This is a genomic window from Clostridium sp. 1001271B_151109_B4 (assembly GCF_015670405.1).
GTDB lineage: Bacteria > Bacillota > Clostridia > Clostridiales > Clostridiaceae > Clostridium.
In genome coordinates this window covers 175848-221593 of record NZ_JADPBQ010000001.1, presented here as the reverse complement: position 1 = coordinate 221593, position 45746 = coordinate 175848, and the positions used below count along the sequence as shown (strand labels likewise).

Below are 45746 nucleotides of genomic sequence, written 5' to 3'. Positions count from 1 at the left end.
TCTAGAAATTTAACATATTAATTATAGTCTAGTAATAATAGATGGTTATAATAAAAATATAATAATTAAGAAGGTGATTTTTTTGGATAGTATTGCAAAGAAAAATTATTTAGAAATTTTAAAAACATTTTTTATTGCTTTAGTTTTCTTAGCATTTGGGTCCTTTATTGGAGTAAATTTTATACCTTATAGTATTAGATATATGTTAAATATAGCATTTTTCATTTTAATATTGGTATCAGCCTTTACAAGAAAAGGAGGATTTGTTCATAATAAAGTTAGTATGAACATTTATGCTTTTATTTTAGGAATATTAACCGGATCGACATATGTATATTATTTTTATAATTTAGGAGCAGGTACATTTATTTCAGTAGTTATAGGTGTAGTTCTTATTTTTGGTATTTCTTATTTAGTAGCATTAAATCAAAGTGAAGAAACTATTTTTCGATTAGGACCAATGATAACAATTGGAATACTCGTGCTACTAATATTAGAATTTATAAATATATTTTTCTTTAAGTTTGGAACATTTGATTTAATTATTTCTGCAATAGGAATAGTAATTTATTCAGTTTATGCATTAGTAATTATGAAATCAATACAAAGTAGATGCAAGTATAATATTTTATCTGAAAGTGAAGTTGTTAATTTTTCTTTCTCAATTTTTATAAGCTTTTTAAATCTTTTAGTTGATTTATTAAGATTTGTATCCATATTTAAAAATGATAATTAAAATTTATGTAAATATTCTTAGATAAAACTATTATTATGATTTTATATTAAAAGCATAATAATAGTTTTTAGTTTTATAAATTATAATATTTTCTTTTAAAATATAATATATTATTTAAAAACATATTAATTTATAATTAAACTATCTAATAGTGCACTTAATAAGCAATATCCTATAGAATCATAATTTTTATTGAATATATTAATTAGTTATAAAATATAAATAAACATAAGCAATTAAAGTCATATATTTATAAAAAGCAACATTAAAGATATAATTATCTTTTTTTATATTTATGTTTAAACAATTTATACATTAAGTATATTTAATTAGTAATTTTTTAGGAGGAAAAATGAAAACTAGGCAAGTTGAAGTTTTACCTTATGATAAAAAATGGAGAATAGAATTTGAAAAAATAAAGAATATTATAGTTTTATCTTTAGCTGATATAATTATAGATGTGGAACATGTTGGTAGTACATCTGTTGAAGGATTAGCTGCGAATCCTGTTATAGATATCGATATTGTAATTCCAACTTACGATTGTTTTAATATATTATTGAAAAAATTAAAAAAGCTTGGTTATACTTATGAAGAAAATAAAAGTAATAAAGATATGAAGATGTTCAAATATGTTGGTAATACTAATTTAATGGCTCATAATTTATTTATCTGTTCAAGAAAGTCTAAAGAGCTAAAAAGACATTTAGCCTTTAAAACCTATTTAAAAGAAAATAAAGACTGTCTTAATAAATATAACAATATTAAACTTGAGGCAGCTAATTTATATCCTAATAATGTTGAAACATATATTAAGTTAAAATCAGCATATGTAAGAGAAATCTATAAAAAATTGAATTTGCTATAAGAAAAGTTATCTTTATTTATAATTATTCATAATGATATAATATTAGCATAAATCAAATTTATTTTTATAGGAGATTGTACCAATGGAAAAAATTTTTATAACTAATACTGATGGCACACCTCAATTTGGATGTAGCTTATGCTATAAATGTAATAGCATTTTTGGGAAAAGCTTATGTAAAGTTAAAAATAGAGGGTGTTGTTGGTATTTTCCCAAGTTTACTTTATATGATATACAGAAGATGGTAAAAAGTGAAGAAGGAATTTCTACTTTAAATAGGATTTTAAAACTGCCTAATATTAAAATATATAATTACTATATTCATGCAGTTGGATATTTTGATTATGACAGTCATGATAAATATATAAAAAATAATGGGACATGTAAATTGCCATATGCAACAGATGAGCAAATTAAAGAAGTGAGAAATGAAATTATTTCTGAAAATGATGAATATTATATATATGAAGAATATAATGAATATGATTCAGCTAAAAATAATAATATAAAAAAACCTAGAGTTATAAATGATGTTTCTATGTTCTTTCGAGCTTGTCCCTTCGTAATAGATGGTCAGGGTTGTACATTAAATAAAAAATATAGAACTTATATTTGTAACTTTTTTTTATGTGATGAAATAACTGATAACCTTATAGAAGAGTCTACTTTTAAAAAGTATAAAGAAGAAAGGGATAATTATATCAGATGGATAGAGTGGGAAAATTCTTCTTTAGAGTCATTCTTAAGACATAAAAATATAAATTTAGTTAGAAATTTTAATGATGTAATTAATCTTCTTAAAGAAATTGAAATTAATGAATATGAATTTCCAATTTTAGACGAAATAAATATAAACTTAAAATAAAAATGGTAGCAATTATTTAAATAGAGTAAGATAGATATAGAATAGTTAGTATAATAACTATTCTATATCTTTTTTTATATATTATAAAATTTCAAGTATTTCCACCTTATAATTTTCACCAGGTGCCATTACTTCAGCTATATCCCCAGCCTTTTTTCCAACTAGAGCTTTTCCTAAGTCGGATTCAATACTAATTAACATATCTTCTGGCTTTGCATCTAACGTAGTAACTAGGGTAATTGTATCTTCGAAATCATCATCTAAAAATTTAATTTTAGCTTTTGTATTTATTCCAATAATAGATTTATCCATTCGTTCATCATCAATAATAGTTGATGTTGTAATTAAGGTTAATAAGTGTTGTATCCTATTATCATTTTCTCTATATTCTTCACATGCAGCTTTATATTCTGCATTTTCTGATCTATCACCATGAGCTGCTGCAATTAATTTTTCTTTAGCAATTTCTGCTCTACGAACAGTCATTCTATATTCTAATTCTTCTTGTAATTTTTTAATATTTGATTCAGTTAATATTTTTTTCATAAAAAACGTATCTCTCCTAAAAATTATTATGATAATATTATAAAGATTTATTAAATAAAAATAAAGATATCATTATAAGAAACAAAAAAATTCAAATGATATTTTTATTTAAACTTACATCTTTAAAAAATTAATTTTTTAAAGATGTATAATTATACTATAATATAAAATTAAATATCACAATAAATTTAAAATACAACGTGTAGTTTGTCGATGTTCAACGTAAGTCCAGTTGCCGATAAATTACACTTTTTTTATTAGGAGGAAAAGTTTATGTTTTCAAAAAATGAATATATTATTTATGGATCAACTGGTGTTTGCAAAATAATCGATATTGTTAAAAAGAAATTTGGATTTAATAAAGAAAGAGAATATTACATTTTAAAACCAGCATATGATACTAATTCAACTATATATGCACCAATTGATAACGAAAAAATTAGTATTCGAAAAATTATGACTAAAGAAGAAGTATACGATTTAATCAAAACAATGCCTGATAACGAAACTATCTGGATTGATGATATGAATTTAAGAAAAGAAACGTATAATGAAATATTGAAAAAGGGTAATAAGAAGGATATAGTTAAGCTTATTAAGACACTGTATATGGAAAAGCTAAGAAAAAAAGAAGAGGGTAAAAAACTTAATGCTGGAGATGAAAAAATTATGAACGAAGCTGAAAAGCTTTTGCATGAAGAGTTTGCATTAATATTAAATATAAAAGTTGATGAAGTTTTACCTTTCATTTTGGGGAAATTATCTCCAGAAGAAAAAGAAAATTTTAATTTTTGATTATTTAGTCTAAAAATATAGGGTAAGGTATTTTACTAAAACACCTTACCTCTAATATAAAATAATATATATTTTTCTATGAAATTAGTTCATCTATTAGTTGAGATACTGGAACTATTTTATCTATTCTATATGCATTAGATCCACAAAAAATCAAACCATTATCAATATCGCCATAAGCTGCATTTATAAGAGCTTTGCTAATACAATATGGTGTAGTTGATGGATTACATGGAACAAGGCAATTGTAACATTTTGTTATTTTTTCACCTTCACTTGCTATCTTTTCTAAAAATTTATTTTTAATAGCTCTTCCAGGCATACCAACAGGACTTTTTACAATTTGTATATCTTTTTTAGTACAGTTAACATATGAATTTTTATATCTTATATCTGCATCACATTCATTAGTAGCTACAAATCTTGTACCAATTTGCACACCGCTAGCACCTAAATTCATATATTTCTTTATATCATTATTATCAAAAACACCACCACCAACAATTACAGGAATATCTTGATTATTTTCTTCTTCAAATTCTTTAACAGTCTTTAAAATATCAATTACATTATCATCAAATCTTTCAATTTCACTTTCAATTTTATCACCTTTAAATCCTAGATGCCCACCTGCTTTTGGCCCTTCTACGATAATCCCATCTGCAATTTTATTATAATGTTTCTTCCAATATGTTAATATTAATTTTGCTGCTTTTGTTGACGATACTACTGGCAATATTTTTATAGAACTATCCTTTGTATATTCCGGTAATTTTAATGGCAATCCAGCTCCTGAAATAATTAAATCGGCACCACCTTCAATAGTGGCTTCAACTAATTCTTTATAATTATTCATAGCAACCATTAAGTTAACTCCAATGATTCCATTATTGCTAATTTCTTTTGCTTTAATTATGTGCTTTTTTAAAGCTCTTATATTAGCTTCTAATGTATTAGTTTCAAAATCCTTTTCTCGATATCCAGGATGTGCAGCTGAAATAATGCCAATAGCACCATTTTTAGCAACATTTCCTGCCAAGTTAGAAAGTGAGATACCAACTCCCATTCCCCCTTGTATAATAGGTAATTTCGACATTATATTCCCGATTTTTAATTCTCTTAATTTCATTTTATTACTCCCTTTACTAAAATACTTTGATAATCAAAATATATTTCAAAGTATAATATATTTTATCTAAAAAGGCAACAATCAAAAAAAATATTGACAAAATTTAAAAGTAGAATTATCATAAAGATGTTTGATGGTCAAAATATTTGGGGGAGGAGTGAAAAATTTAACATTTTTTTATTTTAATTTTTTTATTTCGTGCAATTATTAATTAGAAATTATTTTTATTTATTAATTATATAACACAAGAGAAAAACTCTATAAAACATACAAAAGAAAATTGTAACTTATTATTTATTATGAGTTACTTAAGATAAAAAATATTAAATTACTTAATATTTTATATTTTTAACATTTTGATTTGATTGTCAAATAATTATATTTTAAAAACAAAGGTGTTAAGATGAGTTTAGTGAAGTTTATAGGAATTGGGCATTATTGTCCTAAGAAGATCGTAACAAACAATGAATTATCAGAAATTGTTGACACGTCACATGAATGGATCGTTAAAAGGACTGGTATATCTAAAAGAAGAATTTCAAGTGGTGAAGGAACCGTTGATTTAGCAGTTAATGCAGCTAGAAGTGCAATGGAAATGGCCAATTGTACACCTGAGAGCATTGACTTAATAATTGTAGCCACAACATCACCAGATAGGCTTATGCCATCAACAGCATGTAGCGTACAAAAAAGTTTAAGATGTATTAATGCCGCAGCTTTCGATGTAAGTGCAGCTTGCTCAGGTTTTTTATATTCATCAGTAATAGCTAATTCATTATTAAAATGTGAAGAAGGTAAAAGAGCTTTAGTAATTGGAAGTGAAGTTCTTTCAAGGATAGTAGATTGGACGGATCGTAATACATGTGTATTATTTGGAGATGGTGCAGGGGCTGCTATATTAGAAATTTCTAATGATAGTTCTGGAATAATAAGTACCTGTATAGGTTCTGATGGAACTAACGGATTAAAAGCACTATCTGCTAATCAATTCTCAATCAATACGCCATTTTCTGATTCTACTTTAGAAAGAAAAGATTTTATAGAAATGGATGGTCGAGAAGTATTTAAGTTTGCAATATCTATAATCCCAAAGGTAGTAAATGATTTATTACAAAAAGCTAATGAAGATATTGAGAATATAAAATATATAATACCACACCAAGCTAACTCTAGAATTATAGATGATGCTGCTAAAAAATTAAATTTAAGTAGGGACAAGTTCTTAATGAACCTTGAACAATACGGTAACACCTCTGCAGCAAGTGTTCCTATAGCATTAAGCGAATCTGTAGATAAAGGCCTTATTAATAAAGGTGATAAAATAATTTTAGTAGCTTTTGGTGGTGGCCTTACATGGAGTGGAATATTATTAGAATGGTAATTTTTAAAAATAGGTAGATATGATTAATTAAAATCAATTAAAAATATTAATAATAATGTATATTATAAAAATAATGGAAATTTTGGAGGAATTAATATGATATTCGATAAAATAAAGGAAATAGTAGTAGAACAATTAGGAGTGAATGAAGAGGATATAAAATTAGAAACTAGATTTATAGAAGATTTGGATGCTGATTCTTTAGATTTATTCCAAGTTATCATGGAACTAGAAGATACTTTTGATGTAAAAGTAGAAGATGTTGAAAATATAAAAACTGTTTCAGATGCTGTATCATTTATTGAAAAAGCAACAGCTAATTAATATTGGAGGTAAAACTATGAAAAAGGATATATGTAATCTCATAGGTATTAAGTATCCTATTTTTCAAGGGGGCATGGCCTGGGTTTCTGATAGTAACTTAGCGGCTGCTGTGTCAAATGCAGGAGGATTAGGAATTATAGCAGGAGCTAATGCTCCTGCTAGCCATATACGAGAAGAAATCAGAAAAACAAAAAAGCTAACAAATAAACCTTTTGGATTAAATATTATGCTTTTATCCGATAATGCTGATGAGTTGGCAGATATAGCAGTTGAGGAAGGTGTAAAAGTTATAACAACTGGCGCTGGTAATCCTGGTAAGTATATTGAAAAATGGAAGAATGCAGGCATCATAGTTATTCCAGTAGTAGCTTCTGTAGCATTAGCCAAAAGAATGGAAAGAAGTGGAGTAGATGCTGTAATTGCAGAGGGATGTGAATCAGGTGGTCACGTTGGTAAGTTAACAACAATGGTTTTACTTCCACAAGTATGTGATGCTGTTAACATTCCAGTTATTGGAGCTGGCGGTATTGCAGATGGTAGAGGTATTGCTGCTGCTTTTATTCTTGGAGCAAGTGCTGTTCAAATTGGAACAAGATTTTTAGCTTCAGAGGAATGTCAAATACATCAAAATTATAAGAATGCAGTAGTTAAAGCTAAAGATATTGATACTGTGGTAACTGGAAGATCTACTGGTCATCCTGTTCAAGTTTTAAAAAATAAATTAGCTAAAGAGTATTTGAAGCTTGAAAGCAATAATATAAATGTGGAAGAACTTGAGGAATTAGGAAAAGGTGCCTTGAAAAAAGCTGTCGTAGATGGAGATATTGATAACGGGTCGTTAATGGCAGGTCAAATATCTGGAATGGTAAACAAAATACAAAGTGTAAAAGAAATAATTGAAGAAATGTTTAATGAATATGAAAATATTAAGTGTAATTTAAATTCATAAACAAATGGAGGAATTATGAGAATAGCTTTTATTTTTTCTGGCCAAGGTTCACAATATGTTGGCATGGGCAAGGAATTATATGATAATTATCCTGTTTGTAGGGATGTTTTTGATAGAGCAAATGAAATCTTACAATTCGATATTAAAAATATGATTTTTAATGGTAATAGAGGGGATTTAGATATTACAGAAAATACTCAACCAGCAATTCTAACAACGTCTATTGCAATTCTAAGAATACTAAGTGAGAAAGGAATCCACCCTGAAATGGTTGCAGGTTTGAGTTTAGGAGAATACTCTGCTTTAGTTGCAAGTGATTCAATTGACTTTGAAAGTGCACTAAAACTTGTTAGGAAAAGAGGTCAATTAATGCAGGAAGCTGTACCTTCTGGACTTGGTGCGATGGCAGCAGTTATAGGGTTAAATGAAGATATAATTAAATCTAATTTAGATAGTATATCTAATAAAGGTATTGTTGAAATAGCTAATTATAATACACCTAATCAAATTGTAATTGGAGGAGAGAAGGAAGCTGTAGAATTAGCAGAAATTTCTTTAAAAGAAGCTGGTGCAAGAAGGGTGATCCCATTAAAAGTTTCTGGTCCTTTCCATACATCTATGTTAGATGAAGCTTCAAAAAAATTAGCTTTACATTTAAATGGTACTATATTTAACGAACCAAAAGTAAAAGTTATTACAAACGTAACTGGTGACTTCATTAAGAATAAAGATGAAATCAAAAGTTTATTAGAAAAACAAGTTAAATCATCTGTTAAATGGAGTAATACAATTGAAAAGATGATTGATGAAGGCATTGATACTTTCATAGAAATCGGTCCTTCTAAAACATTAAGTAGTTTCGTTAAAGAAATAAGTAGAGGAAAAAAAGCTAAAGTAAATATTTTTAATGTAGAAGACTTAAGCTCACTTAATAAGACATTAGAAGGAGTTGAAACTAAATGTTAAAAGATAAAAACATTGTAGTAACAGGTGCTACTAGAGGAATCGGTAAAGAAATAGCACTAACATTAGCACAAAATGGTGCTAATATTGCTATAAATTATAGAAATTATAATGATGAAATAGAAGCATTAATTAATTCTATCAAAGAATTAGGGGTAGATGCTATTGCTATAAAATGTGATGTTAGTAAATCAGAAGAAGTAGATAACTTTATATCTGAGGTTAAAAATCATTTCAGCTCAATTGATGTTTTAGTAAATAATGCTGGAATAACTAAGGATGGCTTATTATTAAGAATGAAAGATGAAGATTTTAATAGTGTTTTAGATGTAAATTTAAAAGGAACATTTAATACTACAAAATCAATATCCCCTATAATGATCAAGCAAAAGCATGGAAAGATTATCAATATATCTTCTGTTGTTGGTATTGTAGGAAATGCAGGTCAATGCAATTATGCTGCATCTAAAGCAGGCGTAATAGGTTTTTCTAAATCAGTTGCTAGGGAACTGGCTTCAAGAAATATAAATGTTAATGTTGTTGCTCCGGGATACATTGATACTGATATGACAAAAAATTTATCAGATAAAGTAAAAGATGAAATATTGAAAACTATACCTATGAAAAAAATGGGTAATCCTAAAGAAGTTGCTAATTTAGTATTATTTTTATCATCAAATTTATCTGACTATATTACTGGTCAAGTAATAAATGTTGATGGTGGAATGGTAATGGCTTAAAGGGAGGTTTTACTTTGAAAAGAAGAGTAGTAGTAACAGGGCTTGGTGCAGTAACACCAATTGGAAATGATGTAGAGAGTTTTTGGGCTGGAATAAAATCAGCTAAAAACGGTATAGATGAAATTACTTTATTTAATGATGAAAATTTAAAAGTTAAAATGGCAGGAGAAGTTAAAAACTTTGATCCTACATTATATATGGATAAAAAAGAATCAAAGAGAATGGATAGATATACTCAGTTTTCAATAGCTGCAGCTAGTGAAGCTTTAAAGGATAGTAAAATTAATCTTGATGAAGCTAATAGAGAAAAAATAGGTGTATTCTTTGGTTCTGGAATTGGAGGACTATCAACACTTGAATCTCAAATAAGAACTTTAGTAACAAAAGGACCTAATCGAGTTTCTCCATTAACTATACCTATGTCTATATTAAATATAGCATCTGGAACAATAGCCATTAAATTTGGCTTACTTGGTAGTAGCTTTAGTATTACGTCTGCGTGTGCATCTGCAACTCATTGTATAGGTGAAGCTTATAGAAATATAAAGGATGGCTATTGCGATGTTATATTTGCTGGTGGAGCAGAAGCTTCAATTTGTGAATTTGGTATTTCTTCATTCCAATCATTAACTGCATTAAGTAAAAGTGAAGATAGAAATAGAGCTTCTATTCCTTTTGATTCAGAACGAAGTGGATTTGTAATGGGAGAAGGTGCAGGAGTATTAATATTAGAAGATCTTGAAAGTGCTTTAAAAAGAGGCGCACATATTTATTGTGAAATTGTTGGCTATGGTTCTACTTGTGATGCATATCATATAACTTCACCTTGTACTGATGGTGATGGGGCTTATAGGGCTATGAGAGATGCAATGTTAGATGCAGATGTTGAACCTAGTAAAATCTCTTATATTAATGCACATGGAACTGCAACTGAAATCAATGATAAAGTAGAAACATTAGCAATAAAGAAAGCTTTTGGAGATAACTATATGAAGCCATATGTTAGCTCTACAAAATCAATGACTGGTCATTTATTAGGTGCAGCAGGTGCAATAGAAGCTATTGCTTCTATTAAAGCAGTAGAAGATAACTTTGTGCCACCGACTATAAATTATGTTCATCCTGATCCTGATTGTGATATAAACCTAATAGTGAATGAAGGTAAAGAAAGTGAGCTTGAATATTCTATGTCAAATTCATTAGGATTTGGTGGGCATAATGCAACTCTTATATTTAAAAAATGGAGGTAGCTTAAATTGTTAGACTATAACCAAATTAAAGATTTGATAAAGGAAATAGATTCTTCATCATTAAGAGTTTTCGAATTAGAAGATAGTGACATTAAATTAAAACTAAGTAAGAATAACACTACTAACTGTATCAACGAATCTCTAAATGATTCCCAACAAGATGAATTAAGTAAAAATATAAATAATACTGATAATAACACAATCATAACAGATAGAAGTGATAATATACCAATTATTGATGAAAATATAACAATTGTAAAATCACCTTTAGTAGGCACATATTATTCATCTTCAACTCCAGGCGGAACACCATATGTTGAAGTAGGTACAACAGTAAAAAAGGGAGATGTGTTGTGCATTATTGAGGCAATGAAGATAATGAATGAAATAACTGCTGAAGTAGATGGAAAAATAATTGAAGTTTTAAGAGAAGATGAAGATATTGTAGAGTTTGGAATGGAGCTATTTAAAATAGTTTAACAATACTTCATTAATAAGTAAGGAGAATTTTTTTATGGATATTAATGAAATAAAAGAAATATTACCCCATAGATATCCTTTTCTATTAATAGACAGGGTTATAAATATAGATGGAAATAAAATAGTTGCAATCAAAAATGTTACAGCTAACGAAAATTATTTTCAAGGACATTTTCCTATAGAACCTGTAATGCCAGGAGTGTTAATAATAGAGGCTTTAGCCCAAACAGGAGCAGTAGCAATATTAAGCAAAGATGAATTTAAAGGTAAAATTGCTTATTTTGCTGGTATAGATAAAGCTAAATTTAGAAGAAAAGTTGTACCAGGTGATACATTAAGATTAGAAGTTGAACTTACAAAACTGCGCGGTAGAGCTGGAGTTGGCTATGGTATAGCTTATGTAGATGATAAAAAGGTATGTGAAGGAGAATTAACCTTTATGGTAGGTTAATGGAGGTATTTTTATGATTAGAAAAGTTTTAATAGCTAATAGAGGCGAAATCGCTGTAAGAATTATTCGGGCTTGTAGAGAAGTGGGAATAAAAACTGTTGCTATTTACTCTGAAATTGATAAAAATGCCATGCATACAGAACTTGCAGATGAAGCTATTTGCGTTGGAACTTCAAAATCTAAAGATTCTTATCTTAATGAAAGTAATATATTGAGTGCTGCCGTAGTTACTGGTTGTAATGCCATTCATCCTGGATTTGGTTTTTTATCAGAAAAGGCAAGTTTTGCAAGTATGTGTGAAGAATGTAATATAAAATTCATAGGCCCTAGCAGTGAAACAATTAACATAATGGGTAACAAATCAATGGCACGTGAAATAATGAAAAAAGCAAATGTTCCAGTTATTCCTGGAAGTAATGGACTTATAAATAATATTGAAGAAGCTAAAATAGAAGCTAAAAAAATAGGATATCCTATAATGATAAAGGCCTCATCAGGTGGTGGAGGTAAAGGAATAAGAATAGTACCTAATGAATCTGAATTGGAAAATGCATATTTTACAGCTAAAACAGAAGCTAAAAATAATTTTGGTGATGATTCTGTTTATATGGAAAAATTTATTGAAAATCCAAGGCATATTGAATTTCAAATTTTAGCTGACTCTTTCGGAAATGTAATTCATTTAGGTGAAAGAGATTGTACAATTCAAAGAAGAAATCAAAAGGTTCTTGAAGAAGCACCATCTATAATTTTAAATGATGAATTAAGAAAGAAAATGGGAACTGCTGCAATTAATGCAGCAAAAGCAGTTAATTATATAAATGCAGGGACTATAGAATTTTTGCTTGATAAGCATGGTAACTTTTATTTTATGGAAATGAACACAAGAATACAAGTTGAACATCCAGTTACAGAAATGATAACTTCTGTAGATATTGTAAAGGAACAATTAAATATAGCAAATGGTAAGGAATTAGAATTATCCCAAGAGGATATTATGATTGAGGGTCATGCAATTGAATGCAGAATTAATGCTGAAAACCCTAATAAAGGTTTTGCTCCATGTCCAGGTAAAATAAATTTTTTAAATATTCCTGGTGGAAATGGCATAAGAGTAGATACTGCTGTTTACAATGGTTATAGTATTCCACCTACTTATGATTCAATGATCGCTAAGCTTATAGCTCATGGAAAAACTAGAGAAGAAGCTATAAGAAAAATGCTAAGAGCATTAGATGAATTTGTCATAGATGGTGTTGATAATAATATAGATTTTCAAATTAGTATATTAAATAATGAATTATTTCGCTTAGGAAATTATGATACTAGTTTTATAAGCAAGGAATTTAAACTATAAGTTGGTGATATTATGAGAATTTTTAAAAAGAAAAAGTATGGAGTTATAAATGTTCCTTTCATTGATAACAAAGATATCCCAATAGTACCTGATGGAGCATGGGTTAAATGTGACCATTGTGGCAAAATTTTATATAAGAAAAATTTAGAAGAAAATTATTGTATCTGTAACAACTGCAATCATTATTTTAGATTATCAGCTTACGATAGAATTAACTTGATATGTGATCAAGATTCATTTATAGAATTTAATAGAAATATGGAAACAAATAATCCTATGAAATTCCCTGGATATGAGAAGAAAATAACTAAATATAAAGAAGAGTCTGGAATTACGGAAGCTGTTATTACAGGTACAGGTTTAATTAATGGTAACAAATCGGTACTATGCGTAATGGATTCTCATTTTATGATGGGAAGCATGGGAACTGTTGTTGGTGAAAAAATTACATTAGCCGTAGAGAAAGCTACTGAAGAACATTTACCAATAATAATTTTTACTGCCTCAGGTGGAGCTAGAATGCAAGAAGGTATTTTATCATTAATGCAAATGGCAAAAGTAAGCGCAGCTCTTGCTAGACATAATAAGGCAGGGCTACTTTATATAACCGTATTAACAGATCCAACTACTGGTGGTGTAACAGCAAGCTTTGCAATGTTAGGAGATATAATTTTAGCTGAACCACATGCATTAGTAGGCTTTGCAGGAAGAAGAGTAATTGAAGGAACAATTAAAGAGCAATTACCAGAAGACTTTCAAAGTGCTGAGTTTTTATTAGAAAAGGGATTTGTTGATAATATTGTAAAAAGAGATGAAATGAAAAATGTTTTATCACTTTTATTAGAGTTGCATAATCAAGCAGGAGGTGATTCTATTGACAAAAACAATTAAAGCTTGGGATAGATTATCTATAGCCAGAATGATTGATAGACCAAATGCAGAGGACTATATAAAATTAATATTTGACAATTTTTTCGAATTACATGGTGATAGATATTATGGAGATGACAAAGCTATAATTGGTGGCATAGGAAAGCTTGAAAATACTCCTGTTACTATAATAGGAATTCAAAAGGGTAAAAACTTAAAGGAAAATATGGAAAGAAATTTTGGATCACCTTATCCAGAAGGTTATAGAAAAGCACTTAGATTAATAAAGGAAGCAGAAAAATTCAATAGACCAGTAATTTGTTTTATTAATACTTCTGGGGCTTACTGTGGAGTTGAAGCTGAAGAGAGAGGTCAAGGAGAAGCTATTGCGAGAAATCTTTTCGAAATTTCACAAATCAAGACCCCTATTATTTCAATTATTATTGGTGAAGGTGGAAGTGGTGGTGCAATTGCATTAGCTTGTGGTGATAGAGTATGGGCTTTAGAAAATTCAGTTTATTCTATCTTATCACCTGAAGGGTTTGCCTCAATTTTATTAAAAGACTCATCAAAAGCAAAAGAAGTTGCAGATGTAATGGGTATAACTGCTTATGATCTGCTATCTAAAGGTATAATTGAAAAAATAATAAATGAACCTACTGGAGGAGCTCAAACTGATATTAAATCTGTAGCTAGTGATTTAAAGAAATGTTTAATATCTGAAATTCATGATTTAAAATCTATAGATATAAATCAGCTTATTACTCAAAGATATGAGCGTTATAGAAAGTTTTATTAAAATAAAGGAACAAGTTATTGATTTAACCTGTTCCTTTATTTTTTAAGGTAATTATACAGAGGTATGTGTAGCTCAATACACAAAATGTATCTTACATTAATAATTATTGCCATTTTTTTCATTTTATACACTTAAAATAAAATTTTTTTATACTTATAAAATTAAGCCTTTCAGACTAATATAATAATAACTGAAAGGCTATATATAGGAGAATATTATGAGTTTTTTGATATTATATATTATATGGTATAAATTTTAAATTATGATTGATCATATTTTTATTTAGGAGGAGATAACATGAATAATTCAATAAAAAATGCAGTGTTTTATCACATATATCCATTAGGCTTTTGTGGAGTGATAAATAGTAAAGTAAATACTGAAAAAAAAGCTGGATTATCTAAGATCGATGATAAATGGATAAATCATTTCATTCAACTAGGAATAAATGCTATTTACTTTGGACCATTATTTCAATCTACCTACCACGGATATGATACTATTGATTATTCAAAAATAGATGATCGATTAGGAACAAATAAGGATTTTCAACAATTAGTAAAAAAATTACATGATAATAATATTAGTGTAATTGTAGATGGAGTCTTTAATCACGTTGGACGTGAATTTTGGGCATTTAAAGATGTTATAGCTAAAAAAGCCCAATCGCCATATGCATCATGGTTTAATATTAATTTTAATGGAAATAGTAATTACAATGATGGCTTCTATTATGAAGGATGGGAGGGACATTATGATTTAGTTAAACTTAACTTAAATAACAAAGACGTTAAAAATTATCTTTTCAGTGTAATTGATAAATGGATAGATGAATTTGAAATAGATGGTATACGATTAGATGTTGCATATTTATTACCTAAAGAATTTTTAAAAGAGCTTAGAGAAAAAACAACTTTATTTAAAAATGATTTTTGGTTAATGGGAGAAATGATTCATGGTGATTATAATAGCATAGCTTCACCAGAGATGTTGCACTCAGCAACTAATTATGAGCTATATAAAGGCTTATATTCAGGCCACAATGAAAAGAATTATTTTGAAATTGCGTATTCTCTAAATAGAGAATTTGGTGATTATGGTATTTATAAAAATATAGATTTATATAATTTTGTTGATAATCATGATGTAAATAGAATTGCTTCAATGGTTAATACAAAAGATTATTTAAGAAATATATACACAATTCTATTTACCATTCCAGGAATACCATCAATTTACTATGGAAGTGAATGGGCAATAGAAGGTGATAGAAAAGTAACTGATTTAAACCTAAGGCCAGAATTATTTTTAGAGGATTTTGAAAACAATAATACTGCAAAAAGCATTGAAAAATTTATTTCTAATTTAATATCTATTAGAGTAGACAATATAGAGTTAACACAAGGATGTTATAAAGAACTCTTAGTTAAAAATAAACAATTTGTTTTTGGCCGAGGATATAATAATAAATGGATTTTAGTTGCCTTAAATCTTGATGATAAGGAAGAAAGATTAGACTTAAATCTTCCATTCAATAATGTAACTTTAACTAATTTATTAGATAAAAGTGAAAAATTAAATGTTGATAATCATAAATTAAGCATTTCTATACCAGCATTTAGTAGTAAAATATTAAAGGAAGAATAACAAGTTATAGCTACACAAAGTATAAATAGATTATAGATAATTTATACTTTATGTAGCTTTTATTTTTAATTAATGCTCATCAGCACATGCATTAATTACATATGAAAATGATAAAATTACAAATATTGCTGTATTAATAAATACAATTGGTGGCATAAATGTACTAATTAATTTTAGTGTATAAATAGGATATGGAATTCTTAAAGCATAATTAGTTAAATGTTTTATTAATACTATAGAAAAAATACTGAGTATAAAATAAATGAATTGCAATATAAATGCTTTTTTACAGTAATACTCAATATATTTCTTATTATAATTTAAATAATAAATAATTATTGGATAGAGCCAGTTAATATAACATAACTTAGAGTGAAAAAGTAAAAGTATTGGTATTAAATACACAGAAACTATAATCCATTTTTTCTCTAATACACATGTAATACTATTTGTTTTTAAATAGCTTTTATCCGTAATAATTCCTCCAAATATAAATAATATATTAAAGTATATTATTTATATTAATAAACTATTATCAATGTATTTACTTTTTTGTAAATAGTTTATTAATAATATTGACAATAAAAATTAAAGTAGTAAAATAAATATTATAGTATTAGCACTCAACGTTATAGAGTGCTAACAATAACTTATGAGATTAAAAAGGAGAGAGTTTTATGGAAACAAAACAATTTAAAGCAGAGTCTAAAAGATTATTAGATTTGATGATTAATTCAATTTACACTCATAGAGAGATCTTCTTAAGGGAGCTAATATCAAATGCAAGTGATGCAATTGACAAAATATATTACAAAGCGCTAGTAGATGAAAATATAAGCTTTGACAAAGATAATTATTTCATCAAAGTAACTCTTGATAAGGATTCAAGAACAATAAAAATTAGTGATACTGGTATAGGTATGACTAAGGAAGATCTTGATGATAACTTAGGGGTTATAGCTAAAAGTGGTTCCTTAAAATTTAAAAAAGAAAATGAAATTAAAGATGGTTATGATATCATAGGACAATTTGGTGTAGGATTCTATTCATCTTTCTTAATTGCAGATAAGGTTACTGTTATAAGTAAAGCATATGGAAGCAATGAAGCGTATAAATGGGAATCATGTGGTGTTGATGGATATACAATAGAACCATGTTCTAAAGATTCTATTGGTACAGATATAATTTTACATGTAAAAGAAAATAGTGAAGATGAAAATTTTGATGAATATTTAGAAGAATATAAGATTAGATCATTAATTAAGAAATACTCTGACTTTATTCGTTATCCAATTAAAATGGATATAACTGAAAGAAAACTTAAAGAAGGTTCAGAAAACGAATATGAAGATATTATAGAAGAAAAAGTAGTAAATAGCATGGTTCCTATTTGGAGAAAAAACAAAAATGAACTTACTACAGAAGACTATGATAACTTCTATAAAGAAAAACACTATGGCTTCGATAAACCTTTAAAACATATTCATTTAAGTGTTGATGGAACAGTTAGCTATAATGCAATTTTATATATTCCTGAAAATATGCCTTATGATTTTTATACAAAGGACTATGAAAAGGGGTTAGAGCTTTATTCTAATGGAGTAATGATCATGAATAAATGTTCTGATTTATTACCTGACTACTTTGGATTTGTAAAAGGTATAGTTGACTCTGAAGATTTATCATTAAATATTTCAAGAGAAATATTACAACATGATAGACAATTAAGATTTATTGCAAAAAATATAAAAAATAAAATAAAAAGCGAACTTGAAAAAATGCTTAGAAATGATAGAGAAAGCTATGAAAAGTTCTATAATGCTTTTGGAAGAACACTTAAGTTTGGTGTGTATGATAACTTTGGTGCAGAAAAAGATGTTCTTCAAGACTTACTAATGTTCTATTCATCAAAAGAAAAGAAGATGACTACTTTAGATGAATATGTAACAAGAATGTCTGATGACCAAAAGTATATTTATTATGCTGCTGGAGAATCTATTGATAGAATAGAAAAACTTCCTCAAACAGAATTATTACTTGATAAAGGATATGAAATATTATACTTTACTGATGATATTGATGAATTTGCTATTAAAATGCTTATGAAGTATAAAGATAAAGAATTTAAATCAGTATCAAGCAGTGATTTAGGTATTGAAAATAATGATGCAGAAATAAAAGAAGAGGAAAATGATGCAGAAAACAAAGCATTATTTGATTCAATGAAAGATATTTTAAATGGAAAGATTAGTGCTGTTAAAATTTCTAAGAGATTAAAGAATCATCCTGTTTGCTTATCAAATGAAGGAGATTTATCAATTGAAATGGAAAAGGTATTAAATCAAATGCCTAATGCACAAGGTGTAAAAGCAGATAAGGTACTTGAAGTAAATGCTAATCATGAAGTTTTTAAAGCATTAAAGGATGCCTATGAAAATGATAAAGATAAATTGAATTTATATACTAATATTTTATATAATCAAGCATTATTAATTGAAGGATTAAGCATATCAGATCCAGTTGAATTTACTAACGACATCTGTAAATTAATGAAATAGTTCTTGAAAAATTTCCTGGGCAATATTGGTAATATCTCTTGAACAACGAAAAAGAATGTTATTAGAAATAAATCTAATAACATTCTTTTTATTATTCATATTTAAATTTAACACTAATTTCCTTGACTTCACCTTTAGAATTTTTTCTAATTGTAAAATTCTTTATGTCTTTAAATTCATTATCTAATTGATAGGCTAATTCATTAATAGTTGCCTTACATTTCTTAGATAAGTCATTGTCTTCAACAATTGTAAATCTAGATTTTTTACAAGTAGTTTCATTTTGAGAATCATCGATTACTACATAATAATCAGAAGTCTCCTCAATAACATAATATTCTTTGTTTAAAGTTAAACTATCGCATAAATTATTATTTATACATCTTAAAATCATATTTAATTCCTCCCTAACCCTTTTGCCTATATTATAGGACAAAATCCATAAAAATAAAATTGGAATTTCATCTGAATTTAATAATACTTTTTAGTAGGAAATTATATTATTTACATAAATATATTTTACAACTCCTATTATTATCTTGTATAATCAACTTTGCATACATTTACGTGCATAACTTAAGAAGAAAATAGTAATATAATGTGGAGGGATATCATGAGTATAAATGATAATTTATTAAATGAGAAAATTAATCAATTGAAAAAAGGTCTTGAAATTGTTGGTGCAAATGAAAGTTTATATAAAAAAACTAATGATGAAATTATAAACAATATTTTGGATATGGCTTTTACAGGAGAAATCTTAAAGTTCACTATTAATAATTCAGAATATACAATTAATGAATTAATTCAATTTAAACAAGCTTATGAAAAACATTTCTTAAAAAATAAACTAACAACATTAAATGCAATTGTTTATAAAATAAAGAAATATGATACATCATTAGATTCATTAATTAGAAAGTACAAAAAGACAAGGGGAATAGAAGAATATAATAAAATTTATGAAAGCATAACTAAAACTTATAGACTTGATATAAATAAATTAGTATTATCTAGTATAAATAATATAGAAAATATTACTGATTTAAATGAGCAAGAACATTTTTACGGAGATTATTTAAATCAAAAAAGAAAACAAATAATAGATGGTGTAGTTAGTAAAGTAGGGATAGTTTAATACTATCCCTTAAACACCTTTATTGTTAAAGTCAGGTACAAAATCTTCTGTATCAGTTCCAGCATCTTGAATAAACCCATTTTTAACACCAATAGATAGTGCATAATTTATTAAAGAATCATAAACCTTAGGATTTATTGATTTGTTAATTTCAGGATAATCCTTTGCATTATATAGAGGAGTATATTGATTCATCAAGGAAATATACACTTTATCTTCAAATGTATTATAAATTAAATCTAAAATCTTTTTTGAATCAAAAAGTAATCCTGGCAACATTAAATGCCTTACAATTACCCCCTTTTTCATTATTCCATTATCATCAAATACTGGAGTACCTACTTGCCTAACCATTTCTAATATTATTTCAATAGCATTTTTTGAATAATTATTTACTTTTGAATATTTCAAGGAGTATTTATCATTAAAATATTTAAAATCAGGTAAATAAATATCAATATATCCCTCTAGCAATTTAATAGTATCTATATTATCAATAGAATTAGTATTATAAACTATTGGCAAAATTAAACCATTTGCTTTTGCAATTTTTATAGCTTCAATAATCATAGGAACATAATGGGTTGGGGTAACTAAATTAATATTATTTGCCCCTTTGTGTTGTAATTCTAAAAATATTTCTGAAAGTCTCTCTATTGTTATTTCCTTTCCATATCCATTTTGCGATATTTTAGAGTTTTGACAAAATACACATTTCAAATTGCAATTTGAAAAAAATACTGCTCCAGATCCATTTTCCCCTGAAATACAAGGTTCTTCCCAAAAATGCAAATCTGCTCGTGCAATCTTAATTTTATTATATGTTTTGCATACTCCCATAACATTTTGATTTCTATTTACTTTGCAATTTCTAATACATAAATTACAACTATTTAATAAATTTATATCATTCATATTTAACACCTCATAAGTGAAATTCATGTTTTTAATTCAGTTAATGAACTCTTTCGACCATAAAATGAAAAGATAGTTATTAAAAGTATAGCAATTTATAATGAATTAATCAATTTAAGGTATTATATAGTTATTTCCTGCTATTTGTGGTATAATTGACTCATAATCAAAATGTTGAGAGGTGTAAGATGAATACGGTAACGGTTATAATAAATGGTGTCGAATACAACTTAAGAGGAAAAGAAGACGAAAAATATTTGTTAGACGTTGCAGCTTACGTTGATACTAAAATTAGAGAAATTTCTGGAAGTAATAAAAAACTTAGTACAAGTTCTGCAGCTGTTTTAACTGCTGTTAATATAGCAGATGAACTTTTTAAATGTGATTTAGAAATTGGAAATATAACTAAGAAAAAAAATTCTCTTGAAGAACGTCATTTAACACTTAAAGAACGTTTAAGAGAATTAAAAGTTGAGATAGATGAGACTGCAAAAGCTAGAGCTGCCGAGGTAGATTCCTTAAATTCAATGATATTCCAAATGGAAGAAAAGTTAAAAGAACACGAAGATATAAAGACACTTAATTCAGAATTAATGAAAAAAATCGAAGAATTAACTAAATTAAATAATGATTTAACATTTGAAAATAATACCTTAAATGAAGAAGTTCAAAAATTAAGTTCTGATAACATAAAATTAGAAACAACCATTAAAAATTGTACAGAAGAAATAAATAGTAGAGTTGCTATAGAAGAGTATGATGAACTTTCAAATAAGTTACAAAAAACTCAAAAAATAAATGTTATGCTTAGCGATGAAATTGATGATTTAAAAGAAAAAATAGAAAGTTTCAATTTAAAAATTAAAGATTATACTAATCAAAATGCAGAACTACAGGAAAATATATCAACTTTAAATGAGTGTATTAAATTTAAAGAGGCTGAACTTAAAGAGTTTAAAGAACTTAATATCAAACAAAACTTAGAAGAAAAAAATATTTTAGAAAATAAAATTTCTATTTTAGAAAATGACTTGCAAGATGCATTAAATAAAAAAGAGCTATTCAAATCTCGCAATAAGGAAATTAATTTCCAATTACAAAACTTCAAATACAAAGTATTAGATTTAGAAAAGAAGTTAATGGATAGTCAATTCAATTTAGCGGTTGAAAAAAGAGAGAAAAATCCACTATTAAGATAAGTCTGTTCAATCATGAGCAGGCTTATCTTAATTAATGTAGAAAAACATATTTAATTATGTTATAACAGTAAGTAGTTTATTTTATAAGTATGAGAATAGTAAATACTTAGTGAGCGAATAGTAAAATAAAACTTATAAATTTATTTTGCTAATTCATTTTTACGAATGATAACATTATTATTGAAACTTAGGAGAGATTTTTATGAATAAAATTGAAGTTTTAGCACCTGCTGGAAGTATGGAAAGCTTATATGCAGCAATTAATAAAGGTGCAGATGCAGTGTATCTAGGAGGAAATAAATTTTCAGCTAGAGCGTATGCTTCAAATTTTGATAACGAAAATATGAAAAAGGCAATTGATTATGCTCATAGTTATGGAGTAAAAATATATGTTACATTAAACACTATATTAAAAGAAAATGAAATTGATGAAGCCGTTAGATATGTAGGTTATCTTTATGAAATAGGTGCAGATGCATTAATAATTCAAGACTTAGGTCTATTTAAAAGAATAAAAGAAGAATATGATGATTTAGAAATTCATGCTTCAACTCAAATGACTATACATAATGGTGAAGCGGCTATTTACTTTAAGGAAAAGGGATTTCACAGAGTAGTTTTATCAAGAGAAATGTCTCTAGATGAAATTAAGTATATTTCTAAGGAATTAATGATTGAAACTGAAATGTTTGTACATGGTGCAATTTGTATAAGTTATTCAGGGCAATGCTTAATGAGCTCTATAATTGGTGGAAGAAGTGGAAATAGAGGTAGATGTGCTCAACCTTGTAGAATGGAATATACACTTCAAGGTGAAAAGTCAGGTGAACAAAGAGGATATTTACTTAGTCCAAAAGATATGTGCACAATTGAAGATGTTAAGGATATCGTTGATACTGGTACTTTCTCATTAAAGATAGAAGGAAGAATGAAAAGACCAGAATATGTAGCTGGTGTAGTTGATAATTACAGAAAAGCTGTAGATAAAGTTATATTAAAGAAAAAATATAATGAACAAGAAGGTAAAGGACAGTTATTACAATTATTTAATAGAAGTGGCTTTACTAATGCTTACTTAAAAAGCAATACTGGCAAAGATATGATGAGTTTTAATTCTCCAAAAAATACAGGTGTACCTCTAGGGCAAGTAGAAAAAAATGGGGAAATTAAACTTAAAGCAGATATTGCTTTAGGGGATGGTATACGTCATGCAGATAAAGGCTTCACTGTAAGTAAAATATTAATTAATGGCAAAGAGCAAAGTAATGCTAAACGAGGAGACATAGTTAAACTTTTCCCTATTAATTATAAAAATGGTGAGCAGTTGTATAAAAGTTTGAATAAAGAGCTTTTTGATGAGTTAGAAAATTATATTAAACCATATGCTAAAAAAATATCTTTAAATGCGACTGTTAAATTTGTTGTAGGTTCTCCTATAGAATTAAATATAATATATAAAGGAAAAGATTACTGCTTTACTGGTGGAGTTGTACAAAAAGCTGAAAAGCGTCCTTTAGATAAAGAGAGAATAAAAGAAGCATTAATTAAATCAGGTGATGTACCATTTAAATTAAATATTGTTGAATTTACAGATTTCGAAGATGGATTTATGAGAGTTTCTGATTTAAATAATTTAAGAAGAGATTCTATAGAAAGCCTTATAAAAAGCATTTGTAAAGAATCAAGAAGAAAACGTCCCATAAAAAAGGAAGCTTCATCTGAAAAAACTAAAGCTACAGTAGATGGTCCAAAAGAACTTTATAGCTGTATTACAAAGAATCAATTAAATGCCTTACTAGATTGTAATATAAATAATATTGCCTTTGATATTTTTAGTAGAGAAGAAAATGCATTAAGATTTTCAGATATAATTGATACATTTGAAAAGTACAATGGAAATATTAACTTATATATAAAGACTTCATCTATAATTAAAGGTGAGTTTAATAAAGTTTGTAGTGTTATAGAAAAAGTTAAACCTTATATAAAAGGAATAATAACTTCTAACGTTGGATTAATAAATTTATATAGAAATTCTCTTCAAATTATAGGTGATTATAAACTTAACATAATGAATACACAAAGCTTAGAATTTTATCAATCAGAGATTTCTATTCCAACTTTAAGTATGGAACTTAATAGAGGAGAAATTAAAGAAATACTACGTAAAAACAAAGGTAATAATGCTTATGTAATTTATGGTAAACCTGAATTGATGATAAGTGAATATTGTCCAATAGGAAGTACATTTGGTGGGAGAAAAACAAATGTTGATTGCAATGCTATTTGTACTAGGGATAAATTCACTTTAATAGACCGTGTAAATGAAAGATTAAGAGTAATGACAGATTTATTCTGTAGAAGCTACATTTTAAATCCTGTACCTTTAAACTTATTTGATGAAGCTAATTACTTAAAAGATATAGGAATAAAAACTTTTAGATTTGATTTTAGGGATGAAACTTATAATGAAGTAAAAGATGTTTTAAATATGTATTTAGGTAAAACTGAATATGATAAAGCTAATTATACAAAAGGTCAATTTAGAAGGGGTATAGAATAAATTTAGGAGGGTTATTATGAAAATAGTGAACATAGTATTTCTAATTATTATATTTATTTTTGGTGTTTTCCAAATGCGAAGCTCTTCTTCTGTTCTAAAAACAGATTGGTTTAAAAGTTTAACTTATAATGAAAAAATAAATACTACTGCAAAAGTTAAGGCAAATTGGAAAAGAAGTATAATATTATTAGCTATTACTGTATGTGAAATGCTAATTTTAATTTCATCATTTATTGGTAAAAATCATAATCATGAAAATATAATTAATATTGCATTATTAATTATAAGTGCAATAGTTACAATATCATTAATTATTAATAATCAAAAGCTAAATAAAGAATTAAAAAAATAGCATTTGTATAGGAGAAATTTATGAAGGAAAGAACTTTAAGAATTTTAGAATTTAATAAAATTAAAAATAAATTAAGAGGATATGCAGTAACTAGTGGTGGTAAGGAACTTATTGATTTCCTTACACCATATGATTCTGTTTTTGAAGTAGAAAAGAAACTTGAAGAAACTAATGAAGCTCTAGATATATTAATTCGCAAAGGAACACCTCCATTTGAAGGATTACATGAAACTAAAGAGGAACTAGAGAGAGCTGGCAAAGGTGGAACTCTTAATCCTGGGCAATTAATGAAAATAGGGAATATGCTTAGATGCTCAAGAAGATTTAAAGAATATGTTGCTAGAAAAGAGGATGAGATTGGGTATAAAAATCTTGAAGACTTAGCTTATATTTTAGTTCCATTAAAAAACTTAGAATCAGAAATAGATACTGCTATTATTTCTGAAGAAGAAATTAGTGACAAAGCAAGTGGTACGTTATATAACATTAGAAGAAGTTTGAAGGAAAAAAATTCTTCTGTTAGAGAAAAGATTAATTCTATTGTTAGAAGTAATTCAAAGTATTTACAGGATTCTCTTTACACTATGAGAGGAGATAGATATGTAATACCTGTTAAAGCTGAATATAAGGGAGCTGTTCCTGGCTTAGTTCATGACCAAAGTTCAACAGGTGCTACTTTATTTATCGAACCAATTAGCTTGGTAAACTTAAACAATGAAATAAAAGAATTAATGCTAAAAGAAAAAGCTGAAATCGAAAGAATACTTAGTGAACTTTCTGCCAAAGTATACGATAATATCGATATTTTAAGAAGTAATGCAGATATATTAAGAGAACTTGATTTTATATTTGCAAAGGGTAAATATGCATCATCTTTAAATGCTACTAAGCCAACTGTAAGAACAGATAGAAGTTTTGATATAATTGGTGGAAAACATCCTTTAATAGATCCAAAGGTTGTAGTTCCGTCTGATATTTATTTAGGTGATGAATTTACAACTTTAATGATAACAGGACCAAATACAGGTGGTAAAACTGTTACATTAAAGACAGTTGGTTTATTACATTTAATGGCATTAAGTGGACTTTTAATACCAGCTAAAGATGGTTCTGCAATTGGATTTTTTAAAGATATATTTGCTGATATAGGTGATGAACAAAGTATAGAACAATCATTATCTACCTTTTCATCTCATATGACAAATATTGTGTCAATTTTAGATTATGCTAATTCTGATTCTTTAGTATTATTCGATGAGTTAGGTTCTGGTACAGATCCAACTGAAGGAGCTGCTTTAGCCGTAGCAATTATTGAAACTTTAACTAAAAGAGGTTCTCGTATAATAGCTACAACTCACTATAGTGAATTAAAAGGATATGCACTTCGTACAGTTGGTGTTGAAAATGCTTCAGTTGAATTTGATGTAGAAACATTAAGACCTACTTATAGATTGTTAATAGGTGTTCCAGGTAAGTCTAATGCATTTGAAATTTCAAAAAGATTAGGATTAAATGACGATGTAATAGCTAATGCTAAAAACTTTATGTCTGAAGAAAACTTACAATTTGAAGACTTAATTAGAGATCTACAAGAAAAAAGTATTATCGCTAATAGAGATGCTAGAGAAGCAAAACATATAAAAGAAGAAGCTGAAAAATTAAAATCAAAATATGAAGAAAAATTAAAAAAATTAGATACTGTTAGAGACAAGGTTTATGATGAAGCAAGACAAGAAGCCAAAGATATTGTTTCTAGAGCAAAAGATGAAGCTGATGAAATAGTTAAAGCTATGAGAGAACTTGAAAAAATGGGAATTGCAGAAGGCGGAAGAAATAGATTAGAAGAAGAAAGAAGAAAATTAAAAACTAGTCTTGAAGAAAAAGAAGCTGCAATGTTTAAATCAAGAGAAAATACTGGTGAAGTTATTAGTAAGGTTAATTTAGGTATGGAAGCATTTTTACCTTCATTAAATCAAAGAGTTATTATAGTATCCACCCCTGATAATAAAGGTGAAGTACAAGTAGAAGCTGGTATAATGAAAATCAATGTAAAATTAAAAGATTTACGTAAAGTACCAGAAGAACCTAAGAAAAAGGAAAAGAAAAAAAGAGAGGTTAAGTTAAACTTGAAATCAGTTGATAGTAGAATCGATTTAAGAGGAATGGATTCTGAAGAAGCTTGTTATAGAACTGATAAATATTTAGATGAAGCTTATCTTGGTAACTTAGGTGAAGTAACAATAGTTCATGGTAAAGGAACTGGTATCTTAAGAAAGGCTATTAATGATATGTTAAAGAGACATCCACATGTTAAATCTTATAGACTTGGTGTATATGGTGAAGGTGGAGATGGTGTTACTATTGTTGAATTAAAATAGAGATAAAATATTAATGTAAATTCAGTTGAAACCCCTCCTCATTATGCTATAATTAAAGCAGACTAAGGAGGGATTTTATGTATCTAATAAGCGCATGTTTATGTGGTGTTAATTGTAAATATAATGGTGCTAATAATTATAATGAAATATGCGATAAGTTATTTGCTTCAGGAAAAGCAATATTAGTCTGTCCTGAACAGTTAGGGGGATTACCTACACCTCGTATTCCAAGTGAGATAATAAATTATTCTAAAGAAAACTCACAGAAAGACATTACTATTATAAATAAAAATGGAGATAATGTTAGTAAAGAATTTATTAAAGGTGCACAAGAAGTATTAAATATTGCTAAGAAATTAAATATAAAAAGAGCAATATTAAAAGAAGGAAGCCCTTCTTGTGGCGTTAATTACATATATGACGGAAACTTTAATGGCACTAAAATATCTGGAATGGGGATTACAGCAAAAATTTTGAAAGAAGCATCTATAGAAGTAATTAGTGAAAAGGATTTAGGAGGTAATATAAATGGGTATATTTGATTTTTTTAAAAGAAAAAAAGAAGAAAATGATGAAATAGCTTTAGATGAAGCTTTAAATATAAAAGAAATTAATGAAGATGAATTTAATGATCAAATGAATTCAGAAATAGTTACTGAAAGTGGTTTTAATTATAATTTTGTTATTGATCATGTTGAAGAATATCACAATAAAAAACATCTTTCTCCTGAAGAATTAAAAGCACTTATAACTGGTGAAATATTAAAGGTAGTTGATAAGTCTCAAAACTTTGATTCAATGGAACTTTATTCTAAAGAAGCTGCAAAGGAAATAGGAATTGAAAATATATCAGCATTAACAGAATTTTTATACGGTGGGATTTCAAAACCATCATATTTAAAAGGTAGATATAATGGCTTAGGTGAATGGCCTACAGCTGTAAAGAATGCAGTATTAACTATACTATATTCTTTTAATGAATATAGTGTTGATGAATTATTAAAAATAGCAAATGATAAATCTGCAAATAGTATTAAAGCTGTTAACTTACTTTGTAAAATGGCCGCAAAAGGAATAGAAGAAGATAAAATTATAGATTCTATAATTTATATTATGGATAGTTTTAGTGATGAAAATATAATATCAACTTTAGGATTTTTATCACAGGTAAAAAATAATAATAAAGTTTTAAAAACCTTAGAAGTATACTTTAAAAAATACATTTATGATAATAATATTGAATCAGCGTATGATATAACTTTAAGTATAATAAATAATGTCGGTACATTCACAAGAGAACAATTAATATTCTTAAAAGCAGTAGCATTAAGTGATGAAGTTTTAGAATTATCATTAATATTAAAGGATGAAGATGGTGAGTTTGATTTATCTTCAGTAACAGAGGATTTAAGACTAAAAGCAGCATTAAGTTTTTATTCTTTACATGATAAAGATGAAGAAATTAATAGCAAATTACTTTATTTAAGAGATAATTCATTAGATATTGAACTAAGAAAGTATCTAACTGATATATTAGGTTAATAAATTTATAGAAAAAGAAGAATAAGATATCTTATTCTTCTTTTTTTACAAAAAAATAGAAAAGTATTGCTTTTAACACTTTAATGTGATAAAGTATTAAATAGAGAAAGCGATAAATGGGGGTAAATATTATGAAAATAAAAAATTTAATAAAGAATATAATTTTAGGGGGAAGTATATTATCTTTAAGTATATCATTATTTGGATGTTCAAAATCAACCGAAATAGAAAGTGCTTTAAGTAAAGATACTTTAATAGTTGGAATGGATGATGCATTTGCTCCAATGGGGTTTAAAGATGAAAATGGTGAAATTACAGGTTTTGATGTTGATTTAGCAAAAGCTTTAGCTACTAAGTTAAATAAAGAAGTTAAATTTCAACCAATAGATTGGACAATGAAAGAAACAGAGCTTAATTCAGGTAATATAGATTTAATATGGAACGGTTATACAATTAACGATGATAGAAAAAAGAAGGTTGATTTTTCAGTACCATATCTAAAGAATCAACAAGTTATTGTTACATTAAGCAATAGTGATATAAAAACTAAAGATGATTTAAAAGGAAAAAAAGTTGGTGCACAAAATGAATCTTCAGCTATAAGTGCAATGGAAAAAGAAGAAGATTTATATCGTAACTTTAATGGTGGAAGTGCAATTACATTCGAAGATAATAACCAAGCATTAATGGATTTAGAAGCTGGTAGAATAGATGCTGTTGTAGCAGATGAAATTTTAGTAAGATACTATATAAGCTTAAAGGGTGAAGATAAGTTTAATATATTAGATGAAAATTTTGGTGAAGAAGAATATGGAGTTGGTATTAGAAAAGGAGATACTGAAATGGTAGAAGCATTTAATAAAGCTTATAAAGAGCTACAAGATGAAGGAATATTGGCAGAAATATCTAAAAAATGGTTTGGTGAAGATATAACTATCAAGGAAAATTAATTTTAAAGAGAGGAGAATATTAATTGGAAAATATAATAACTTTTTTTAAAGAGATACTTAATTATACAACTACATTGATGCCTCAAGTTATAGTAGGCCTAAAGGCAACTTTAGAAATATTTGCGTTAACATTAGTCTTATCTATTCCCTTAGGTGTTCTTGTAGCATTAGGGAGATTATCGAAAGTAAAAGTTATAAATAAAATAACAAGTTGTTATGTTTTAATAATGCGTGGAACTCCTCTTCTTTTACAAATTGTCTTTATCTTTTTTGGACTGCCAAACTTAAATATTGTTATAGATAGATTTCCTGCTGCAATTATTGCCTTTACGTTGAATTATGCTGCATATTTTGGAGAAATTTTCAGAGCTGGTATTTCTTCTGTTGATGTAGGACAAAATGAAGCTTCAAAAGTATTGGGGTTATCAAAAACTGATACATTTTTTAGAATAATTCTACCACAAGCTTTTAAAACAGTTTTACCTCCAGTGGCTAATGAAATTGTAACTTTGGTTAAAGATACTGCTTTGGTCTATGTAATTGGTTTAGATGAACTATTAAGAGTTGGTAAAATAGCATGTAATAGAGATTCATCCTTATTACCACTTTTGATTATAGGCCTTGTTTATCTAATTCTAATTGGAATATTCACTAAGTTATTGGACAAGCTTGAAAAAAAATATCAGTATTATAGTTAAGAGGTGCTTATATGTTAAAAATAAGAGGATTAAAAAAAACATTTGGAGATACTTTGGTTCTTAAAGGTGTTGATTTAGATATTTTAGAAGGTGAGATCGTCGTTATTGTAGGTCCATCTGGTGGTGGAAAAACAACTTTACTAAGAATAATAACCGGACTTGAAAAATGTGATGATGGAAGTATTGATATTTCAAATAACACTTTATGTAAGGATGGTAAGTATTGTGATAAAAAGACTGCTAATCTTATAAGAAAAGATGTTGGTTTAGTTTTTCAAAATTTTAATTTATTTCCTCACAAATCAGTCTTAGAAAATATAATTGAAGCTCCAATACGAGTTTTAGGAGAAAAAAAAGAAAATGCAATAAATAAGGCTTTAGAAATTCTTAACTTCTTAGGCTTAAGTGATAAGGCTAACAATTATCCATGTGAATTATCTGGTGGTCAAAAACAAAGAGTTGCAATTGGTAGAGCATTAGCTCTTAATCCAAAGTTAATGTGTTTCGATGAACCTACATCAGCACTTGACCCTTCTCTTACTTTAGATGTTGCAAAGTTAATAAGAAACTTAAGTAAAAAAGGAATGTCAATGCTTATAATTACACATGATATGGAGTTTGCTAAACTTGTCTCAGATAAAATTGTCTCTATGGATTGCGGAAAAATTATTGAAAAGCATATATATAATAATTAATTTATAATTTTATATAATATTATTGCAAAACACATTAATAATTTTCTTCTTTTTATATAATACTAATACTATGTTGAAAAAAGGAGCGATTTAATAATGAATGAAAAAACAATGAAATTTACAGATGATCAAGGTAATAAGGTAGAATATGCTATATTAGAGCAAAAGCTAATAAATAAGACTGAGTATGTTGCAATGGCACCAGTTACTAACAAAAGCGATGTAGAAATATTTAAAATTAAATTTGATAAAGATTGGAACGAAACCTTAGTTCAAGTTGAATCTGAAAATGAACTAAATATGGTAAGACAAGTATCAAGTATAAAGTTCTAATGCTTTAATAAACAAGATTTTTAATCTTGTTTATTTTTTTAGTTTAAATTATTACTAGAGGATTATTATTATTTATGATAATCTATATATTGAATAAAAATTCAAGGAGGTACTATGAAAAACTTAATATTAAGTAATAGAACTAAAGGTGTTTTATTTATAATAATGTCTGCTTTTGGTTTTGCAATGATGTCTGCCTTTGTTAAATTATCAGGGGATTTACCATCATTTCAAAAAACTTTTTTTAGAAATATAACATCTTGTATAATTGCTTTTGGAATCATTTTAGTAAAAAAAGAAAGTTTCTTTGGGAAATTAGAAAATCAGAAAACATTAATTTTACGTTCGTTGTTTGGTACATTAGGAATAGTATTTAATTTTTACGCAATTGACAAATTAGTATTATCTGATGCTAATATGCTTAATAAGCTTAGCCCTTTCTTTGTAATTATTTTTAGTGCCTTATTCTTAAAGGAAAAAATAAATTTCAAACAAGGACTAGCTATTATCGTGGCTTTTATTGGTGCTCTGTTTATAATAAAACCACAATTTAACTTCGATATTATTCCATCATTAATTGGTGTTTGCGGTGCAATTTGTGCAGCAGCAGCTTATACATGCTTACGTGCACTTGGTGGAAAAGAAAAATATTATACAATTGTATTTTACTTTTCTTTCTTCTCAACTATAGTAATATTACCTTTTATGTTAATGGTTTATGAAAAGATGACACTAGTACAATTTTTATATTTAATACTAGCTGGAGTTTTTGCAAGTGTAGGCCAATTTGGAATTACTATTGCATATAAATATGCTAAAGCTAAGGAGATTTCAATTTTTGATTATAGTAATATTATATTCTCTGCAATAATTAGCTTCGTTTTATTTGGAGTTTTACCTGATTATTTAAGTGTTATAGGATATTTAGTGATCTTCAGTGTATCATTATATATGTTTTTATATAATAAAAAATTAGATAAAATTGAAAGCAAATAAACTTCTTGAGGGGTTGTATCATAAAATTTGATACAACCTCCTTCATTTATAGTATTAATATAATTATTTTATATGCTATAATTAATTTTTGAAAAGGAGTAGAATAATGTACAATAATGAAAAAATGAATATATTGGATATTCTTCTTAATAATGAAGATAAAGATGAATTAAAAATTGAAGTATATTTAAATAAGATAGATTATAATAGTAAAATTTCTGTAGAATTTAAAATCGGATTAAAGAAAACATCATCTAATAGACTAAATATAATAAAAGATATACGCCAATTTCTTGTTTATTATGAAAATCATATTCCTTTAAAATATAGTAATGATTTTACATTTGATATTAATAAACAGTTTTTTTCTAGTAAAGACTTAGCATTAATTAACTATATATATGAACTTATTGAAATAGACGGAACGAAATTTAAGCATATTAAACCAAAGGACAGAACTATTGATGGAAAATATATATACCCACCAAAATATTTAATGAAAGAATTTTTTAATACCATAAAAGACCATAGGGTATATTTTAATGATAATTTTTTTAGCCGTCCAGTTGATTGTGAAATACTGATTGGTAATCCTTATTTAGAAATGAATTTAGAATATAAAAATAATGAATATATACTAAGGTTACTTTCTGATTTACCATTAATGTTAAATGATAACTTTAATATTATGATTAATGGTACAACTATACTTTTACCAACTAAAGATTTTATAAATAAAATTAAACCTTACTATGAAATATTTTCAAGTAATACTAAAGTTATTTTTTCAAAAGAAGAAGAGAATAGAATTTTAAAACAACTTATTCCTACCTTAAATAATATAAGTGATAATTTAATATTATCTTCAAATATACAAGAAAAAGTAGTTTTAGCAAAACCATTATTTAACTTTTATTTTGATAAAGAAGATAATTTCATATTAATGACATTAAAAGTGCAATATGATAAATATGAATTTAATATATTTAATGAATATGATCAAAAAGTAATATATCGAGATTATAATAAAGAGAGTCAAGTAATTTCACTTTTAAAATCTTTGGGCTTTGATCATGTTAATGGTAAATTCTATTTAACCTTTGGTGATGACTATATTTTTAATTTTTTCAAAAATAAAATTTATGAACTTCAAAATATAGGTACAGTATATTATTCTGAAAATTTTAAAGGTCTTAGAACTATTAATAATAAGAGTATTATAGGGCATATTTCTGTTGGAAAATATGATTATTTTGAATTAAAGTTTGAAATAAAGGATATTCCTAAATTTGAAATAAATAATATTTTAAGAGCATTTAGGGATAACTTAAAATATTATAAACTTGAAAACGGAGAATACTTAGATTTAGAAGAATTAGAGTTAAATAACTTTTTAAAATTAATAGACAACTTAAATTCTGATAATATAATAGAAGATAATACTATTGAATTCCATAAAAGTAAGGGACTTTATACAAATGACTTTATAAAAGAAAATAAAATTAAATTTTTAAAAGGTCTAAATAGTTTAAAGAGCTTAAAAACTCAATTTAATAATATAGATAAATTACAATTTGAAGTACCAAAGGAATTTATTGGGAAACTTAGAAGCTATCAATATAAAGGTTATTGCTATTTAAAAACCTTATCACAACTTGGTTTTGGAGGAATACTTGCTGATGAAATGGGTCTTGGTAAGACAATACAAACCATAGCTTTTTTATCATCATATAAGCACAAAACATCACTTATAATAGCTCCCTCTTCTTTAGTATTTAATTGGAAACAAGAGTTTTCTAAATTTGCCCCTTCATTAAATGTAGCTTTAGTAAATAGTACAAAAGAATATCGAAGTAAAATTATAAGTAATGCAAATAATTACGACGTATTAATCACTACATATTCACTATTAAGAAATGATATTAATGAATATACTAATATTGAATTTGAAACTATCATATTAGATGAAGCACAAAATATAAAAAATTATAATTCACAAAACGCAATAAGTGTTAAAAAGCTTAATGCTAAAAATAGATTTGCTTTAACAGGAACACCAATTGAAAATTCATTACTTGAGTTATGGTCTATTTTTGACTTTATATTACCAGGATATTTATTTGATAGAGATACTTTTATTGTTAAGTATTATAGAAGATATTTAGACTGTAAAGAACTTTCAGATGAATTTAAAAAATTAATAAAACCTTTTATTCTTAGAAGAATAAAAAGTGATGTATTGAAAGAACTTCCATCAAAAATTGAAAAGATAATAGAAATTGAACTTCCAAAAGAACAGCAAGATGTATATGGTGTGTATACTAATACTGTTATAGACTTAATTGAAAAGAAAATAGTAAATGATGAATTTTCATCTAGGAAAATCGAAATATTGTCTTATATAACGAAACTAAGACAAATAGTTTTAGATCCAAGTGTAGTTTTAGATAATTATCATGGTGGAAGTGGTAAAATAGATACATTAATAGATATACTAAATGTAGCTGTAGAAGAAAATCATAAAATTCTTGTATTTTCTCAATTCACTTCAGTTTTAAGTAGTATAAAGAAACGACTTGAAGTAGAAAATTTAACTTATTGCTACTTAGATGGATCTCTATCCCAGAAAAAAAGAGATGAAGAAGTATTTAAATTTAATAATAGTGATTCATCTATATTTTTAATAAGTTTAAAGGCTGGGGGAGTTGGTTTGAATCTTCAAAGTGCAGATATTGTTATTCACTTTGATCCATGGTGGAATCCAGCAATAGAAGCCCAAGCAAGTGATAGAGCACATCGGATTGGACAGAAAAAAATAGTTGAAGTAATTAAACTTATTGCTAAAGATACAATAGAGGAAAAAGTGATCAAATTACAAAATGAAAAAAAAGAATTAATTAATAATATATTAGATGATAAATCACTTAAAAATAATCATATATTTGATTTGTCAGAAGATGAAATACTAAATTTATTTAAATAAATTAATGTTATTTAAATAAATAACTATAAGGAGAACAAATGGACTTAAATAAAGAATTTTTAGAAAAATACAATGATTTAATGAATGAAGATGTTGAAAAGGCATTAAACTTTTCTATTAACTGCTTAAAAGAAAGCAATAATCCAGATTTTTATGCATACATAGCAGATTGCTATATGTCATTAGAAGATTATGATAATTCAATACAAACCTTAAAATTAGCATTAAATGAAAACTGCAATAATATAAGCTTTGTAAAAAGTCTTTTAGGTGAATCTTATTTCTATTTAGGAGATTTTAAAGAAAGTAATAATATTTTCTTAGAACTAAAAAAAGAAAACCCTAATAGTTTTTTTGTAATAGCTTATTTAATGGATATAAATATTTATTTAGAAAAATATGATTATGCCATAGAATTAGGGGAAGAAATTTTAAAATCTAAAACATTAAACAACAATGATACTGCATATATTTTAGTAAATATAGGTTGGATATATTTAAAATATAAAAATAACTTAGAAAAATCATTTGCTTATTTTAAAGATGCACTTAATATAGATGAAAATTTAGGTAGAGCATATATAGGATTAGGAGAATATTATTATAATATTCATCAATATACTGATGCTTTAATAAGTTATGAAAAAGCTATAGATTTACAAGAAGGTACTATTGATGTTTATTTTGGAATAGCAATGTGTTATAAAGCCTTAAAACAATATGAAGATGCATTAGGTTATCTTCAAATAGTTCATCAAGCAGATAGTACTAACGAATTATATATAAAAGAAATTGCAGAGATAGAAAAATTATAAATTTGAATTAACTTATTAAAAAGTGCTTATACTAAGGTTGAGGTGATACTTATGTACCAAAGTATAGGAATAAACTTAAGTAAAAGTTTGGATACAGCAACAAAAAGAATCAAAATCCCTGCTATTACTCAAAGAGATTATTACAAATCATGCAATAACTGTGAAGATGAAATATTAAATTTTTATAAATCTGATTGTGATGAAAGTGATTTAAATTATGATAAGAGCTTTGATTATCTAGATGAGGATGAAACTGATATAGATAATGAATGTAATTGTGGCTGTGATGATAATTGCATGATAGAAAAATTTAAAAACTTAGATTCAAAAGTTATAGTAGGTGCCAGTATAGGAGCATTACTTGGTTGTGTTGGATTATACCTTTTACTTAGGAGAAAATAAAACATTTATATGTTTTAAATAAGCGCCGTTAATAATATCGGCGCTTATGCTTTATTTTAATATTTAAATATAAAAAAACTTTAGGAGAGTATAAATGAAAGAAATTATTATTTGTGTAGATAAAAATGATAAGGAAATTGGATTCATAGAAAAAATGGATGCTCATATTAAGGGAATTCTTCATAGGGCAATTTCTGTTTTTATATTTAATGATAACAAAGAATTGCTCCTTCAAAAAAGATTTAGTGGAAAATATCATTCACCTAGTCTTTGGACAAACACATGCTGTACTCATCCTAACAAAGATGAAAAAACTAAAGATGCAGCTAATAGAAGACTGAAAGAGGAAATGGGCTTTTCTACAGATATTGATGAAGTATTTTCATTTATTTATTATGTTAAGTTTGATAATGAATTAATCGAACATGAATTTGATCATGTTTTCTTTGGAAAATATAATGGCCCTGTAAATTTTAATACAACTGAAGTTGAAGATTATAAATGGATTTCACTACAAGAATTAAAAAAAGATATAAAACTAAATCCACAAAGATATACTTTTTGGTTTATATATATAATGAATAATCATATTAATGAAATAGAAGAGGCTCTAAATAGAATATAATAAGTCACCTAGCTTTATTTATTAATTGCTATTGTAAGATATATAATAGTAATATAAAATATTTTATATTGATTAATATATTTATTTTAAGATACATTAGAAAGGATAAAAAAATATGAATACAAAGAAACCACAAGAATACATAGCTAATATTTCTAAAGCTTCTGCTTATTTTGCATTAAATAACGGTCCAATTAAGGAATTGGTTAAAAATGGTAAGATTACTGAAGAAGAAGCAACAAATCTACAAAAGTACATGCAAAATCATTTATCATATCTTTACACTGTTTTACTTGAAGAAAATAACTTAAAGAAATTTGATTTAATTATTAGTACAATGAATAAGTTTTATGTCAATGATAAAGAAGAGGTTCTTATAGAAGATGATGGTTTTGATAAATTTTATAATAATTTATTCCCAACAGCATCAAATATAACTATAAAATAGTTTTTTATAATCATTGACCTTTTACCAAATTATGAATATAATGGTATTAAATTAAAACTTTTAAATTCATAGATAAGGGATAGTAATATATCTTAGCTTCATTAAAGAGAGTTAAGGATGGTGAGATCTTAACAAGAAGGAGTTATATGAATGGGCCTTTGAGAAGTAAAGGGAAAGCATTGCTTAGTACCGGAAACCGTAACCTACACGTTATAGTAGGACAAGTATGATAGTACTTGGATTAAGTGATGAAATTTTTATACTTAAATTTCATAAATTAGGTGGTACCGCGGATTATATACTCCGTCCTATTTTTAGGACGGAGTTTTTTTATTGTTTATTAGGAGGTGATTAATATGGTATGAAGTTTTGTTAAATTCATAATAGTAAAAAATCTTAATAAAAGTTATTTATATTTAGGGGGAATTCAAAATGAAAAGAAATTTAAATACAAAAAAAATGATCATAAATGCACTACTATTAGCAATAGGTGCCATATTACATCAAATTACTCCAGCTCTAGGATTACCAATGCAACCTGATTTTGCATTAGCAATGTTATTTATTATTATGATTATAAACAACAATGATTATAAAACATCTCTTATTTGCGCTATAATAACAGGAGTATTTACAGCGTTAACAACTAAATTTCCTGGAGGTCAAGTACCAAATATTATAGATAAATTAGTAACTGTAAATATAATGTTTTTATTTATTATGATAATAAATAAAGTATCACAATTAACTAAACTAAATACTAAACTTGAAAAAAATATCGTAGTTTTATTAGGTTTTCCAATCGGAACATTAGTTAGCGGTACTACATTTTTATTATCAGCAAAACTTATAGTAGGATTACCTGCAAGCTTTACAATTCTTTTTCTTACAGTTGTTATACCAGCTTTATTAATTAATACAATAGGTGGATTTCTTTTATACCATGCTATTAATGTATCATTAAAAAGAGTTATAACTATATAATTTTAAAAGAGCAAATATGTTAAAATATTTGCTCTTTATTTTATAATATATCTTATTTATATTGAAATTTACTCTTGCTTTTGATACATTATAAATATCATTTTATGTGTTTAAAATATTGAATATGAAATTATTATTTGTATAATTAAGCATTAATCTAAGGAGGAAGGATTATGTATATTGCATTTGGAAATAGAGTTTTAGATAGCAATGATATAAAAAATATTATTGAAGAAAATACTGAATTCAAAGTTATTAAAGATATGAGTAAAGGATCTAAAAGAGAGGATATTGTTGCCTTTAATTTAAGTGTTAGTATTGATATGCTAAATGAAGAAATAAGTGAAAGTATAAATATCAATGAAGAGGATGAGGATTCATTATTTGAAGAATATATGGCAACAACTGAAGAACTTGGATTTGAATTAGAAGAATACTTACCTGAAGATTCAATTATGGACTTTAAAGCTTACAAATGGGAACCATCAGATAATGATATAAAAGCAGTATTAGTTATGGCTAATGAGGAGCTTGGAAATAATAAATTGAAGGATGTAATGAAAAGATTATTGACACAAGTCGAATAATAAATTATTAAGTTTTAATAAAGAGGCAAGATAAATAACTATTTTATCTTGTTTTTTATTATATAGGAAAAAATTTGAAAAAATGATACAATTATTTTATATAATATAAAATAAAATAAAATTTTAGTTCATAAGTATTAAATATTGAACTTTAGTCGAGAATTAATTTGAGAGGTAATATATGAAAAGTACAGATTATATTGAAAAAATTGAAATAAACGATAATCCAAAGGGTACGTATTCAATTGATTTATGTCCTATTTCCAATACTATACGTTTTACAGCACAATATGATGGATGTATTTATGCATATGTAGTTGGTGATTTTAATAATTGGAATAAATCTGATGAATATAAGCTAATATGGCAATTAGATACACGTGATGGTTTATTGAAAATGATGAAAGAAATAAAATTCCCAAGTAAATTGAAGCCTGGAAAATATAAATATAAATATATTTTAATTGACGCTAATGGAAATGAATTATGGGTAGATTCAGAGGGTAGCGAAAAAAATAGCTTTAGTTTTATATGGGAGCCTATTAAAAATGTCTTAAAAATTTATTCTTCTAGTAATGTAGTAACTTATAAACGACCAGTTGAATTATTAGGAGTTTGTACAGGACTATATGGCAGGATTTCCCTTACTGAAATGAATTGGTTCATAGAAAATAGTTATCCTGGCATAGAAATTAAAAATAATTATTTATTTGTTGATAAAAATGTTCCAGAAGGATATGAAATTATTATCAATGGAACTTCTATAAATAATGAGTATACTTCAAAGAAAAAAATAAAGGTTAAAAATAATAATTATGAAGGAACTTTAGTTCATTTTTATATAGAAGATAGCAATTATGAAGGAAATGATTTTATCTGGAATTGTTGGAGCTTTGGTGAAAATTCTTCTGGTGAAGAGAAAAACTTTACCTATAACACAGACTTTGGTTTTTCTAGTTATATTAATAATGATTACTTAATCGTAAGAAAAAAACAGTGGGGAAATAATTGGATAAATTATTGGTCAGAACAGACAATTACTTATGATTTAAAAGGTAATTACAAAGATATTTACCTTATTCACGGAGATAATAGAAGTTATAAATCTCTTAGAGATGCGTTAGTTGCAAGTCAAACTAATATAAAATTTGCTGTAATGGATAATGCCAACAAAGTTAAAATTTATCTTACTAGTGAGCCTTTATTAGGAATTGATTTTGAACTTTATTTAAATGGTGAAAAAGTAGAGGGTACCTCTTCAATTATAAGAGGAAAGAAGATTATTATAACAAACCTCCCTCATCATATTCGTGCAAATGACTTATTGTTGGTATCAGCTTCTAATACCTATAGGCCATATAAAATTTTGATGCGTGATTATTTAGATAAATTTTATTACTCTAAAGAAGACCTTGGTGTGACTTATTTAAATAATTCAATTTCATTTAAATTATGGGCTCCTACTAGCATAAAGGTAGAATTATTATTATACAAGGATTGGTATATAAATCATGAAGCTGACGTAACTAGATATCAAATGGTATATGACTATAAAACTGGAGTTTATTCTACAGTTTTAAATAAAGAGGATGCTGATGGCTTATATTATTTATATAAACTTTATTTTAGAGATGTAGATGTAAATGGAGAAATTATAGAAAATGTAACATATGCAGTTGATCCATATGCAAATTCAGTTTCTGTAAATGGTGATAAAGGCTATGTATTAGATATCAATGAAAGAAGTACTAAACCTATAGGATTTATTAACCATAGTATACCTTCATTAGTGAATAAAGATGATTCAATCATCTATGAAATGCATATTAGGGATTTTACTATTGATAAAAGTTCAGGCGTAATTGATGGCCTGAGAGGCACTTATTTAGGAGCAGTAGAAGAAAACACAATATATAGCAATCCTTATAGTGGTAAATCTATTAAAACAGCAATAGATCATTTATGTGAATTAGGAGTTACGCATGTTCATTTAATGCCTGTATTTGATTTTGGCTCTGTAGATGAACGTTTTCCAAGCTCTAATAACAGAAATTGGGGATATGATCCTAAAAACTTTAATGCACCTGAGGGTAGTTATTGTAGTAATCCTTATAATCCTATAACAAGAATAATTGAATTAAGACAAATGATTATGAAGTTTCATGAAAAAGGTATAAGAGTAATAATGGATATGGTTTATAACCATATGATGTCTACTATTAACATGGATAATATTGTACCAGGTTATTATTTTAGAACAGACCATTTAGGACGATATACAAATGGTTCAGGTTGTGGAAATGAACTTGCTTCTGAAAAACCTATGGTTAGAAAGTTTATTATTGACTCTTGCATGCATTGGATTAAAGATTATAAAATAGATGGAATAAGATTTGACTTAATGGAATTATTAGATATTGATACTACAAAGGAAATCGTACGAAAAACAGCTAAAATTGATAAGAACTTTTTAATATATGGCGAACCATGGAAGGGTGGTAGCTCACCACTAACTAATGGAACTTATAAAGGATCACAAAAAAACGAAAATTTTTCTGTATTTAATGATACTTTTAGAGATGCAATTAGAGGAAATAATAGTCCCTCTTGTGGATTTATAAATGGCAATTCTTGCAGTTCCGATTTTTCATGGAGCATAATTGAAGGGTTAAAAGGTTCTATATATACCCTAACAGCTAAGCCAAATGAAAGCATTAATTATATTGATGCTCATGATAATTATACCATTTGGGATCAAATAGAAAAAAGTCAAAATCCAAGTTTAAACTCTGGTGATTATCGAAAAAACATACCTAATTATCCTTTAAGTTCAAGTCTTGTTAGACAGAATATTTTAGGAATGGCAATAATATTTTCAGCACAAGGTATTCCATTTATTCAATATGGAGCTGAATTTTTAAAAACAAAACAAGGTGATCATAATAGCTATAAAAGCAGTGATGATATAAACTCTATAAAATGGAATGATAAGGAAAAGTTTATAGATGTTTTCAATTATAATAAAGGATTAATCGAAATCAGAAAAAGTCTACCACATTTTAAGGTTGGAGATCCTGAAATTATAAAAAATAATATTAACTTTATTTTTGCTGGTAATAGTGAAAATTGTGGTGTTTTAATTCAGCATATTAATTTAAATAATTATAACAAAGGAGAAGTAGTTGTTGTTTATAATGGAACAAATATTGATAATTATGACGTAAACAACTATATCCCATCTTCTAGCAGTGGTTATTGGAATATTATCGCAAATGAAAATACTGCTGGAATGAAAATTATAAATACCGTTTTTAATAATCAAATTCCAGGATTAAAATCATATTCAATTATGATTTTATGCAACAATATAAATTTCAATTAAATATTATAGTAGTAATTACAATTAAAAATATTAAAACTAAAAAAGAAAGTAAGATTAAATTTTATTTTAATCTTACTTTTTGAATTATTAACAAATAAAACAGTTACTTAAATCATATATTTATTCTGTGAATTAATTATAAAGGAGAAATATTTTGAAAGCGAGAAGTGCATTAAAAAATTTTGCTTTATGGGTAAGCCTAGCAATTGTAGTTAATATTTTTATTTATGTTATTTTTGGAGCAGAACCTGGATTAGAGTTTCTTGGTGGATACATAATAGAATTAAGTTTAAGTGTAGATAATTTATTTCTATTTTTACTTGTCTTTACATCCTTTAATATACCCATTTCATATCAAAAAAGAGTTTTAACATATGGAATACTTGGTGCAATAGTATTAAGGTTTATGTTTATTTTTTTAGGAGTTGCAATAGTAAACACATTCCATTGGATACTATATATTTTTGGATTTTTCTTATTTTGTAGTGGTATGAAAATATTATTCAATAAAGAAGAAGCTGTTGATTTTTCAGATAGTAAAGTATTAAAAATTATGAAAAAGATAATTCCTGTTACTGATGATTTATGTGGTGAATGTTTTTTTGTACGTAAAAATGGAGTGCTACATGCAACTCCATTACTATTAATCTTAGTATTAATTGAAAGTTCAGATATTATTTTTGCTATGGATTCAATACCAGCTATTTTTTCTATTACTACCAATCCTTATATTGTTTATAGTTCTAATATATTTGCTATATTAGGTTTAAGAAGCTTGTATTTTCTTTTAGCTAAATTAAATAGTATGTTTAAATATATAAAATATGGAGTAGCATTTATTTTAATGTTTACAGGAGTAAAATTATTTATAGCGTTCTTTGGAATAACTATTTCAACAATAATTTCACTCCTTGTAATAGCGATTATATTACTAACTAGTATTTTATTTTCATTATTACGTACTTAATTATCTACTTTAGAATAATATAATATGAGGCTTTTTAATTAATAAGGAGGTAACTTCTTTGGCAGATGCTCTTGATTTACTTATTTATCTAGATGAATCATTGACTAAGAATTTAAATTCACTAGTTATTGATGGATTTATAGAAAAAAGAACTTCGAGATTTATTGAAGATAGAACCTTAAGTGCTAAAACTGGAAATGAAGGATCGAACCAACATTATGGAGAAGATAGATGTATTCGCGATGAGCGAGATGGATATAAAGGTAAAAATTTTACTGAAGCAGATACTATAACAACATTAAATAAGGATAATCAATCTGTTGAAGGTAGAAGATTTATTAGACGTGAAGAAGAATTAACACGAATTTATACAACTTTTGAAATTCATCAACAATTATTGCAAGGTTTAAATGAAGCTAATTTAATCAAAGAATTTTCCGAATATTCTTCAATCGATACAATAAACTCTGGAGATTATATTAAATTAAGTGGTAATATTACTAATGAGTCTATGGTGTCATACATAGATAGTCTATCAAATTTACTTTCTTGTTTAGGAACAGATAATTTAAATTGTATATGTAATTCTTCTAATGATTTAGATAATTCACTACTTAATTATAATACTATGTATAAGCAAGTAGATTACTTAAAGTCACTTTTAACTGTTAATAACAGTCAAGATATGATTATTAATTGTGGAAATACAGATGTTGTTTTAACAGTAAATAATAATAATTTCGTTAGTACCTATGCAAATATTTATGATAATGAAGAATGTCCTTGTACGGTAATAGGAAAAGTCATAAGAAAATGTGATAATAATCATTGTATCCATTTATTAAGAAAATCAGGACAAGCGAACTTTTATGAAAACTTTTTAAGTTGCTGTTCTCCTTTGATGCAAAGACTTTCTAGCAATGGGATTTATTTGCCAGAACAACCAAGATTTAAAGTTCCTGGTGAATCTTTATTAGTTGTACCAATAAGTATGATTATATAAATAATAATTTCTAATAAAAAAATAATAATTTATATAAAAATGAACTGCTTCTGTCTACTTGACTGGAGGCAGTTCAATAGTAATAACTTATTAAATTTTTTTATTTAATTTCAGAAAGAATAAAATCAACAATCTTCATATAAAGCTCTAAAGCATCTTTATTAGATAAATTCTCTAAGTAGTGAGTACAATTTTCTAAAGTATAAAAGTAAAATTTATTGTTTAGCTCTATACCTCTTTCATATAATTCAACAGAAGTATCATAAGGAACTATATTGTCTTTTTTACTATGTATAATTAATGTATCTGGTAAATCCTCTTTAATATAATTGATAGGACTATATAATTTAGAGTAGCTTTCTATATCTTCAGTAGTAAACTGATCGACAATTTCACTTGGACCTGCACTTAAGTTTATTTTACTCAAATCAGAAGGACCAAATAAATCAACAATATATTTTACTTTTGATGGATATTTCTTTAATGAAACATCACCAATAAATTCATCATTATCAGAAAAGGCTGCAATCATTGATAGTTGTGCACCAGCTGATGGTCCAATAAGTCCAATATTATCTACATCAAAATTATATTTATCTTTATTTTTATATACCCATCTTATTGTATCTTTTACATCAGATATTTGTTTATCAAATATTACTTTATTATCCATTAATTCGTAGGATGTACTTATAACAGCAAATCCTTCATCTTTTAATAAATCAATGATTGATGAAATAGCTTGGGGAATAACCTTATCACCATACATCCATCCATTTCCAAATACATAAATAATAACAGGCTTTGGCTCTTTTAGTTCTTCATTAATATATAAATCTAATTTTAGTGATTTGCCACCATCATTCTTGTATGTTATATCTTTATAAGTTATATCTTCAATAGGTTCACTATAAAAATCACTTGATATAGTTGGCAAGCTATTACCTAATTTAAGAACCTCATACAAAAACTTAAAATGTGTTGAATTTAAGAATCCTATAATTAAACATATTAAAATACTTACAATAATTAGCACTACTCTTTTTTTTCTCATAGATTCCTCCTATATACAGTTATATATAG

44 protein-coding genes and 1 other annotated feature are annotated in these 45746 nt (G+C 26.5%); of the genes, 39 read left to right on the top strand and 5 right to left on the bottom strand.

What is annotated here, in order from left to right:
- Positions 1–73 precede the first annotated feature (73 nt).
- From I4V63_RS01055 to I4V63_RS01045, 3 genes are all read left to right on the top strand, one after another.
- Positions 74–736 (top strand): Bax inhibitor-1 family protein, encoded by a 663-nt coding sequence (locus I4V63_RS01055; protein ID WP_347707702.1) that lies wholly within the window; start codon positions 74–76, stop codon positions 734–736.
- 352 nt (positions 737–1088) lie between these two features.
- Positions 1089–1604: a GrpB family protein gene (locus I4V63_RS01050; RefSeq protein ID WP_195999449.1), complete on the top strand. Its 516-nt coding sequence runs from the start codon at positions 1089–1091 to the stop codon at positions 1602–1604.
- An 82-nt stretch (positions 1605–1686) separates the two neighbouring features.
- Positions 1687–2469, top strand: a complete 783-nt coding sequence (locus tag I4V63_RS01045) for a hypothetical protein (protein WP_195999448.1) — start codon at positions 1687–1689, stop codon at positions 2467–2469.
- 81 nt (positions 2470–2550) lie between these two features.
- Here I4V63_RS01045 and greA read toward each other — a convergent pair whose 3' ends face one another.
- Positions 2551–3015: a transcription elongation factor GreA gene (greA, locus tag I4V63_RS01040; RefSeq protein WP_042400359.1), complete on the bottom strand. Its 465-nt coding sequence runs from the start codon at positions 3013–3015 to the stop codon at positions 2551–2553.
- A 273-nt stretch (positions 3016–3288) separates the two neighbouring features.
- Between greA and I4V63_RS01035 the strand changes: the two genes are divergently transcribed.
- On the top strand, positions 3289–3810 hold the full coding sequence (locus I4V63_RS01035) for a CarD family transcriptional regulator (RefSeq protein ID WP_195999447.1): 522 nt from the start codon (positions 3289–3291) through the stop codon (positions 3808–3810).
- Between the two features lie 76 nt (positions 3811–3886).
- On the opposite strand, the gene I4V63_RS01030 is transcribed toward I4V63_RS01035, so the two are convergent.
- Positions 3887–4939, bottom strand: a complete 1053-nt coding sequence (locus I4V63_RS01030; protein ID WP_195999446.1) for a nitronate monooxygenase — start codon at positions 4937–4939, stop codon at positions 3887–3889.
- 403 nt (positions 4940–5342) lie between these two features.
- Between I4V63_RS01030 and I4V63_RS01025 the strand changes: the two genes are divergently transcribed.
- The 13 genes from I4V63_RS01025 to htpG all read left to right on the top strand — a co-directional run bounded on the left by I4V63_RS01025 (position 5343) and on the right by htpG (position 18708).
- Entirely contained in the window at positions 5343–6320 is a 978-nt protein-coding gene (locus I4V63_RS01025; RefSeq protein WP_195999445.1) for a beta-ketoacyl-ACP synthase III, read from the top strand.
- Between the two features lie 96 nt (positions 6321–6416).
- Positions 6417–6644, top strand: coding sequence for an acyl carrier protein (gene acpP, locus I4V63_RS01020; protein ID WP_195999444.1), 228 nt, complete (start codon positions 6417–6419; stop codon positions 6642–6644).
- A 16-nt stretch (positions 6645–6660) separates the two neighbouring features.
- A complete protein-coding gene (fabK, locus tag I4V63_RS01015) occupies positions 6661–7593 on the top strand; it encodes an enoyl-[acyl-carrier-protein] reductase FabK (RefSeq protein ID WP_195999443.1) in 933 nt (310 codons plus the stop codon).
- Positions 7594–7605: 12 nt separating this feature from the next.
- A complete protein-coding gene (fabD, locus tag I4V63_RS01010; protein WP_195999543.1) occupies positions 7606–8559 on the top strand; it encodes an ACP S-malonyltransferase in 954 nt (317 codons plus the stop codon).
- Positions 8553–9296, top strand: a complete 744-nt coding sequence (gene fabG / locus I4V63_RS01005) for a 3-oxoacyl-[acyl-carrier-protein] reductase (RefSeq protein ID WP_195999442.1) — start codon at positions 8553–8555, stop codon at positions 9294–9296. Before fabD ends, fabG begins: the two co-directional genes overlap by 7 nt.
- A 14-nt stretch (positions 9297–9310) precedes the next feature.
- Positions 9311–10546, top strand: coding sequence for a beta-ketoacyl-ACP synthase II (gene fabF / locus I4V63_RS01000; RefSeq protein WP_195999441.1), 1236 nt, complete (start codon positions 9311–9313; stop codon positions 10544–10546).
- 6 nt (positions 10547–10552) lie between these two features.
- Positions 10553–11026 (top strand): acetyl-CoA carboxylase biotin carboxyl carrier protein, encoded by a 474-nt coding sequence (gene accB / locus I4V63_RS00995; RefSeq protein WP_195999440.1) that lies wholly within the window; start codon positions 10553–10555, stop codon positions 11024–11026.
- Positions 11027–11060: 34 nt separating this feature from the next.
- On the top strand, positions 11061–11477 hold the full coding sequence (fabZ, locus tag I4V63_RS00990) for a 3-hydroxyacyl-ACP dehydratase FabZ (RefSeq protein WP_195999439.1): 417 nt from the start codon (positions 11061–11063) through the stop codon (positions 11475–11477).
- Between the two features lie 13 nt (positions 11478–11490).
- A complete protein-coding gene (locus I4V63_RS00985; protein ID WP_195999438.1) occupies positions 11491–12834 on the top strand; it encodes an acetyl-CoA carboxylase biotin carboxylase subunit in 1344 nt (447 codons plus the stop codon).
- A 12-nt stretch (positions 12835–12846) separates the two neighbouring features.
- Complete coding sequence (accD, locus tag I4V63_RS00980; RefSeq protein ID WP_195999437.1) at positions 12847–13725, top strand: acetyl-CoA carboxylase, carboxyltransferase subunit beta; 879 nt, start codon at positions 12847–12849, stop codon at positions 13723–13725.
- Positions 13703–14503: an acetyl-CoA carboxylase carboxyltransferase subunit alpha gene (locus I4V63_RS00975; RefSeq protein ID WP_195999542.1), complete on the top strand. Its 801-nt coding sequence runs from the start codon at positions 13703–13705 to the stop codon at positions 14501–14503. Before accD ends, I4V63_RS00975 begins: the two co-directional genes overlap by 23 nt.
- Positions 14504–14800: 297 nt before the next feature.
- Entirely contained in the window at positions 14801–16150 is a 1350-nt protein-coding gene (locus I4V63_RS00970) for an alpha-amylase family glycosyl hydrolase (RefSeq protein WP_195999436.1), read from the top strand.
- Between the two features lie 677 nt (positions 16151–16827).
- Positions 16828–18708 (top strand): molecular chaperone HtpG, encoded by a 1881-nt coding sequence (gene htpG / locus I4V63_RS00965; protein WP_195999435.1) that lies wholly within the window; start codon positions 16828–16830, stop codon positions 18706–18708.
- A gap of 91 nt (positions 18709–18799) precedes the next feature.
- On the opposite strand, the gene I4V63_RS00960 is transcribed toward htpG, so the two are convergent.
- Positions 18800–19102, bottom strand: a complete 303-nt coding sequence (locus tag I4V63_RS00960; RefSeq protein ID WP_195999434.1) for a hypothetical protein — start codon at positions 19100–19102, stop codon at positions 18800–18802.
- Between the two features lie 219 nt (positions 19103–19321).
- Between I4V63_RS00960 and I4V63_RS00955 the strand changes: the two genes are divergently transcribed.
- Complete coding sequence (locus I4V63_RS00955; RefSeq protein WP_195999433.1) at positions 19322–19846, top strand: hypothetical protein; 525 nt, start codon at positions 19322–19324, stop codon at positions 19844–19846.
- A gap of 9 nt (positions 19847–19855) precedes the next feature.
- Here the strand turns inward: I4V63_RS00955 and I4V63_RS00950 are convergent, their stop codons facing one another.
- Entirely contained in the window at positions 19856–20761 is a 906-nt protein-coding gene (locus tag I4V63_RS00950) for a radical SAM protein (protein ID WP_195999432.1), read from the bottom strand.
- A 188-nt stretch (positions 20762–20949) separates the two neighbouring features.
- On the opposite strand from I4V63_RS00950, the gene zapA reads away from it, so the two are divergent.
- The 21 genes from zapA (at position 20950) to I4V63_RS00845 (ending at position 44663) form a co-directional block, all read left to right on the top strand.
- Positions 20950–21960: a cell division protein ZapA gene (zapA, locus tag I4V63_RS00945; protein ID WP_195999431.1), complete on the top strand. Its 1011-nt coding sequence runs from the start codon at positions 20950–20952 to the stop codon at positions 21958–21960.
- Positions 21961–22162: 202 nt separating this feature from the next.
- Positions 22163–24523, top strand: coding sequence for a U32 family peptidase (locus tag I4V63_RS00940; protein ID WP_195999430.1), 2361 nt, complete (start codon positions 22163–22165; stop codon positions 24521–24523).
- A 16-nt stretch (positions 24524–24539) separates the two neighbouring features.
- Positions 24540–24875 (top strand): hypothetical protein, encoded by a 336-nt coding sequence (locus tag I4V63_RS00935; RefSeq protein WP_195999429.1) that lies wholly within the window; start codon positions 24540–24542, stop codon positions 24873–24875.
- 20 nt (positions 24876–24895) lie between these two features.
- Complete coding sequence (locus tag I4V63_RS00930) at positions 24896–27253, top strand: endonuclease MutS2 (RefSeq protein WP_195999428.1); 2358 nt, start codon at positions 24896–24898, stop codon at positions 27251–27253.
- Between the two features lie 77 nt (positions 27254–27330).
- Positions 27331–27795, top strand: a complete 465-nt coding sequence (locus tag I4V63_RS00925; protein WP_195999427.1) for a DUF523 domain-containing protein — start codon at positions 27331–27333, stop codon at positions 27793–27795.
- Entirely contained in the window at positions 27782–28795 is a 1014-nt protein-coding gene (locus tag I4V63_RS00920; RefSeq protein ID WP_195999426.1) for a hypothetical protein, read from the top strand. The genes I4V63_RS00925 and I4V63_RS00920 overlap by 14 nt, the downstream gene beginning before the upstream one ends.
- A 131-nt stretch (positions 28796–28926) precedes the next feature.
- The gene (locus I4V63_RS00915) at positions 28927–29745 is read left to right on the top strand and encodes an amino acid ABC transporter substrate-binding protein (protein WP_195999425.1); all 819 of its coding nucleotides are present in this window, start codon (positions 28927–28929) and stop codon (positions 29743–29745) included.
- A gap of 77 nt (positions 29746–29822) precedes the next feature.
- Complete coding sequence (locus I4V63_RS00910) at positions 29823–30443, top strand: amino acid ABC transporter permease (RefSeq protein WP_195999541.1); 621 nt, start codon at positions 29823–29825, stop codon at positions 30441–30443.
- An 11-nt stretch (positions 30444–30454) separates the two neighbouring features.
- Positions 30455–31138, top strand: a complete 684-nt coding sequence (locus I4V63_RS00905; protein WP_195999424.1) for an amino acid ABC transporter ATP-binding protein — start codon at positions 30455–30457, stop codon at positions 31136–31138.
- A 96-nt stretch (positions 31139–31234) separates the two neighbouring features.
- Positions 31235–31471 carry a DUF1292 domain-containing protein gene (locus I4V63_RS00900; RefSeq protein WP_195999423.1) on the top strand — a complete coding sequence of 79 codons (237 nt, stop codon included), beginning with the start codon at positions 31235–31237 and terminating at the stop codon, positions 31469–31471.
- Positions 31472–31585: 114 nt separating this feature from the next.
- On the top strand, positions 31586–32467 hold the full coding sequence (locus I4V63_RS00895) for a DMT family transporter (protein WP_195999422.1): 882 nt from the start codon (positions 31586–31588) through the stop codon (positions 32465–32467).
- Positions 32468–32573: 106 nt separating this feature from the next.
- Complete coding sequence (locus tag I4V63_RS00890) at positions 32574–35450, top strand: SNF2 helicase associated domain-containing protein (protein WP_195999421.1); 2877 nt, start codon at positions 32574–32576, stop codon at positions 35448–35450.
- A 38-nt stretch (positions 35451–35488) separates the two neighbouring features.
- Positions 35489–36265, top strand: a complete 777-nt coding sequence (locus I4V63_RS00885; RefSeq protein WP_195999420.1) for a tetratricopeptide repeat protein — start codon at positions 35489–35491, stop codon at positions 36263–36265.
- 51 nt (positions 36266–36316) lie between these two features.
- Entirely contained in the window at positions 36317–36667 is a 351-nt protein-coding gene (locus tag I4V63_RS00880) for a hypothetical protein (RefSeq protein WP_195999419.1), read from the top strand.
- A gap of 94 nt (positions 36668–36761) precedes the next feature.
- Positions 36762–37292 (top strand): isopentenyl-diphosphate Delta-isomerase, encoded by a 531-nt coding sequence (gene idi, locus I4V63_RS00875; protein WP_195999418.1) that lies wholly within the window; start codon positions 36762–36764, stop codon positions 37290–37292.
- 115 nt (positions 37293–37407) lie between these two features.
- Positions 37408–37740, top strand: coding sequence for a hypothetical protein (locus I4V63_RS00870; protein ID WP_195999417.1), 333 nt, complete (start codon positions 37408–37410; stop codon positions 37738–37740).
- 60 nt (positions 37741–37800) lie between these two features.
- Positions 37801–38054, top strand: a binding site (T-box leader).
- Between the two features lie 118 nt (positions 38055–38172).
- Entirely contained in the window at positions 38173–38724 is a 552-nt protein-coding gene (locus tag I4V63_RS00865) for a tryptophan transporter (protein WP_195999416.1), read from the top strand.
- A 173-nt stretch (positions 38725–38897) separates the two neighbouring features.
- Positions 38898–39311: a hypothetical protein gene (locus tag I4V63_RS00860; RefSeq protein ID WP_195999415.1), complete on the top strand. Its 414-nt coding sequence runs from the start codon at positions 38898–38900 to the stop codon at positions 39309–39311.
- 181 nt (positions 39312–39492) lie between these two features.
- The gene (pulA, locus tag I4V63_RS00855) at positions 39493–42693 is read left to right on the top strand and encodes a type I pullulanase (protein ID WP_195999414.1); all 3201 of its coding nucleotides are present in this window, start codon (positions 39493–39495) and stop codon (positions 42691–42693) included.
- A 154-nt stretch (positions 42694–42847) separates the two neighbouring features.
- Entirely contained in the window at positions 42848–43660 is an 813-nt protein-coding gene (locus tag I4V63_RS00850) for a TerC/Alx family metal homeostasis membrane protein (RefSeq protein WP_195999413.1), read from the top strand.
- Positions 43661–43718: 58 nt separating this feature from the next.
- Positions 43719–44663, top strand: coding sequence for a hypothetical protein (locus I4V63_RS00845; protein ID WP_195999412.1), 945 nt, complete (start codon positions 43719–43721; stop codon positions 44661–44663).
- Between the two features lie 100 nt (positions 44664–44763).
- Here the strand turns inward: I4V63_RS00845 and I4V63_RS00840 are convergent, their stop codons facing one another.
- Complete coding sequence (locus I4V63_RS00840) at positions 44764–45717, bottom strand: alpha/beta hydrolase (RefSeq protein WP_195999411.1); 954 nt, start codon at positions 45715–45717, stop codon at positions 44764–44766.
- Between the last annotated feature and the right edge of the window lie 29 nt (positions 45718–45746).

Coding starts and splice junctions, on each gene's coding strand:
- I4V63_RS01050 (WP_195999449.1), top strand. CDS start 1,089: ATGAAAACTAGGCAAGTTGAAGTTTTACCTTATGATAAAAAATGGAGA.
- I4V63_RS01045 (WP_195999448.1), top strand. CDS start 1,687: ATGGAAAAAATTTTTATAACTAATACTGATGGCACACCTCAATTTGGA.
- greA (WP_042400359.1), bottom strand. CDS start 3,015: ATGAAAAAAATATTAACTGAATCAAATATTAAAAAATTACAAGAAGAA.
- I4V63_RS01035 (WP_195999447.1), top strand. CDS start 3,289: ATGTTTTCAAAAAATGAATATATTATTTATGGATCAACTGGTGTTTGC.
- I4V63_RS01030 (WP_195999446.1), bottom strand. CDS start 4,939: ATGAAATTAAGAGAATTAAAAATCGGGAATATAATGTCGAAATTACCT.
- I4V63_RS01025 (WP_195999445.1), top strand. CDS start 5,343: ATGAGTTTAGTGAAGTTTATAGGAATTGGGCATTATTGTCCTAAGAAG.
- acpP (WP_195999444.1), top strand. CDS start 6,417: ATGATATTCGATAAAATAAAGGAAATAGTAGTAGAACAATTAGGAGTG.
- fabK (WP_195999443.1), top strand. CDS start 6,661: ATGAAAAAGGATATATGTAATCTCATAGGTATTAAGTATCCTATTTTT.
- fabG (WP_195999442.1), top strand. CDS start 8,553: ATGTTAAAAGATAAAAACATTGTAGTAACAGGTGCTACTAGAGGAATC.
- fabZ (WP_195999439.1), top strand. CDS start 11,061: ATGGATATTAATGAAATAAAAGAAATATTACCCCATAGATATCCTTTT.
- I4V63_RS00985 (WP_195999438.1), top strand. CDS start 11,491: ATGATTAGAAAAGTTTTAATAGCTAATAGAGGCGAAATCGCTGTAAGA.
- accD (WP_195999437.1), top strand. CDS start 12,847: ATGAGAATTTTTAAAAAGAAAAAGTATGGAGTTATAAATGTTCCTTTC.
- I4V63_RS00970 (WP_195999436.1), top strand. CDS start 14,801: ATGAATAATTCAATAAAAAATGCAGTGTTTTATCACATATATCCATTA.
- htpG (WP_195999435.1), top strand. CDS start 16,828: ATGGAAACAAAACAATTTAAAGCAGAGTCTAAAAGATTATTAGATTTG.
- I4V63_RS00960 (WP_195999434.1), bottom strand. CDS start 19,102: ATGATTTTAAGATGTATAAATAATAATTTATGCGATAGTTTAACTTTA.
- I4V63_RS00955 (WP_195999433.1), top strand. CDS start 19,322: ATGAGTATAAATGATAATTTATTAAATGAGAAAATTAATCAATTGAAA.
- I4V63_RS00950 (WP_195999432.1), bottom strand. CDS start 20,761: ATGAATGATATAAATTTATTAAATAGTTGTAATTTATGTATTAGAAAT.
- zapA (WP_195999431.1), top strand. CDS start 20,950: ATGAATACGGTAACGGTTATAATAAATGGTGTCGAATACAACTTAAGA.
- I4V63_RS00940 (WP_195999430.1), top strand. CDS start 22,163: ATGAATAAAATTGAAGTTTTAGCACCTGCTGGAAGTATGGAAAGCTTA.
- I4V63_RS00935 (WP_195999429.1), top strand. CDS start 24,540: ATGAAAATAGTGAACATAGTATTTCTAATTATTATATTTATTTTTGGT.
- I4V63_RS00930 (WP_195999428.1), top strand. CDS start 24,896: ATGAAGGAAAGAACTTTAAGAATTTTAGAATTTAATAAAATTAAAAAT.
- I4V63_RS00925 (WP_195999427.1), top strand. CDS start 27,331: ATGTATCTAATAAGCGCATGTTTATGTGGTGTTAATTGTAAATATAAT.
- I4V63_RS00920 (WP_195999426.1), top strand. CDS start 27,782: ATGGGTATATTTGATTTTTTTAAAAGAAAAAAAGAAGAAAATGATGAA.
- I4V63_RS00915 (WP_195999425.1), top strand. CDS start 28,927: ATGAAAATAAAAAATTTAATAAAGAATATAATTTTAGGGGGAAGTATA.
- I4V63_RS00910 (WP_195999541.1), top strand. CDS start 29,823: ATGCCTCAAGTTATAGTAGGCCTAAAGGCAACTTTAGAAATATTTGCG.
- I4V63_RS00905 (WP_195999424.1), top strand. CDS start 30,455: ATGTTAAAAATAAGAGGATTAAAAAAAACATTTGGAGATACTTTGGTT.
- I4V63_RS00900 (WP_195999423.1), top strand. CDS start 31,235: ATGAATGAAAAAACAATGAAATTTACAGATGATCAAGGTAATAAGGTA.
- I4V63_RS00895 (WP_195999422.1), top strand. CDS start 31,586: ATGAAAAACTTAATATTAAGTAATAGAACTAAAGGTGTTTTATTTATA.
- I4V63_RS00890 (WP_195999421.1), top strand. CDS start 32,574: ATGTACAATAATGAAAAAATGAATATATTGGATATTCTTCTTAATAAT.
- I4V63_RS00885 (WP_195999420.1), top strand. CDS start 35,489: ATGGACTTAAATAAAGAATTTTTAGAAAAATACAATGATTTAATGAAT.
- I4V63_RS00880 (WP_195999419.1), top strand. CDS start 36,317: ATGTACCAAAGTATAGGAATAAACTTAAGTAAAAGTTTGGATACAGCA.
- idi (WP_195999418.1), top strand. CDS start 36,762: ATGAAAGAAATTATTATTTGTGTAGATAAAAATGATAAGGAAATTGGA.
- I4V63_RS00870 (WP_195999417.1), top strand. CDS start 37,408: ATGAATACAAAGAAACCACAAGAATACATAGCTAATATTTCTAAAGCT.
- I4V63_RS00865 (WP_195999416.1), top strand. CDS start 38,173: ATGAAAAGAAATTTAAATACAAAAAAAATGATCATAAATGCACTACTA.
- I4V63_RS00860 (WP_195999415.1), top strand. CDS start 38,898: ATGTATATTGCATTTGGAAATAGAGTTTTAGATAGCAATGATATAAAA.
- pulA (WP_195999414.1), top strand. CDS start 39,493: ATGAAAAGTACAGATTATATTGAAAAAATTGAAATAAACGATAATCCA.
- I4V63_RS00840 (WP_195999411.1), bottom strand. CDS start 45,717: ATGAGAAAAAAAAGAGTAGTGCTAATTATTGTAAGTATTTTAATATGT.